43 protein-coding genes and 3 pseudogenes are annotated in these 52,437 nt (G+C 71.2%); 25 read left to right on the top strand and 21 right to left on the bottom strand.

Going from position 1 to position 52,437, the window contains the following annotated elements; all coding sequences use genetic code 11:
* The 17 genes from BJP40_RS19335 to BJP40_RS19255 all read left to right on the top strand — a co-directional run.
* The coding region (locus BJP40_RS19335) for a hypothetical protein (RefSeq protein ID WP_371258662.1) at positions 1-403 on the top strand (403 nt) is incomplete at its 5' end.
* Positions 400-1,215: a DUF317 domain-containing protein gene (locus tag BJP40_RS19330; protein WP_071281423.1), complete on the top strand. Its 816-nt coding sequence runs from the start codon at positions 400-402 to the stop codon at positions 1,213-1,215. The genes BJP40_RS19335 and BJP40_RS19330, both read left to right, overlap by 4 nt.
* A 24-nt stretch (positions 1,216-1,239) precedes the next feature.
* The gene (locus BJP40_RS19325; RefSeq protein WP_071281422.1) at positions 1,240-2,064 is read left to right on the top strand and encodes a DUF317 domain-containing protein; all 825 of its coding nucleotides are present in this window, start codon (positions 1,240-1,242) and stop codon (positions 2,062-2,064) included.
* A gap of 87 nt (positions 2,065-2,151) precedes the next feature.
* Positions 2,152-2,682: a hypothetical protein gene (locus BJP40_RS19320; protein WP_079171294.1), complete on the top strand. Its 531-nt coding sequence runs from the start codon at positions 2,152-2,154 to the stop codon at positions 2,680-2,682.
* Positions 2,679-3,431 carry a DUF317 domain-containing protein gene (locus tag BJP40_RS19315; protein WP_071281421.1) on the top strand — a complete coding sequence of 251 codons (753 nt, stop codon included), beginning with the start codon at positions 2,679-2,681 and terminating at the stop codon, positions 3,429-3,431. Before BJP40_RS19320 ends, BJP40_RS19315 begins: the two co-directional genes overlap by 4 nt.
* Before the next feature lie 44 nt (positions 3,432-3,475).
* The gene (locus BJP40_RS19310) at positions 3,476-5,269 is read left to right on the top strand and encodes a type IV secretory system conjugative DNA transfer family protein (RefSeq protein WP_071281420.1); all 1,794 of its coding nucleotides are present in this window, start codon (positions 3,476-3,478) and stop codon (positions 5,267-5,269) included.
* Between the two features lie 33 nt (positions 5,270-5,302).
* Positions 5,303-5,779 (top strand): hypothetical protein, encoded by a 477-nt coding sequence (locus tag BJP40_RS19305; RefSeq protein WP_071281419.1) that lies wholly within the window; start codon positions 5,303-5,305, stop codon positions 5,777-5,779.
* A gap of 192 nt (positions 5,780-5,971) precedes the next feature.
* The gene (locus BJP40_RS19300) at positions 5,972-6,385 is read left to right on the top strand and encodes a hypothetical protein (protein WP_256220761.1); all 414 of its coding nucleotides are present in this window, start codon (positions 5,972-5,974) and stop codon (positions 6,383-6,385) included.
* On the top strand, positions 6,352-6,972 hold the full coding sequence (locus BJP40_RS33685; RefSeq protein WP_143065973.1) for a hypothetical protein: 621 nt from the start codon (positions 6,352-6,354) through the stop codon (positions 6,970-6,972). The genes BJP40_RS19300 and BJP40_RS33685 overlap by 34 nt, the downstream gene beginning before the upstream one ends.
* 50 nt (positions 6,973-7,022) lie before the next feature.
* Positions 7,023-7,841 carry a hypothetical protein gene (locus tag BJP40_RS19290; protein ID WP_071281416.1) on the top strand — a complete coding sequence of 273 codons (819 nt, stop codon included), beginning with the start codon at positions 7,023-7,025 and terminating at the stop codon, positions 7,839-7,841.
* Positions 7,842-7,990: 149 nt separating this feature from the next.
* Entirely contained in the window at positions 7,991-8,851 is an 861-nt protein-coding gene (locus BJP40_RS19285; protein ID WP_071281476.1) for a hypothetical protein, read from the top strand.
* Positions 8,852-8,856: 5 nt separating this feature from the next.
* Positions 8,857-10,125: a DNA cytosine methyltransferase gene (locus BJP40_RS19280; RefSeq protein WP_071281475.1), complete on the top strand. Its 1,269-nt coding sequence runs from the start codon at positions 8,857-8,859 to the stop codon at positions 10,123-10,125.
* Positions 10,125-11,273 carry a DnaB-like helicase N-terminal domain-containing protein gene (locus BJP40_RS19275; RefSeq protein WP_071281415.1) on the top strand — a complete coding sequence of 383 codons (1,149 nt, stop codon included), beginning with the start codon at positions 10,125-10,127 and terminating at the stop codon, positions 11,271-11,273. Before BJP40_RS19280 ends, BJP40_RS19275 begins: the two co-directional genes overlap by 1 nt.
* Before the next feature lie 164 nt (positions 11,274-11,437).
* Complete coding sequence (locus tag BJP40_RS19270; RefSeq protein WP_071281414.1) at positions 11,438-12,583, top strand: DUF317 domain-containing protein; 1,146 nt, start codon at positions 11,438-11,440, stop codon at positions 12,581-12,583.
* 443 nt (positions 12,584-13,026) lie between these two features.
* A complete protein-coding gene (locus BJP40_RS33110) occupies positions 13,027-14,325 on the top strand; it encodes a hypothetical protein (RefSeq protein WP_371258661.1) in 1,299 nt (432 codons plus the stop codon).
* Positions 14,322-17,630: a hypothetical protein gene (locus BJP40_RS19260; RefSeq protein WP_071281412.1), complete on the top strand. Its 3,309-nt coding sequence runs from the start codon at positions 14,322-14,324 to the stop codon at positions 17,628-17,630. Before BJP40_RS33110 ends, BJP40_RS19260 begins: the two co-directional genes overlap by 4 nt.
* Positions 17,630-20,275, top strand: coding sequence for a pPIWI_RE module domain-containing protein (locus BJP40_RS19255; RefSeq protein WP_071281411.1), 2,646 nt, complete (start codon positions 17,630-17,632; stop codon positions 20,273-20,275). The genes BJP40_RS19260 and BJP40_RS19255 overlap by 1 nt, the downstream gene beginning before the upstream one ends.
* A 60-nt stretch (positions 20,276-20,335) precedes the next feature.
* On the opposite strand, the gene BJP40_RS19250 is transcribed toward BJP40_RS19255, so the two are convergent.
* Positions 20,336-21,175 carry a hypothetical protein gene (locus BJP40_RS19250; protein WP_177204423.1) on the bottom strand — a complete coding sequence of 280 codons (840 nt, stop codon included), beginning with the start codon at positions 21,173-21,175 and terminating at the stop codon, positions 20,336-20,338.
* Between the two features lie 1,119 nt (positions 21,176-22,294).
* On the opposite strand from BJP40_RS19250, the pseudogene BJP40_RS19245 reads away from it, so the two are divergent.
* Positions 22,295-23,110: pseudogene (locus BJP40_RS19245) on the top strand (NAD(P)-dependent oxidoreductase); the annotation flags it as partial.
* Between the two features lie 182 nt (positions 23,111-23,292).
* Positions 23,293-23,592 (top strand): MazG nucleotide pyrophosphohydrolase domain-containing protein, encoded by a 300-nt coding sequence (locus tag BJP40_RS19240; protein ID WP_218153216.1) that lies wholly within the window; start codon positions 23,293-23,295, stop codon positions 23,590-23,592.
* A 111-nt stretch (positions 23,593-23,703) separates the two neighbouring features.
* Here BJP40_RS19240 and BJP40_RS19235 read toward each other — a convergent pair whose 3' ends face one another.
* On the bottom strand, positions 23,704-23,967 hold the full coding sequence (locus BJP40_RS19235) for a hypothetical protein (RefSeq protein WP_071281409.1): 264 nt from the start codon (positions 23,965-23,967) through the stop codon (positions 23,704-23,706).
* Positions 23,968-24,235: 268 nt separating this feature from the next.
* On the opposite strand from BJP40_RS19235, the gene BJP40_RS19230 reads away from it, so the two are divergent.
* On the top strand, positions 24,236-25,099 hold the full coding sequence (locus BJP40_RS19230; RefSeq protein WP_071281408.1) for an endonuclease/exonuclease/phosphatase family protein: 864 nt from the start codon (positions 24,236-24,238) through the stop codon (positions 25,097-25,099).
* A 208-nt stretch (positions 25,100-25,307) separates the two neighbouring features.
* Here the strand turns inward: BJP40_RS19230 and BJP40_RS19225 are convergent, their stop codons facing one another.
* Positions 25,308-26,252, bottom strand: coding sequence for a hypothetical protein (locus BJP40_RS19225; RefSeq protein ID WP_143065971.1), 945 nt, complete (start codon positions 26,250-26,252; stop codon positions 25,308-25,310).
* Between the two features lie 237 nt (positions 26,253-26,489).
* On the opposite strand from BJP40_RS19225, the gene BJP40_RS19220 reads away from it, so the two are divergent.
* A complete protein-coding gene (locus BJP40_RS19220) occupies positions 26,490-26,909 on the top strand; it encodes a PPOX class F420-dependent oxidoreductase (RefSeq protein ID WP_071281406.1) in 420 nt (139 codons plus the stop codon).
* Between the two features lie 92 nt (positions 26,910-27,001).
* Positions 27,002-28,360, top strand: a complete 1,359-nt coding sequence (locus BJP40_RS19215) for a hypothetical protein (RefSeq protein WP_071281405.1) — start codon at positions 27,002-27,004, stop codon at positions 28,358-28,360.
* 365 nt (positions 28,361-28,725) lie between these two features.
* Here the strand turns inward: BJP40_RS19215 and BJP40_RS19210 are convergent, their stop codons facing one another.
* The 8 genes and pseudogenes from BJP40_RS19210 to ggt form a co-directional block, all read right to left on the bottom strand.
* Positions 28,726-29,604, bottom strand: coding sequence for a DUF5655 domain-containing protein (locus tag BJP40_RS19210; protein ID WP_107416814.1), 879 nt, complete (start codon positions 29,602-29,604; stop codon positions 28,726-28,728).
* A gap of 126 nt (positions 29,605-29,730) precedes the next feature.
* A complete protein-coding gene (locus BJP40_RS19205; protein WP_071281404.1) occupies positions 29,731-30,747 on the bottom strand; it encodes a TIGR03842 family LLM class F420-dependent oxidoreductase in 1,017 nt (338 codons plus the stop codon).
* A gap of 47 nt (positions 30,748-30,794) precedes the next feature.
* A complete protein-coding gene (gene hydA, locus BJP40_RS19200) occupies positions 30,795-32,186 on the bottom strand; it encodes a dihydropyrimidinase (protein WP_071281403.1) in 1,392 nt (463 codons plus the stop codon).
* A gap of 89 nt (positions 32,187-32,275) precedes the next feature.
* Positions 32,276-32,758: pseudogene (locus BJP40_RS19195) on the bottom strand (amidohydrolase family protein); the annotation flags it as partial.
* A 49-nt stretch (positions 32,759-32,807) separates the two neighbouring features.
* The gene (locus BJP40_RS19190; protein WP_071281401.1) at positions 32,808-34,094 is read right to left on the bottom strand and encodes an aspartate aminotransferase family protein; all 1,287 of its coding nucleotides are present in this window, start codon (positions 34,092-34,094) and stop codon (positions 32,808-32,810) included.
* Entirely contained in the window at positions 34,091-34,942 is an 852-nt protein-coding gene (locus BJP40_RS19185) for a nitrilase-related carbon-nitrogen hydrolase (RefSeq protein WP_071281400.1), read from the bottom strand. The genes BJP40_RS19190 and BJP40_RS19185 overlap by 4 nt, the downstream gene beginning before the upstream one ends.
* Before the next feature lie 194 nt (positions 34,943-35,136).
* Positions 35,137-36,414, bottom strand: coding sequence for a hypothetical protein (locus BJP40_RS19180; RefSeq protein WP_177204422.1), 1,278 nt, complete (start codon positions 36,412-36,414; stop codon positions 35,137-35,139).
* A 117-nt stretch (positions 36,415-36,531) separates the two neighbouring features.
* A complete protein-coding gene (gene ggt, locus BJP40_RS19175) occupies positions 36,532-38,355 on the bottom strand; it encodes a gamma-glutamyltransferase (protein ID WP_071281399.1) in 1,824 nt (607 codons plus the stop codon).
* A gap of 105 nt (positions 38,356-38,460) precedes the next feature.
* Between ggt and BJP40_RS19170 the strand changes: the two are divergent.
* The 3 genes and pseudogenes from BJP40_RS19170 to BJP40_RS19160 form a co-directional block, all read left to right on the top strand.
* Positions 38,461-39,171: pseudogene (locus tag BJP40_RS19170) on the top strand (hypothetical protein); the annotation flags it as partial.
* Between the two features lie 322 nt (positions 39,172-39,493).
* The gene (locus BJP40_RS19165; RefSeq protein WP_079171290.1) at positions 39,494-40,693 is read left to right on the top strand and encodes an Ig-like domain-containing protein; all 1,200 of its coding nucleotides are present in this window, start codon (positions 39,494-39,496) and stop codon (positions 40,691-40,693) included.
* Positions 40,694-40,819: 126 nt separating this feature from the next.
* Positions 40,820-42,418 carry a CocE/NonD family hydrolase gene (locus BJP40_RS19160; RefSeq protein ID WP_071281398.1) on the top strand — a complete coding sequence of 533 codons (1,599 nt, stop codon included), beginning with the start codon at positions 40,820-40,822 and terminating at the stop codon, positions 42,416-42,418.
* 158 nt (positions 42,419-42,576) lie between these two features.
* On the opposite strand, the gene BJP40_RS19155 is transcribed toward BJP40_RS19160, so the two are convergent.
* The 10 genes from BJP40_RS19155 to BJP40_RS19110 form a co-directional block, all read right to left on the bottom strand.
* Positions 42,577-43,017, bottom strand: a complete 441-nt coding sequence (locus BJP40_RS19155; RefSeq protein WP_071268273.1) for a DUF6278 family protein — start codon at positions 43,015-43,017, stop codon at positions 42,577-42,579.
* 90 nt (positions 43,018-43,107) lie between these two features.
* Entirely contained in the window at positions 43,108-43,887 is a 780-nt protein-coding gene (locus tag BJP40_RS19150) for an exodeoxyribonuclease III (protein WP_071281397.1), read from the bottom strand.
* Positions 43,888-43,941: 54 nt separating this feature from the next.
* Complete coding sequence (locus tag BJP40_RS19145) at positions 43,942-44,574, bottom strand: MBL fold metallo-hydrolase (RefSeq protein WP_071281396.1); 633 nt, start codon at positions 44,572-44,574, stop codon at positions 43,942-43,944.
* A 47-nt stretch (positions 44,575-44,621) separates the two neighbouring features.
* Complete coding sequence (locus BJP40_RS19140; RefSeq protein WP_371258664.1) at positions 44,622-45,944, bottom strand: alpha/beta fold hydrolase; 1,323 nt, start codon at positions 45,942-45,944, stop codon at positions 44,622-44,624.
* A gap of 120 nt (positions 45,945-46,064) precedes the next feature.
* Complete coding sequence (locus BJP40_RS19135) at positions 46,065-46,637, bottom strand: hypothetical protein (protein ID WP_071281395.1); 573 nt, start codon at positions 46,635-46,637, stop codon at positions 46,065-46,067.
* Positions 46,634-47,851: an ROK family glucokinase gene (locus tag BJP40_RS19130; protein ID WP_071281394.1), complete on the bottom strand. Its 1,218-nt coding sequence runs from the start codon at positions 47,849-47,851 to the stop codon at positions 46,634-46,636. The genes BJP40_RS19135 and BJP40_RS19130 overlap by 4 nt, the downstream gene beginning before the upstream one ends.
* A 259-nt stretch (positions 47,852-48,110) precedes the next feature.
* Positions 48,111-48,941, bottom strand: a complete 831-nt coding sequence (locus BJP40_RS19125; RefSeq protein WP_071270548.1) for an ATP-binding cassette domain-containing protein — start codon at positions 48,939-48,941, stop codon at positions 48,111-48,113.
* Positions 48,908-49,975 carry an ABC transporter permease gene (locus BJP40_RS19120; RefSeq protein ID WP_079171289.1) on the bottom strand — a complete coding sequence of 356 codons (1,068 nt, stop codon included), beginning with the start codon at positions 49,973-49,975 and terminating at the stop codon, positions 48,908-48,910. Before BJP40_RS19120 ends, BJP40_RS19125 begins: the two co-directional genes overlap by 34 nt.
* Positions 49,972-50,955: a sugar ABC transporter substrate-binding protein gene (locus BJP40_RS19115; protein WP_071281393.1), complete on the bottom strand. Its 984-nt coding sequence runs from the start codon at positions 50,953-50,955 to the stop codon at positions 49,972-49,974. The genes BJP40_RS19120 and BJP40_RS19115 overlap by 4 nt, the downstream gene beginning before the upstream one ends.
* A gap of 219 nt (positions 50,956-51,174) precedes the next feature.
* Positions 51,175-52,290, bottom strand: coding sequence for a glycosyltransferase (locus BJP40_RS19110; RefSeq protein WP_218153215.1), 1,116 nt, complete (start codon positions 52,288-52,290; stop codon positions 51,175-51,177).
* Positions 52,291-52,437: the final 147 nt, after the last annotated feature.

Genomic DNA, 52,437 nt, shown 5'->3' with positions numbered 1-52,437 from the left:
GAACAACCGCCCCGCCCCGACCGCCTACGGCGCGTATCACGCCCGCAACATCGCCACCCGCCTCGCCCTGCTCAACCAGTACCTGACCCAGCACGGGCTCACGCAGCCCGACACCGCCCAGGTCCTGCAGCATCTCTTCGACCCCAAGGACGGCGTCCTCACCCAGTTCACCGCCCTGGTCACGACCGCGAGCCGCTTCGCCCAGGACCAAGCCACGCGCGGGCTGCTGCCTCCCGAGGTGTGGCTCGCCCTCGGCCGCGCCGCCAACGAACTCCACGACATCGGTCTCGACCTCGAAGAACACCTCGACACCCTCACCGCCTCCGCAGACCGCAGCCCTTCCGCCGGTGAGGCCGCGAAGCCCCCGGTGCCAGCACCGCTCGTCGTACGGAGGCACCGGTGACCCGCAAGCAGCACCCGACGTGGGGTGGTGGTGATCACGCCGAACAGCACTACCTCGTCGAGCCCCGGCACCTGGCCGGAGGCGGCGACATCCGGCACGTGACCGAGTTCCTGCGCGCCTCCGGCTGGACGGACCGCTCGACAACCGGCGGACCGGTCGTCTTCGACCGCTCCGACCACCTGGTCCGCGTCGTCTACGACCCGAACGGCCGGCCGGGCGGCTGGCAGGTCCAGGGGCAGGCGACCGCCACCGAGCCCGGATGGCACGTCACCTTCACCCGGCAGACGCCCGTGGAGATCGTCGCCGGTTTCACCGACGCCCTCACCCGCGAGCGCTCCGCCCACGCCCCCAACCCCTGGGCCCCGCTCCAGCAGCAGCGCTGGGAGACCGATCGCTCCCAGCACTTCACCGCCGTCAGCCCGGACCACAACGCGTGGCTGCAGTTCCACCAGACCGGGCCCGGCCAGGCCCACTGGTGGGCCGGAGCCCGCACCGAGCACGGCCGGACCTGGGACGCTGTCTTCTCGGCCACGACCCCGATGCATCTGATCGAGAACTTCTCCACGGCGCTCGCCGACCCTCGGCCGGTCATGCGTCCCCGCGGTCACGTACCGCCCTCGAAGTGGATCCGCACGACCTCGGTGTCGGTGCGGCCCTCGGAACTCGGCGCCTGGCAACAGGCCCGCATCACCGCCGCCCGCGCCGCTACCTGGGCCCGCCACTCCTGGGCCTCCGCCCGGCCCCGCACCCGCAAACCGGCCGCTGCGGCCCGCACGCACGCCACGGCCGGCAGCGCCCGCGCCCGCCGCTAGCCGTCGCGAAGGAGCCGCCCCACCATGATCACCCGGCGCCAACTGGACGCCTTCACCAACGAATACGCCAGCAAGCTCGGCTCACCCCTCTCGCCGCGCTACCTCGCAGGCCCCGGCGACCCCCGCCACATCACCCACGCCCTGTGCGCCGCAGGCTGGAGCGTGCCCTGCGACCCGCTCCACCCGGTGATCCGCATGCAAAGCCCCGACCAGCAGCACGAGCTGGTCTTCAAGCCCTCCGCCCAGTACACGCGCGACTGGTGGACGGTGCACAGCGGACACGGCCCCGATCACTGGTACGCCACATTCAGCGGCAGCACTCCGGTGGAGATCGTCGCCGCACTGACCGACACCCTCTTCCGCCCCGAACCGGAGAAGGTCCAGGAAGACTTCGCGGCAATCCTCGCCGAGCGCGGCTGGGAGCACACCACCGATGAGCTCGGCGGCCACAGGATCGTGTCGCCCGACCGCACCACGGTCGTCGAGCAGCGGATCTCACCCTCCATGGGCCGCTGCGGCTGGGAGATCGAGGTCGCCCGCTGCCACGGACCGTACGGGCCCGAGGGGCTGTTGTGGCGAGCCTCGTTGGACGTCCGAACCCCCGCCCATGTGCTCAGCGCCATGGCCACTGCCCTGGCCGACCCGGCACCCGTGCCGCGCCCGCGCTTCGCCATCGACGAAAGCCCCCAACTGGCCGTGGGCCGGGAGATCGAAATCGGCGAACAGATCGTGACCGCGCACCAGGACCGTCTCGTAGAGGCTCGACGCCACCGTCCCACCGCGGCACCGGTCGCGACCAAGCCGGCGCCGAGCGCACCCGCTGTTCCACGGCCCGCGCATAGCCGCTGACCACAACCCCGAGCACAAGGAATCACCCTGATCACACCGTCCCTCTCCCCGTCCGACCGGCACGCCCTCCTCCTCAAGCGGCTGGAGGTGTTCCTGGTCGAGAGCGAGGCGATCCTCGCCGCCTGGAACGCCTACTCCGACAAGAACACCGACGCCGACGGCTGGCCGTACGACGAGGTGTCGTACGGCTGGCGCATGGTCCAGCGGGACTCCGAGACCTGGAAGGCTTTCCAGTCGATCCGCTACTCGGCCCGCGAGCTGCTCGCCACCGCCGCCGTCCAGCTCCAGCACATCAACGCCGGAGACGTCGAGCCCCGGTGGGCATGGCAGCTGGCCGAGCTCACCCGCGCCTTGGAGAAGCTGGAAGCGCTCCAGAGCGGACACGCCGAGGTCCGCGAAGCCCGGCGGACCTCGGCGCCCGTGTCGCAGGAGGAGTTCGTCGACTCCCTGGCCGAGCGCAACGAGGAGGCATGGAGCTACCTCGGCGACTGGGCCGCCTACGGCCGCGTCCTCCTCGACATCCAAGCCGTCGCCCTCAAGGTCCCGCCACGGGTCCTGAGCGCCATACCCGCCCCGACGACATTGCCGGCACGGCGCACGGCAGGGAGGCGCGGATGAGCATCAAGGTCGAACAGGCGCTCATCTCGCCCCGCTACCTCGCTGGCCCCGGCGACCCCGCCTGGGTCACCGCCGCCCTGCACGGCGGCGCCGGATGGAGCCACGGGCATGACCCGCTCATGCCCCGGGTCGTCCTGACCAGCCCCGACCAGAAGACGCTGCTGCGTCTCGAGCCCGATCTGAACGAGCCGTGGTGGCACCTCGCGCATCGCGACGGCCGCACCGGATCTATCTGGAATGCCTCCTTCGGCGGCGGGACGCCCGTCGAGCTGATCGCCGCGGTCACCGACGCGCTCACCGACCCCGAATACAACGCCCGGCAAGTGACCGACCCCTGCCAGCCGCTGCGGCGGGCAGGCTGGGACGCCATCGCCAACGGCCAGTTCCGGTCGCCGGACAGTCGTGTGAAAGGCGAGCGCTTCAACTTCTCCGGCAGCATCAGCTGGCGTATCACGGCCACGCTCGATCCGGACGATCCGCTGTGGCACGCCTGGTTCAGCGGCGGCATGCCCCCGGTCCTCGTGGCCGCGTTCATACAGGCCCTCGCCGATCCCGAGCCGGTACGCCGCTCCCACGAGCAGACCATCGGCTTCCCCCGCCGCCATATCACACTGCGCTGGCAGGAGTGGACAGCCGAGAGCGTCGCCCGGGCGTTGCCCGAGCGGATCGAGCACCTCGCCGCCCGCCGCACTAGCACCCCACCGCCTGCGCCTCCCACCCCACCGTCAGCGCACCGCCGCACCCGCTGACGCTCCCTCGCCCGCCACAGCCCGCCCCGCCGAAGGACCACCGCTTGCGCTCTGCTCCCTCCTCCAGTTCCGACGGCTACGACATAGCCCTGAAGGCCCTCCTCGGCGCCTTCGCCCTTGGCCTCCCCCTCGCCTCGATCGCCTGGCTGGGCGGCAACCTCACCGCCTGGGCGACCGGCACCGGCCCCTGGGTGCCCTACCGGCCCGGCGACGCCGTGCTCCACCCCGAGCAGCTCTGGCCGAGGGCCGGAGAAACGTCCCTGCTCATCAGCACGCGAATCGTCCCCGTCCTTGTGACGCTGCTCCTCGCCGCCGGTGCCGGCGTCCTCATCCTCCGCTACAAGAATCACACCGGGGGCCGGACGAGGAAGGTCGACGGCATGGCCAGGGCTCGCGACATCGAGCCTCTCCTCGCCAAGTCGATCGAGGCCAAGGCCCGCGCGCTGCGCCCGAGTCTGAAGAGTGCCAAGCACATCGAGCCGCGCGATGCCGGGATCCTCCTGGGCAACCTTGAGGGCACGAAACACGAGGTCCGCATGGGCTTCGAGGACGTCGCCGTCGCGATCATGGCCCCGCGCTCCGGCAAGACGACGTCCCTTGCGATCCCGACCATCCTCGCCGCGCCCGGGCCTGTGCTGCTGACCTCGAACAAAGCGGCCGGCGACGCCTACACCGCCACCTACGACGCCCGCAGCCAGGTCGGACGGGTGTGGTCGATGGACCCGCAGCAGATCGCCCACGCCGAACGCGCCATGTGGTGGAACCCGCTCACCGACGCGCGGACTCTCGACGGCGCGAACCGACTGGCCGGGCACTTCCTCGCCGCCTCGGTCGACGCCTCCCAGCAGGGCGACTTCTGGTCCAAGGCCGGCAGCAATATCTTGTCGCAGCTCTTCCTGGCCGCGGCGCTCGACGAGCGGCCGATCACGGACGTCATGGGGTGGCTTGCCTTCCCCGCAGACCGCACCCCGCTGGACATCCTGCGCGATCACAAGTTCGCTGCCGTCGCCTCCCAGCTCAAGGGCACCGTCGAAGGCCCGCCCGAGACCAGGGACGGCATCTACGAGACCGCCCGCCAGTACGCCTCCTCATTGCTCAACGCGGAGATCGCCGCCTGGGTCACCCCTCAGGAGAACGTCGCCGAGTTCCGCCCGGACCAGTTCGTCACGTCCACGGACACGCTGTTCCTGCTGTCGAAGGACGGCGGAGGCGGAGCGAGTGCGCTGATCGCGGCGTGCGCGGACTCCGTGATGCGGGCAGCGACCGCCCAGGCCGAGCGGGCCGGCGGCCGGCTGGACCCGCCGATGCTCGCGATCCTCGACGAGGCCGCCAACGTCTGCAAGATCAGCGACCTTCCCGACCTGTACTCCCACCTGGGCTCGCGCGGGATCATCCCGATCACCATCCTGCAGTCCTACCGCCAGGGCCAGAAGGTCTGGGGCGACGCCGGCATGGACGCCATGTGGTCCGCGGCCACCGTCAAGGTCATCGGCTCCGGCATCGACGACCCCGACTTCGCCGACAAGCTGAGCAGGATGATCGGAGACCACGACGTCGAAACGACGTCCACTTCGGTCTCCGAGTCCGGCAAGTCCACCTCGATCAGCATGCGACAGGAGCGGATCCTGCCCGCCGACGCCATCCGCGCCCTTCCCAAGGGCAGCGCGCTGTGCCTGGCCACCGGCATGAGGGTCGCGATGCTCGACCTGCGCCCCTGGTACGCCGAGCCCGGCGCCGACGAACTGTCCGCCGCTTCCGCCCGCGCCTCGAAGGCGATCACCGCCCGCGCCATCGCCAAACAGGCCCCGACGCAGACCGACTTCGGCCAGGCCGCGTAACCACACACCCTGACTCAAACAGGAGGTCATCGATTGCCCGACCGGCACCCGCCGTCTGTAACCCTGGACCCGTGCACGCACAGCCTGCTGAACCTACTCGCCAAGGCGTGGAACAGCACTCCCAACGACGCCGTCCGCCAGCTCCTCGTCCTCTTCGCCGAGGCCATGCCCGCAGCCGCACAGACGGATGCGGACGGCCGGGTCCCGGTGTACGCGATCTACGCCGCCACCCGGATCGACGCGCTCTACGACACCACCACCCAGTCCGTCACCATCCCCGAAGGAAACCCCGGCTCGGGGACCTACAAGTCCCCGAGCGGGGCGTCCAGAGCGGTCATCGAGGCCCTGCGTCCCGACGTCCTCCCGATCCGCACCGGTTGGGCGTTCTGGCGGATCACCTCCTCCGGACAGATCCTCCGCACCATCCGTCCCCCGTCGGCCACCGCCCTGGCCGCGCGCGCCGTGCCCCCGCCGACGCCGCAGGCGACCTCATCGGCACGGTCGCGCTGACCCCAGCCGATTCCGGAGACGACCATCCACATCATCGACCTCGCCGAACAGACCCGCATCCTCGGACAGACACCAGGTGAACTGCAGGACCTGCGGACCGAGATCGAAGGCGTACGGGCCGGCGACATCACCCGGCCCGTACACGAGATCGCGCCGATCGCCATCCGCGCGCACAGTCTGACTATCCGCTGCATGCAGCAGCTCGACACCCTCTCGACCAGCCAGTACGCCGTCATGAAGAACGGCCACGACAACCTCGCCCACCTCGCCGAGGCCGCCGTGCGGATCTCCGTCGCCTCGTCGCTGTGCGCGTACGGCATCACCGGCCGCACCGACGCCCTGCTGTACGAGGACGGCGACCGGACGCCACAGACCAGCCGCCAGTACCTCACCGAAGCGATGGACGAGCTCGATCGGGCTGCCGGCACCTACCGCGTGCTCGCTCAGAACCTATCCCGGCGCCTGGCGTCCGCCACCGCACGAGCCGAGGACCAGCCCCGCATCGACCGCGCCCTCGCCGGCCCCGGCACCACCACCCCGCCCTCCCCGCTCACGTCACCGCCCCCCGCTCCATGTGCAGCAGGCAGTCCAGCTGCACGGCGGTAATCCCCTCCAGCCACAAGGAGATTTCCGCATCACTCCCCACACCGTCTCCCAGCACGTCGAGCAACTCCGCGCGCTCGCCCGGGGGGTTCACTTCTCTTCACGACGAGGCAACCAGCCTGTCCTGGTCTCCCGGCACGGACGCCCTCACCAAAATCGCACCGCTGTTCCGCACGTCCCAACGGCTCACCTCCGACGCACTCACCGAGCTGTCCGCCCTCGACGGCAGCGCCTACACCGCAGTACCGGGAAGCCGCCATACCCTGGACGCGCTTGCCGCAGCCGTGTCCGCCGCCTCTTCAGGCACCACCTGCCTCGCCCAGGCCATCGCCGCCAACCCCCTAGACGGCTCTGGATTCCCCGGGCCGCCGGCCGACGAGAACGCGATCCGCCAAGCCCGCAACGCGGAAGCCATCCCCCTCATAGCCGAGCACCTCGCCGACGCAGCAAGGGACTTCGAACTGGCCGCCACCTGCTGCGCGTACATCGCCTCCGGCATTGCCGACGACGTCCGGGCCCACCCTGCTCACACCCGCACCCCAGCGCCCGCGCCCGCACCGATCACGTCGAGCCGCCCCGCCCGGCGGTAGGGCCGACGCCCGCAAGCACCTGTCCCCTTCTTCTCCAAGGAGCCCCGTTCTTGCCCAACCCGTTCACACCCGGCCCGATCGATGAGGATCTCTGGGCCCTCACCCAGTACCTGCTGAAATGCGGCGACCTCCTCGACGACCTCAACCGCCAGCCGGGCGAGGCATCACATCGGCTGCCGGACACCGTTCGTACGGGCAGCGCCCTGTACCGGACCTCGCTGCACAGCGGCAAGCTCCTGGCCCAGTCGGCACTCTCCGACGCGGCAACCACCGTCGACGGCCAGGAAGCGATCGCCATCCTCCGTCGCCTCACCGAAGCGACCGCGAACGCCGCCGCGCGTGCATCGGACGCCGTCTCCGCTCTCGCGCACGGCGACACCGCCCTGGCCGAACGGCTGCTGGAGCAATCCCGCGCGCACCTGAACCGAACGCCCGTGGCCGTTCAGGATGTCAGCGGCGCCCTGCTGCGACACGACGGTCGCCTCTACGCCCGGGAACTGGCAGCACGGGAGAACCTCGGTACCCTGCCCGCTGTCAAGGTCAGCGAAGCGCAACGCAAGGGCCTCGCCGTGTTCGCCCGCGGTGAGGCCGTCCTCCACACATCCGCCGACGGCACACGGGAAGTCGTCGCTCCGCTGGCCGCGCGTATGAGGGCGACCACCGTCGACGCTCTCGTCGAGAAGAAGCTGATCGCCCTCACCCCGCTCGTCCAGCAAGGCCGTTACGGCGTGCGGCTCACCGCCGCCGGCGTCCAGGCCCTTCTGTCAGCACACCCGGCGCAGCGCCGCGGCCCCGCCGCCACCACGCCCATGCCCGTCGTGGCGAACAGCACCGCACGCCGCGCGGGCGCGCGGCGGTACCGGCCTTAGCCGACTGACGAGCTACTCCCGTCACGTCCCGTCACGAGTTCTCAATGGCCGCCCTTCCCGATTCCCTTCGCCATGCCCAAGGAAGTCCCATCTCTCCCACGCCCCAGTTCCGCGCCATTTCCCTCGGTGCCGGTATTCAGTCCACCACCCTGCTCGCCCTGTCCGCCGACGGCACGCTCCCAAAGGTCGATTACGCAATCTTCGCGGACACCGGATGGGAACCCAGGGCCGTTTATGATCACCTCGACCGCATCAATCGTGAAATAGCCGAGCCCGCCGGTATCCCCATTCTCCGGGTCACCTCTGGAAATATTCGCGACGATGCCCTCAATCCGGATCACCGCTTCGCTTCGATGCCTCTCTACATCCTCAACAAGGACGGGCGACCTGGGATGACCCGGCGCCAGTGCACCGGGGAATATAAGGCGAAGCCGATCAAGAAGAAGGTCCGGGACCTTCTCGGCTATCCGCATCCGGCCCGCGTCCCGAAGGGTGTTTTCGTCGAGCAGTGGATCGGCATATCCACCGACGAATTTCACCGCGCCAAGGACGCTGACGTCAAGTACATGCGCAACCGGCACCCGCTGATCGACATGGGCTGGTCGCGTTCCGACTGCGTGCGCTATCTGACGTCCCTGGGGCTCGCCGACACTCCGAAGTCGAGCTGCCTCGGGTGCCCGTTCCACGGAAATGCGCAGTGGCGGAATATCCGGGACCGCTCCCCCTCTGAGTGGGAGGATGTCGTCGCCTTCGACGCGGCGATCCGCCAGGGGAACGCCCGCGCCAACGCCAGCGGCAACAAGCTGCTGGGCGAGGCGTTCCTGCACCGCTCGCGCGTCCCGCTCGACCAGGCCCCGATCGACCACGTCACCGCGGCCGAGTGGGCCACCCGTCAGCAGGACCTCGCCGACGCGGACGAGCTGGAGCGGGGCGTCGTGGACGGCTGCTCCCCGTGGGTGTGCCGGGGCGAAGTCGAGCCGGTGCAAGATGACTTCGGGCTCGCCTCGTGAAGGATCTGGTCCTGGACCTGTTCGCGGGCCCGGGCGGCTGGAGCCACCCGCTGCGACTGCTCGGGATCCGGGATGTCGGGCTGGAGTGGGACGAGTGGGCGTGCCGTACTCGGGCGGCGACGGGGCTGCTGACGATCCGTACCGACGTTGCGATGTACCCGTGCCGGGTCTTCGCCGGCCGGACGCGCGGGTTCATCGCGTCGCCGCCTTGTCAGGCGTGGTCCATGGCGGGCAAACGGCTCGGCCTGGTGGACCAGCCGCTGGTGCACCAGGCGGTCGCCGATCTCGCTGCCGGCCTCGACACCCGCGAGAGGCTGCTGGCCGCCTGCCGGGACGAGCGGTCACTGCTCGCGGCGGAGCCTATGCGCTACCTGCACGCCCTGAACGCGGTCGGCGAGCCGGAGTGGGTGGCCATGGAGGAGGTCCCCGACGTTCTGCCGCTGTGGCGCCAGTACGCGGCGATCCTGCGCGGCTGGGGCTTCTCCGTGTGGACGGGGATCCTGAACGCGGCCGACTACGGCGTCCCGCAGACGCGGAAGCGGGCGATCCTGCTCGCCTCCCGCGTCCGTACCGCCGAGCCGCCCACGCCCACGCACGCCCGGCTCGCCGAGCCCGAGTCGCTGTTCGGGCCGGGCCGCGCGCGATGGGTGTCCATGGCCGAGGCACTCGGCTGGGGGGCAACCGACCGTCCCGTCCCGACCATCTGCGCCGGCGGCGGACCGGGCGGCGGCCCCGAACCATTCCCCTCCGGAGCCCGCAAGACGCTCTCCGACGCCCGCGACCGGGGCACCTGGGCACCGCTCACAGGTGACCTGGTGCTGGCCTCCCGCCGGGAAGGGTCCGGGTGGGCCGCCCGGCACGGCGTACGCGACAACCGGACCGCCGACGAACCGGCGCCAACGTTCACCTCCGAGGCGCACCGCTGGTCGTGGTCGCTGCGCAGCAACAACCAGGCCAACGCCACGGTCCGGGGCATCGACGAGCCGGCCGGGACGCTGTTCTTCGGGCACCGCGCGAACGAATGCACCTGGGTCGCCGAGCCGCCGCCGAACGCCCAGCCTGGGGGCGAGGTCGAGCCGCCGGCGCCGATCCGGATCACGGCCGCCGAGGCCAGCATCCTGCAGAGCTTCCCCGCCGACTACCCCTGGCAGGGCAACAAGGGCCAGGTCTTCAGCCAGATCGGCAACGCCGTCCCCCCGAGGCTCGCCGCCCACCTCCTCGCCCCGCACCTCGAACGCACCTTCACTCCCGACGACTTCACCCTGGCCGCCTAATGCCCCGCACCCCCGACCACGACGACGAGACCCCGTACGAACCGGCGCAGCGCCCACCGATCCACTACGCCGAGCAGGCTCTCCTCGGAGCCATCCTCCTCAACCCCACCCTCCTCGCGGACCTGGCGGGACTCGACCCCGCGGCCTTCGACAACCCCTTCCACGCCGCCGTCTTCGCCGCGATGTGCACCGTTCCCGCCCTGGAAGGACTGACCACGCACAGCGGCTTGGACTGGCTGAACGCCGTTCTGGCCACAGCCCAGTCGAGCACCCCGGGCCTGACGGCCTCGTTCATGCACACCCTGGTCTCCGCCTGCCCCCGGCCGGACCACGCGTCCGCGTACGCGGCGATCATCCGGTCCGAGCACGCCCGGCGCACCGTCCGCCTCCACGCCGAGCGCCTGGCCCAGGCCGCCGCCGACACCACCGTGCCGGACCGCCCCGGACACGCCCTCGCCGCAGCCGACGCACTCGCCCAACACCTGGACGAGCTCGCCTGCCGCTTCCCCTCCCACTCCGCCTCACTGCCCCGCACGCCCCCGCCACCTCCCGCGCCGCCTGCGGACAGGGAAGAGGCTCTGGAGGCCGAGCAGTTGCTGCTCGCGAACGCCGTGTCCTGGCCCGCGTACGTGAAGGAGATGCGCTGGCTCACCGCCGACGACTTCCTCCACCCCGCGCACGCCGGCCTGTGGCAGTGCGTGACCGCGCTGGTCCACCGCGGGGATCCCGTGGATCCGGTCACTATCCTGTGGGAGGCCCAGCACCGCGGCGTCCTCGCCGCCGGCGTCACCCCGGCCGACACCCTGGCCCTGCTGTCGACGCCCGCCGGCTCTCCGGAGTACTGGGGCGAGCGGCTCGTCGAGCGCACCCTGCTCGGCCGAGCCCGCCACGTAGCCGTCCGGGTCACCGCCTACACCGACGACCCCGCCAACAGCGTCCACCAGCTGGTCACCGGCAGCCGACGCGCACTCGCCGACCTGCATTCCGTCCGCAGCCGCTGGCAGCGAGCCACCCGCCCGCCCGCGCCCCCCACCGCCAAGGCCGAGACCACGGCCGCCTCGCGCGCCGGCCCCCGCAGCCTCCCCACGACGCCGGTCGCCTCCGCGCGAGTCGTCCCCGCCCGGCCCACCGCCGGCCGAGCCCCGTAGCCGAAAGGATCCCGAATGCCGTACGCCCCTGCCGACGCCCACATCCACTTCGCCCTCCCCCCGACCATCACCCCGGTGTCATCGCCACCACCAGCGGCCCGACCGCCGATGCCGCCCGCTCCCACCTCCACGACCTCGGCTGGCGCAGTATCAGCCCGACCACCATGGTCCTCGCGCGCATCGACCGGGAAGAGCCCTACTACACGGCCATAGCGGCCGAACTCCTCCAGCGCTACGGCTTCACCGTCGACATCGACCTCGCCCTCCAGGAGGAGATCGACACCGAGTGGAGCTGGGGGAACTACCCCTTCCCCTGGTGCTCCCGGCAGGAGGTCCGCGAGGTGAGCGCCGCAGCCCAGCGCATCCACGACGACATCGCCGACGGCCGCCTGCACATTCACCTGCACGCCGACGACGGGCACAACACCATCGCCGTCGGCAGCTACACCACGGGCGTGCGCCGCCATGTCCACCTCCACGGCGAGAACCACCTTCGCCAGGTCGTCACTCGCTTCGACGACGAGGCGGAAGCCATCGCCGAGTTCCAGCGGCTCTACTCCGTCGCCGTCCGCCCCGGCCCCGCCCCCCTCACCGACCTGGAAAGATCGGTTCGCCAGGCACTCCTCGGGCAGCCGCCGGCGAACGACTCCGCCAAGAGCAGCGCCACAGCGCCGGCAGTGCCGCCTGTCGCCGCTCTCGGCGAGCACGAGAAGTTCCTCGTCTCCTTCCTCGAAGGCAACACCCAGTGGGAGAAGTACCGGACCTGGAGCGACGAGACGACAATCGCCTCGCACGAAAGCCTCACCGTGCAGGCCGAGTTCGACCACGAAGCGCGCCACCGCACCGACACCGCCTGGACGGTCGCCCAGTACAACGGGCCCGTTGGCGAGCGTCTCTGGCACGCCACCCTCACCGCCGCCACCCCTGTCCCTCTCGTCCGGACGCTGCTGCAGCACGTTGACGCCCCGCTCCCCATGGGCGCCGCGGAACCGCACGAACCGCTGCGGGACGCCGGATGGCATCCGTCGAGCCACCCAGCCTGGACGACCTGGCGCGCACCGAACCGCACCATCGCCCTCGACCACGTCCCCCACTCCTCCGACGACCGGTGGACGTTGTACGGCGGGGAAGACCTCGACCGGGCGGCATGGATCATCCGTCTGTCCGCGGGCGTCGGTCACGACGTCCTCGCCCAGCTCGCTGGCACCGCCGCCGAGCTCGCCGAGCCGCCGCCCGTCCCAGCACGCCGGACACCCCTGGTGTCCCAGCTTCCCGCTGCGGCTTCCCAGCACCGCGGTCGCGTCCGCTGAGAAGGGGATCCTTCGCTTCTGCGCGGGGGCAGGTGATCGTACGGGCAACCGACCTCGATCCAGAGTCCTGATGAATCTCCTGGCCGCCTTCATCGACACACTCGCTGACGACGAACAGGTCCGCGCCGATGCCCTGGACAAGGCAAACCGCCGGCAACCGCACCCCTCGGCGATCCTCGCCCCAGACCTCGGCAAGTCGGTCAAGCTCACGACGCTGCTACTCGACGAGCAGGACGTCCCCGATCGCGCTGCCGCGCTCCCGGTACGGGCCGTCAGCCCGGGTACCCCTGCGGCATCTTCTGGGTCGTCACCGAGGTCGACGGCCGTGGAGCTGCCACCCGCCCTTGAAACGCAGTGGCACACATCGAGCATCTGTTCCCTCGAAGAACATCCATATGTAACTGATAGTGCGTTGTCAGTGACGTGGTGTATATCGATCAGCTATGAGTACCACTCAGGAAGCTGCCAAGCTCGTTGGCCATGCGCCCACTCAGTCCGCCGAACCGGAGTCGCCAGGCGGCTGTCCACCAGCGGAGGGGACAGCGGAGTCACCAGACGTCGCACTCGCCAGCGGAACGGGCCTGCGGAGCTCAGCGGACGACTACATGACAGTGGAATTGTTGTGTGCCGCCTTGGCGAGAATCCGGTTCGGTCGGCAGCAGGCGGATGCCGGGCACTTCGAGTCTGCTGAAGCGCAGAGTCCGTTGCCTCGCGCCTGGCGTGACGCCCGGGGTCGGTTGTGGTGGAAGGCGCAGGCGCTGGGGTCGGACTGGCCTGGCAACGACCTTGAGCTGTTCGAGTGGTGCCGTCGCCCGCTGGGGTCCTGGCCCGTTCAGCTCTCCCTCGCCGACGGTGATCTCGAAGCCGTCCTGCTGAACGGCGATGAGCTGTCGGAGTTCGCCGAGCAGGCAGCCGATCTGATGTCCCACCCCGACGTCGAGGCGGAGTTGGTTCAAAACCAGACCTTCGCAGCGCTTATGTCGTGCGCTCGGATGAACGGTGACGACGAGGAGGCTGTGCAGCGAATCTACTGCCGCCTGCGGCGACTGCTAATCGATTGCCCCGTGCTGGGCGACCGCGACGTCCACGCGTTGAATCGAGAGCTGCCGAAGGCGGACGCCGACAGCGACTCGTACCTCGCGAAGTTCGTGCGCACCGCGTACGTCCTCCATCCGGTCGAGAGTCCGGGGAAGGTCCGGCTGAGCCGCTGCCGGGAGTGTCTCAACCCAGTCGACGACGGGGCGAGCGGCTGCGGCACTCCAGGGTGCGGCGGACGGCCCGAGCGGTTCGAGGTGGCTTGTCTGGGCGGGTACTGGACCCAGCACAGGGCGACCCGTCAGTTCTTCCACGACCCTGGGCTCGTCGAAGGGCGGCTGCTGGACTGGCTCGCCGAACTGCCGGCGGACCAAGTCCGGACCGCGCCGTGGCCCTGTCTGGACGCCTGGGACGCGGCGTTGTTCTTCGAACCCGTGAGCGTCGGCGGGGAAAGGGAATGTTGGGTGATCGACGCGAAGGACTGCGCGAGCCCCACTCTCCTCGCCCGGGGGTTCCGCAGCGATTCCCGTGTACCGGCACGTCGGCACATCATCGTCGTCCCCATGCACCGCCTCCGGACACCTGGCTACCTCACGGATCTGGAGCGCGAGCTCCAGGGCCGGGCCGCCGGAGTGGAGGTCCTCGATGAGAAGGCGTTCTTGCGGCAAGTCCGCATCCGCGCGGCCAAAGCTGGAGGCGCACGATGAGGGACACCCGCTCCTGGAGCACCTCGCTGGTGAAGGAGCTGGACGACGAGTGCGTCCGGCCGATGCTCGGCCCACTCAAGCCGTGGGAGCTGTGTGCCCTGGAACTGGGGCTGTCGTTCCTGGCCGATCACATGCCGGGGCAGGGCATCGGCGCTCTGTGGCCTGTGCTCGCCGGGTACATGCGGCTGGACCCGGCACTCGACCCGCAGATCCGGACCCTGCGTGAGCTGATGGGCCCGGTCGCCAAGACCGGGACGATGCGGGAGAAGCTCGACCAGTACGTAAAGCTCCCCGCCCAGGTGCGCGGGTTCGAGCCCGGCGACATGGCGGGGCACAAAGCTGAACTGTCGACGGTGTTCACCCGGCGCCCTTCCCCGTACGCTGCGGCACGCCACGACGTCTACCGGCAGAGGCTTCAGGAAGTCGCCCCTTACAAGGCGGGAAGCGGCTATCGGCCGGCGCCGCCTGGTTCGACGTGCTCTTTCGAGCGGACTGACGGCAGCCGGGAAAAGGTCCGTATCCCCGAGACGTTCGTGCCCGCGCCGGCTCCAGCCGAGCTGGCGGCGACGGCCTCCCGAGCACGGGAGCCGATTCCTCTCACTATGGAGGATTTCCAGCGGGCTGCCGCCGAGATGGACGAGCTCCTGATCGCTCACCCGGAGATCGAGAACAGGAACTTCGTCAAGCGGCTGGAGCAGATGGAGGCCCTGCTGGCCGACCATGCGGGAGGGCGCCTCCTGGAGCGGCCACAGGAAATAGTCATCGACGGCCTGTGGCACGTGGTGGGCCTGATGAACAGCGGAAAGTCCACGTTGCTGGACATGATCGCCTACATCGTTGCCCAGCGCGGCGGCAAGGTCGGCTTCGTGCTCGCCTCGGGTAGCGACATGTACGCCAAGGTCAGTTTCCTGCAGGCACTCGGCATCAACGCCGTCCCCATCTTCGGACGGACCCGGGAGGGAGTTCACAAGGACCGCTACTGGCGATCGCTCCTGCACGACGGCTCTACCACCTTCCCCACCGGTGCCGATGCCGGAGCGGCGTTCGCCGACGACCAGTGCTATCTGGAGGAGCTGCGCCTAACCAGCAGGAGCGACCGTGCTCCGCTCCCGAGGGAGGAGCGGCCGTGCAGAGGCAAGCTCTTCGTGGACGGCCAGCGCGGGCGGCGGGACTGCCCGATCCTTGCGCGATGCCCTGTCCACGCAGCGGCTCGCAATGTGGCCGATGCCCAGGTGTGGGTGACCACTGCGGCCGGCCTGGCTTCCACGATGATGCCGCAGTCCCAGATCGAGGTTCGCGTCGCCGAAGCGGCCCAGCATCACTTGGCCGTGCTCCTGATGGACGAGGCCGACACCGTGCAGCAGCAGTTCGACGACCGGTTCTTGCTGCACGAGATTCTCTCCCAGCCCGGCAGGGGCTGGAGCCATCGCGTGGGAGATCGGATCGGACAGCGCTTGGAGCACTCGTGGTTCCTCGACCTCCGGGACCCCGAGGTGACGGCGGGCGACAAGCACTTCCGCCGCCACGACCAGGCGCTGACGGAGCTCTACCGGCTGATGATCGACCCGGGGGCCGACCATCTGCGCGCGCTCATCGCCGAGGGACCGTTCACCGGATACAGCCTCCTGCGGCGCCTGTCCCGAAGCCTCCACGGTCTCGGCGAGCGCAACGACTTCGCCCGCAAAGCGGACTTGGAGGAATCCGCCGACCGGTACTTCGAGGAGCACTTCGAGCCGCTGATCACCGCCTCCTTCCAGGTACCCGCAGAGAACTGGGCCGAGCTGATCGAGGCCATGACAGCGGCCCACGACACTCCCCTGTCTGCGCAGGAGGCCGCCGAGGCGTGGATCGCGGCTCATCTGCCGGTACTCGACGGCATCGCGGCCCGGGGCACAGCGGCGGAGCTCGCGCAGCTACTGCAGGGCGGCTTGTGGGCCGCCCGCATCACCACATCGTTCTTCGAGGTCGCCCAGCGTCTGCCGGCCATCAGCCCGTCGCAGATCGGTGACGGCGACGACTTCTGGAGCAGCCAGCCACCCCGCGACCTGATGTCGTTCGTCCCCGAACAGGCCGCGGGCAATCTGATGGCTCTGCAGTGGCAGCCCAACCCGGCCGGCGACAGCGGGTCCTTCAGCATCCTGTGGCTGCGTGGTGTGGGCCGGTGGCTGCTGTATCACCTGCATGACCTCCTGGAGGCCGAAGGGATCCAGGGGCCCAACGTCGTCCTGGCCTCCGCCACCAGCTGGATGCCCGCCTCGCCCCGCTTCCACCTCGACGTCACCCCGAACCTGGTTCTGCGCGAACCTGAGAAGGCCAGGGCGGCGCTGCTGGAAAGCAAGATGTTCTTCCGCCCGCCGCGCTACCGCGACGGCCGCCCAGTCTTCACCTCGGGCACCGGAGGCAACCCGACCCTCCACGCGCACGCCCTGTGTGCGTCCGCCGAGTGGATCTGCAATCCCGCCCCCGGTGCGCGGGAGTCGCTCCTCCAGCAGGCCCGTCAGCGTCTTGCTGACGACCGTCAGCAAGTCCTGTTCACCGTGCAGAGCACACGGGACGCTCAGACCGTCGCCGATTACATCAACCAGAAGACCCCGTACACCGCCCTCCATGTCATCCGCGACGACGATCCGCCCACCCGCTACAGCATCCCCCGGCGGCGTCTGGCCACCTTCGCCGCCTCCGGTGCCGACATCCTCGTGGCAGCCGAAGGCGCTGTTCAACGCGGCCACAACATCCTCAACGCCCGCCGCGTCGCGGCCCTCGGCGCCGTGTTCTACCTGGCCCGGATCCACCCGCCCGCCGACGACGCGACCTTCCCGCTCTCGCTCCTCAGCCGCGAGGCGATGCGCCGTCTTCGAAATCCTGTCGACGTCACTCTTGAGCACGCCGATCCGGTCGACCTCGCGCGCAAGCTCCGCGGCAGCGAGCGTCGCCGCTGGCAGCGACGGGTGGGCGAGCCCGTCCTGTTCACCCGGCTCACCGACCCCATCGAGCACGCCGCGTTCGTCGGCAACTTCCTCGTTCCCCTCCACCAGACCCTCGGCCGTGGCATCCGCGGCAACGAGCCCGTGCTGGTCTACCTCTGCGACGCGGCCTTCGCCCCCCGCACCGCGAACCTCGACGAGACCGCCCCCGACACCGCACGTACCAGCGTGATCGTCGCCGCACAGCAGCTCCTGCATGGCTGGCTCACCGACCCCGGCCCCGCGGCCACCGTCGCCGAGCGGCTCGACCACGAACTCGCCAAGGCATGTTGGGGCCTGGCTTCCCATCTTCTCGACAACATCGACTGGGGTCACCGCTGATGCCCGCCTACCACAGCACCCAAGCCACCGTCCTCACCTTCGCGCCGGAAGCCACCTGGCCCGTCACCGGCTACCGCACGACCTGCCCGCCGGGAATGCTCGCTCTCCTGGAAAAGGCGTGGGATACCCGGCCCGGCCGTCGCCCCCGCGGCGGACCCGACTACCTGCCCACCCGCTCGCTGAGGGACCTGCTCACCCTTATCGACCCCGACATCACCTCCGTACAGACCAACCCCCGCGATCCCGCATGGCTCCGGGCCCGGACCGAGGTCGACCCGGACCTCCTGCTGATCGCCCTGTCGGCATGGGCCTCGGCCCGCGTGGCACCCCACATGCCCGACACCGACTGGTACAGCCAACTCGAAGGCGCCGGCCAACTGGAGTGGATCCCCGAGGAACTCGACCTCGCCCGCCACGACCTTCATGCCAACGGCACCGCCAACCCCCCGAGCCACGTCTTCAACCTCCTGCCCAGCCTCGTCGCCGAGCACCTCACCAGCAGCCGGCTCCAACTCCTGGGACACCACCGCGACCTGCGACTCGGCCCCACCCGAGCAGACGGCCGCCGTACCCTGCACCTCGGCTCACCCGAAACCCTCACCGACACAGACGGCTCGGCCGGAGCCAGCGTGGACGTCCTGACCTTCCACCTCGAGACCGTGCCCGGCGTCCCCGAAGTCCACCTCCACGTAGACCTGAACATGACCCGCCTCGCGACGCGCCCAGTCGAGTACATCCCCCGCCGCGGATTCAGCGACCCGACCGCCAGCGTCCTCCTGTCCGCCAAGGAAGGATTCGTCCACCGCCGCGAGCGGCCCATGCTCCTGCAGAGCGGAGTCACCATCCAGCGGCGCGGGGAGAGCAGCACCTGGGCCTGGGAGCCGGGCGTCGCCGAGATCCTCGCTCGCCTCACCCACCACCAGCCACCCAACCTCGACCAACTGCGCGCAGCCCCCGGCGACGCGGCAGCCCAGCCCTTCGCCGCCCACCTCGTCCACAGCACCGGCATGACCTACCGCTACCCCGACAAAGACGGCGCCCCGCCGGCGCGCTCGGTCCACGACCACCCGGTCGGCCACGGCTACCAGCCCCGCGACCACATGGAGGTCCTCACCCAGGTCGCCCACCAGCTGGAGGAGAAGGGACTGGCTCCCCTCGCGCCCACGCCCAAGGCCCGGACCCGCGCCAAGGCGCTCCTGCCGCTGGAGCTGCCCGACGCCCCCACCTACGAGATCGAGGTATGGGCGTCCTCCGACCGGACCTGGCAGGGCCTGCAGGTCGCTGCCGCCGCAAAGCTCGGCCTGACCCCCGGCCGATCCACAGCGACTTCCGCCGGCTTCACCGGGCCGATCAACGTCACGCTCCACCGCTGCGACCCCTGGGACCTGACCGCCGGCCTGCCCCGCTCCACCAACCCCGACAAGGCCGCGCGACGCGCCGAGTACGAAAGGAGTGAGACCGAGCGCGCCGCAAGGATCGCCGAAGCCTTCCCCCGCCTCGCCGAACCCATCGCCTGCATCGTGGAGATGGAAGGAGCCGCCTACTTTTCGCGCACGCGCCAAGGCGATCCCAAGAAGCTCTTCAAGAAGACCCTCCCGGCTCTCCGCCGGAACGTCCAGTGCCTTCGCCCGATCACCCCGGCCAACCCCAATCCCAGCAAAGCCGCCCTCGCCAAGCGCTTCGCCGACACCGACTTCGCCACGACCGACATCGAACGCGCCGCCGCCGCCCTCAACGACGCTCTCCGCCAGGCCGGCCACCTACCGAAGATCGCCGTACCCAAGGGCATCGACGGCCCCTTCGAACTGATCACGGTCTGGCTCGCCCCCGCGGGCGACCGGATGATCGTTCCCATCCTCATCCGGCAGCACACACACGAAGAACCCACCGCACAGCTCATGCCCACACCCGGCAGCCCGACCGAGCACCCCATGCCGCTGACAGCACTTCCCGAGGCGCTGACCGCCGGCCGCGGGCGCGTAGCCACCCGCACCTCACGCGCGGCCCTCGCCGAGTTCATCACCGGCACCCTGGCCCTCGACTCCACCGCCGACCGACTCCTGCTCGTACGCCGCGCGCGAATGAGCGATCGGGAGATCTGGCCATGGCTCCAGGACAGCCGGATCGCCTTCGACCAGCTAGTCCTGCCGGGTGTCGACATCACCGACCCCGCTGTGACTCCGGCGATCCGAAAGCCCGGCGACCAGCCCGGCCTGCGCATCATCCGGCTCCGGGAACGCAGCGACCGCGATGCGGTCCCCCGGTCCTTCGGAGTCACCGAGGAGATGGTCAGGGCCGGCGAAGAAACAGAAGAGCTGATTCCCGTGACGAAGTACGGGCGGTTTTCCGGGGTCGTCCAGGTCGGGGAGCGTGCGTTCTGGGGCATCAACCCCCGCTCGGCCCAGAACCAGGTCTCGCTCGGCGTCACCAAGCTCGACCCGGCGGAACCGGGCAACCGGACCAAGACCTGCTCCAACCCGACTTCACTGGAGATCGTGCCCGCGTTCCTCCAAGAAGGAGACAACCCCGCTGACTGGGCCATGTACGTCCACGCCCAGCGACGTCTTCACGCCCACACGACGATCGCCACCACCTGGCCGGCCATCGCCCACCTCGCCGAACTGATGGAGGAGTACATCCTGTAGTCAGCGTGGAGCACATGACGGCGCCTGGGGCAGCTCCCACGCGACCGGGCTGAGAGGGTGTCAGCCCGGCTGGAGCTGCTGTAGGACCTGCTCCGCCAGTCTCCGTGCGAGGACCCGACGCGGGTCCCCGGGATCGGTGTAGGGGCCGAGGATCTTCGCGGCGACGAACAACGTCATCAGCTTGCCGTCCCGGCTCTCCAGATCGTCACGCCGCTCGGTGCGGACCCGGTCGGCCAGAGCCGGGACGGCGAGGGAGGCCCCCCACAGGATTGCCGCATCCAGGCCGCGCGGGGCCATGCCCCAGTCCTCCCAGTCGAACACGCAGAACACCGGCGCTGTCACATTCGCCCAGTTGAGATCGGCATGGGCCGGACGCCAGTCGGCGGCAGTCGCATGGACACCGGGAAAGACACCGCGGATCGTGCCCATGACCAGTTCCTGCGTGAGGGTCTCGGTGTCCGATGTCGCGATCCGGTTCGTGTGTTGCGCGGCAAGGGCGTCCAGCGAAGCATTCAGCGAAGCCCACCACTCCTCGGACAGCTTCGGGTCCTCCGCCACCATGGCGCTGCCCACGGGGGTACCCGGCAGCAGTCCCGTCTCGTCCGCTCGCCACATCACCGGCTCCGCCTCGTCCCGCCACGCAACGCCGGCGAGCCAGGCCGGCTTGGCGATCCCGCGTAGAGCCTCCGCAGACGCGGTGCCGTCCCCGCCCTGGACCCCGACCCGATCGAGCCCCCGCCGCTCGATCCGCACCCACGTACCTCGGTCCGTACGCGCCCCCACGGAGCGGCGCTTACGCACCACACTCTCGTGGTCCAGGCGCACGCCCAGCGACCGCGCCACACGGTCCAGTGCGGCTTCCACGGGCTCCTTGCGCAGATCCACCGAAGGCAACGTCATGCATCAGAACGTACCGAGCCCCAGCCGCAACGCGCCGACCCCGACCTCGGCTGAGCGCGCGGCCGGCCCACGGAACGGTCACGGCCGTCGGAGTGCAGGCTACCGGCACGGCGATGCGCGGCCCGCCCGCTAGGCGCACCATAGCCTCATGGGTGCTGCCAAAGTGCGCTCTTTCGGCATCGGCGCGACCGTCCTCGCTGCGCTCACCTGCGCTGCATGCTCAAGCAGCTTGGGAACCCCGGCCGTGCCGAGTTCCTCTGCCGCTGCCGCGCCAGCGGCCACAGGAGAGCAGATGAGATGGTTTGAATGGGCGACGCTGAGCTTCGCTTTCGCAGCAGCGGTCGCGTCTATCGCTGTTGCCTGCTGGGCGTGGGTGGATCGTCCGCGGATCGTCTGGAGTAGGCGGCTCCGGTATTCAAGGGCCCCGCAGTCCGTGGGGCGTCCGCGGATTATCTGGATTAGGCGGCTCCGGCATTCAAGGGCCCCGCAGCCAAACGAGAAGAGCCAAACAATCACCGTCTGGGCGCTCGGCTCAGCTGTGGTGTCGCAAGTCAAGGTATGGGTCGAAGGCACCAACAGCAGGGAAGAGCGCTCGACCATGACCAGGGACTCGGCGCCAATCATCCTCAATGTCCCGCGCCCCGATAACGACACGGAGCCCTACCACCTTCAAGTCCGCTGGCGACGGGAGCACCCGCTAACTCTTAATCGTGAACACGGGTTCCGCACGAACCTTCGAACAGGGGAGGAGCATGAGTGGAAGTGGAGGCTGTGGAGGTGGCCCATCGCCGCGAGTCGCCGCAGGGAACGAAGATGGCGGTGTTGGCCATGGCGGCTGCAAGCACCGTTCCTCACCGCAAAGCACCTGAACGAGTCCCCACGTGAACGACATGGCCGTTGGAAGAGGGTACACAGAAGGTACGTCGCAATGATCCCGAAAGAGGATGAACCCTTGCGGCCCGACAACTGACGAGTTCAGCTCTCGTACGACCGGGCACCGTTGCGCCCGAACACCCCCACTGCCCCTTGCTGGGTTACTCGAGCCGAACCAGCCCGGCCTCACACCGGGCTCTCGATTCACCCCCCAGGCCGCGGCGGCGTGCCCTAGCGTGTAATGGCATGACGATGCTGATCATCGGTGGCAGTGGGTTCTTGGGGACGGAGCTGCTGCGTCAGGCCCAGGCGAAGGGCTGGGACACGGCCGCGACGTTCCACTCCCGTCCCGGCGACCCGGCAGCCGCTGCCTGGCACCAGCTCGACATCCGCGATCCCGTACGCGTCGAGGCGGTACTGACCGCGGTGGCACCGCGTCCGGTGATCAACGTGACCAGCGGCGATTCCGACTGGGCGGTCACCGCAGACGGCTCGATCCACGTCGCCATGGCCGCCGCGAAACTCGGCATCGGTCTGGTGCACGTTTCGAGCGACGCCGTGTTCTCGGGCATCGGCCGCGTCCAGTACGACGAGTCCCGCCACCCGGACCCGCTTACGCCCTACGGGGCCGCGAAGGCCGCCGCCGAAACAGCAGCCCGGCTCATCTGCCCGAAGGCGGCGATCATCCGCACCTCGCTGATCATCGGCGACAGCGGGTCCGCCCACGAACGCCTGGTGCACGAACTCGCCGCCGGCCAGCGGGACGGAGCCCTCTTCACGGACGACGTCCGCTGTCCCGTGCATGTCGCCGATCTGGCGGCCGCCCTGTGGGAGCTTGCGCTGTCCGACGCGACCGGGGTCTTCCATCTGGCCGGCCCCGACGCCCTCAGCCGCTACGCGCTTGGCGTGCTGATCGCCCGGCGCGATGGCATCGACCCCTCCGTACTGCCCGCCGGCCGCCGGGCCGACACGCGCCTCCCTGGCGGCCTCGACGTTCGCCTCAACAGCCGTGTCACGCAGCGTCGGCTGAGCACCCGGCTCCGTGGTGCCAGGGAATTCCTGATGGAGAGTGGGGAGAGGAAGGAGAACGATCTCCCTGATGATGCCCGTCCCCAGGTTCTTCGGCCATCGACAGAACCGCATCCGGGTCCAGGAGAACACGGGGTGAACCTCGCAGGTTCAACATCCGAACGGCTTCGGCACGAGGGGACACGGTGAACCTTGACGAGCTGCGCAACCAGGCCATGCGTATTCACCACCTGTACGACAAGTTGAACGAGCACGAGCGGAACCGTGTGTGGACGCGAGAGGAGTTCATGCTCGGGTTCGTCGGCGACGTCGGCGACCTCGCCAAACTAGTGATGGCGCAGGAAGGCGCCCGGAAGGGGGCAGGCCCTGCGGCGTTGGAGCATGAGCTCGCCGACTGTCTGTGGTCGGTGCTCGTCCTGGCCGAGCTGTACGGCATTGACCTTGAGGCTTCCTTCCGACGCACCATGCGGCACCTGGAGTCGTCGATTCTCGCCAAGCTCCCAAGAGGCGAATAGTCGGCGCGGGACCACCAACGTCACGCATCGAAGCAGGACACCAGCCGGTCGGGGGCTGACGTACGGGTCGGGGCAGGCGATGCCACTGCAGTCGCGCGGGCCGCTCGCTCGTTAGGGGCTGCCACCCAGGCGCACTTCGGCGAGTACATCCCAGGTGATCTCTCGGCAATCATGCCACTCGGCGACGAGTGTGAGGGTGGTGACCGGCACCGTGACCGGTGTTCCTGGCAGGTCGGACAGGAGCACCTTCAGCGCTCCGCGATCGGCGAGGTGTCCGTCGGCACCGGCGTACGCGTGTGAAAGGTGGGGGTACGACATCGCCGGAATGAGCGGCCACCGGTCGCCCACCACCGCGTGCTGTGCCGCCCACGTCATCTCCCAAGGCTCCGACTACCGGTGGGGCTGCGCCTTTCTGGAGGGTCTGCGGCGTGTTCTCGCTCCCGTCTACGAGGATCGCCTCCAGTTCTGACGAGGCATCCGTCTCCTGCGCGCGCGGCCTCGGCAGCCCTCACGTCGCCCGAACGGCAGCTGGATTTGAATCGGCCGAGATCGGACAGGGTTCTTCACTGGGAGTCGCCCCGTGCCGATCGACGAGCGATATGGTCGCCCGACGGCCCGTTGGAGGCCATCTGCGATCGGGGGCATGATGCAACTGCGGATCGTGGTCCAGAACATCGGACTCGGCGGACTACGCGACGGCAACGGTGATCCGGAGGATCGGTGGCCTGCCCTCGCCGAGCGGATCCTGAGCGCAGGGCATCCAGACCTGGTGTGCATCCAGGAGGCCATGGGCTGGCAGGAGTTCGGGCACCGGCAGGTCGCCCGGGCCGCACATGACCTGGACATGGAACCGTTGCCGCTCCCGCCGTCCAGCTCGGGAATCGTGCCAGCGCTGTTCTACCGTCGCGAGACACTCGGCCGCTGGACCCGCTGGAACACCGACTTCGCCGACCAGACACTGCACGGGTTCGGCGCCGCCGTCTTCGACGTCGGCCTCCCCGCCCCGCTTACGGTCATCAGCGCCCACCTGGACCCGTTCGTCCCGGACCGCGCCCGACACGAGGCCAAGCTGCTGGCGACCCGGGCCCTGCGGTACGGGCCGTACGGCATCGTCGCCGGCGACATCAACTACCCCCCAGCTGACCCCCGGCACCCTGCGCCGGACTACGCCGAGATGCGCCCGTACAACCGCGCCGCCCGCACGAGGCTTCCGTCCGAGTCCGACAGTCACGTCGTGCCCGAACGGCGGGTTGCCGAGACGCTGTCGTACAGCGGCTTCGTCGACGCGGCCTGGGAGCTGTACGAGCGCACCGGCGACGAGAAGCTGCTCCGCCGCACCTGCGCCGAGGAGCGCATCGACCAGCTGTGGGCGTCGACCCCGCTGCGCGACGCGATCACCGACTACCAGCTCCTCGACTCCCCACCAGGAGCATCCGACCACCACGGCCTCGCCGTGGTGCTCGACCTCGATCGGGCCTCCACCAACAACGTCTGGGAATACCGGTGACCGGCGGCCTTGCCGTCGCCGTCCACAAGACCAGGCCGTCACCCTGGCACGGTAGGCGCGCCGCACTCGGCCATGCACCGGACTGCTCGTCATTCACCTGTATGGGAGCCGTCGGCCTGGGCTCCCGACTGCCCCGGCGCACCGAACCCTTCCGCGCCCCGGTGGCCCGCCACGGCCACTGCCGTACTCCGTCGCCCTCGATCGTCGGTCAGCGCCGGCCGTCGATCACGCGGCCGATCTGCTCGAAGACGCCGTCACGTCCGACGACCGGGTGCTCCGGTCCTCGCAGGAACACGTTGGCCTGCCGCGGGTCGCTGTGGCGGGGCAGGTCTGTCGACACGATCAGCAGTTCCTGAAGCTCGAACCTCCCTTGCACAGAGGGGCGCGCTCCCGTCGCCCGGGCGACCGCCATCCTCACCCGCGCGGCCTCAAGGGACCAGTGAGCCGAGATGTGCCCCTCGTCGCATTCCTTCGTCGCCTCGGGACCGTCGACGCGCACCGTGCGCACCGGGTCGTTCTGCAAGCAGCGAAGCGGCATGATGCTGCCGGCAGTCACGATCTGGATCCGGTCAGATTCGATGACGAGTGGACCGGGCGCGACCTGTGGTGCGGTCGTCTGTTCCCGGGCCTCGGCCGGATAGTCGGCAAGGAGCTGGGCAAGCCGTCCGGCTGCGGCCCGCATGGGGGACGGGCCAGGGGCCGGAGGCTCGACATCGTCGGCCAGGGCGCTTCCGCCGAGTCGGCCGGCATAGCGGTCGCGGGCGGCGTTGAAGATGCTCCACAGCGGCGTGCTCCGCATGGCAGCGGGGTCGTAGCCTTGTCCGGCCTCAGCGAGCGCACGGTCGATCTCGTCGACGATGCGCGGCTCCTGGTCCATGGGGCTGTCGAGGGCCTCGTACAGTTCGGCGACCGGCACGTCCCGGGGAACGCGGTCGCCGGCGTATGTGCGGGCGAACAGGAGCAAGGACAGCGTGGTCAGGTCGACGGAGGCCCGACTATCTCCCTCCCAAGGACGGTCGGCGAGGAAGCAAGCTGCTTCGTGCACCGCGGCGCACCAAGGGGCCGGCGCGGAGGACGGAAGAAGCAGGCTCATCTCCAGGTCAAGGCCGTATGCGCTCTGGCCATCGAGCTTCACCATCGGGTTATCAGGCATGACTCCCATCCTGCCGAGTAACCGCTGGCTTCGAAGCCGGATGCCCGAAACGAACTCCTCCCGAACCGGCATCTGCCGCACCGAGTAGCCCTTCGTCCGGAAGCTGGAGCACCGGGCGAGCCTGGCGCCGCCCTCAGAGGTGGGGCCGGCCAGCTCGTCACGTACCGTCGAACCGCAGCAGACAGCCCTCCGCACCGGGATGTACTGCGCCGCATGATCTGGACGAGGAGACAACTGTTGAGTACCACCGCCCAGCCGCTCGCCGACAGTGACGCCTTCTGGCAGGAGCGGCGGACGTGCTTCCTGACGACCCTGCGGCCCGACGGCACCCCGCACATGGTGCCGGTCGGGGTCACCTACGATCCCGAGACCGGCATCGCCCGGGTCATCAGCGACGGCGGCAGCAAGAAGGTCCGCAACATCCGCGCCGCCGAGGCCACCGGGATCGTCGCGCAGGTCGCCGTCAGTCAGGCCGAGGGCCGGCGCTGGTGCACCCTGGAGGGAACCGCCATCGTCAAAGACGACCCGGAGTCCGTGGCCGAGGCGGAACACCGGTACGCCGAGCGCTACAAGATCCCGCGGGTTAATCCGAATCGGGTCGTCATTGAGATCACCATCACCCGCGCCATGGGCACCGCAAAACCGTCCGGCTGGTGACCTGCACCTGCCCGTGTGCACGGCGGAAGGTGGCCAAGATCCCCGGTCACCTACCCGGGGATCTCTGAAGAATCTGCCGCTACGGTGAACGCATGGCACACTCCGCAGTCCCGAGCGGGCTCGTCGCTGTCCACGTCGCCGCCCAGGACCCCGCCGATTTCCCGGAGCCTCATCCGGACGCGCATAAACACGTCCGAGAATTGTGGGCAGCCGCTCACAGGTACGACGGCATCGACTGGGTGAAGGCTGGCGCCGCCCCTCGGTGGCTAGGGATGGACGCCAGTACCTGCGCTGCAGCCATCAATCCGAGTCACGTCAGCGGACGGGGCGCGGACGAGTTCACGCGGTTCCTCGACGGAGCAGCTTCGCGTGGCGAGAAGGCATTGATCATCGCCACGATGGGAGATGCGAACAGCGAGCCAACGAACTCGATCTTCGGTGGCGACGTTGCCAGCGTGTACTTCCGCGGCTTCAATGGTTCGATCGCTGGCAAGCGCCTCGGGACGGGGTCGGAGATCACGCTAGCCCCGAGCCTCGATCCAGTTGATCAAGACCTCGCGCTCCGCATTCGCAACAGTTCAGGTGACGGCCCCTGGTGGGCCATGGCCCCTCGGCCGGTGGCGGCAGAAGGGCCGTCAGGAAGCACCTTGCACCAGCCGGAGGGTGAACTTGTTCCCATCCTGATGGACACCCTCGGCGAACCGGTCGTGGCCCGCTGGATGCCCAGCGACGGCAAGCAGATCTGGTACATCGTCCCGGACGGGATCGACTGGAACACCGTGGTTGTCTGGCTCGTTCAGCGTGCCCTGCCCGCCCACGTCCCGGACGCGCTTCGCCGTGTCCGTTCACCACACAGCGTCAGCCCGGACCTGGAGACGCCTGCCGAGTCCTCGGCGCGCACCGCGCTGGAAGAGTTGGAACGCTACTACGCCGCTGAGAAGGCCCGGCTGAAGGTCGAACAGACCCGGGCGAAGGAAGCGGCTGAACCTCTACGGAACGGGCTGCTGTTCGGCACCGGCAGTGAGCTGGAGGACGCCGTCGCGGTCGTTCTGCGCGCAGCCGGCTTCGACGTCACCAACTTGGACGAGGAGCTGGGCACGAAGTCAGCGGACTTGCTCGCGGTCCTGGGCAAGGAGACCTGCCTGGTGGAGGTGAAGTCTCAAGGCGGCCAAGCGGGGGAAGCCCTGGTGGCCGCTCTGCAGCGCCACCTGGATACCTGGCCGAAGCTGCGACCCGACCGGCCTGTCACTCGCGGAGCTCTGGTCGTCAACCACCAGCACAAGCTCGACCCGGCGCAGCGCACGCGGGACGTGTATACGCGCGCCGAGTTCGTAGCTACACTCCAGCACCCCGTCATTCCCGCCACGGCCTCTTCGAGTGGTGGCGGACCGAGGACTGGGCCGCTGTGCGTGCTGCCGTCCTTGGCCAGCAGCCCCGTGACACAGGACTGAGCGAGGAAGCACCAGGTATGCCCGAACCACCAGCCCCGCTGCGGCGGCGCCCCTGGTTCCGCCGGGACCGCTCCACCGGCTCAACCGACTCCTGACACCGCGAGCAGCTCCGACCACCTGGGTGGTGCCGCACCTCCGCCTCGGCTCCGGCACCGGACGGGCACAGCGGTGAGCGCCTCCAGAGCGGTATGCGCGGCGAAAGATAGCCGAGATTCCCCGGTTAGCCCAACCGGGGAATCTCGGGATGATGGTTTCTCCACCGCCACTTCCTGCCCGCCCGTCGAAAGGCACCTTCACGACAGAAATTCCGCATGATGCGCACACGGCCAAGAAGGTCGTTGCGCATTCGCATGGCCGTTGGCTTTTCACGCCGCCGCATAGCTGGCGCGGAACAGGTCCTGGGCGCGCTCCAGGTCCTTTTCGGTCCCCAGCCGTACCTCCAGGTCGCCCGTGCCGTGGTGGCCCAGGCCCGTGACGTTCCTGATGAAGTCGGGGACGAGGTCGACCTTGGTCGGGTCGAGCGAGAGGTACACGTGGACCTTGGTCCGCTGGGGCGGGCAGATGCTCGCGAAGTTCTGCAGCCGCCGGTAGGCGTTGTACTTCTTGCGCTGCACCTTGGTGACTCCGTCACCAAGGCCGAGAAGGACCTCGTCCGCCGCTGCCGCCAGCTCCTCGATCCGCTCGCGCCCCGCGCGCACCGGCCCGGTGCGCCGCTCCGGCCTGCCCTGCGTCGGCCGCCCCGTGGCTGTCGCCACGGTCTCCAGGCCGATCAGGTCCCTGCCAAAGAAGCGGTAGCGGACCAGGTCGATGCTGCGCCGGTGCTCGCGTACGGCGTGGACGTCGTAGCGGGTGTAGTCGCCGGCCACGCAGATCAGCCGGGGCGCGCTCCAGAGCACCTGGGCTGCGGCCGTCGCCCCGAGCCGGTCGCGGACCAAGCGCTCGAACTCGCCCCGGTGGTCCACCAGCCAGCTCAGGTAGAAGAGCCCCTGATGGATGACGCCTGGATCCGTGCCGCGCTTGTACTCGACGACGACGGGAGCCCCGTTCGCGTCGAGCCCCAGCGAGTCGATCCGGCCAGCGTGGACCGGACCCGTCCCGTACTCCGAGGCCAGGAACCGGACCCCCAGCAGCGCCTCCATGTTCGCCTCGACAAAGCGCTGCACATCCGCCTCGGCGTCTGCGAGACGAGGCACAACCTCGTCGACTCCCCCATTCAATGCGTGGAACAACCGCAGCTCCAACACCTCCCCCTCCGCATAGACCATCTCCAACGCGGCAGGGGGCACGGCTATTTCCGGCAGCAGCTTCCTCAGTCCACGGATCAAGCCTTTGGGAGCTGCTGTCGGGCCGCCGACGGGGGGGCCGGGCGGTCAGGCGTTGACCGCGGGGATGATTTCGGAGCCGTAGGCGTCGATGGTGCCCTCACGGTTGTCGTGCATGTCGTAGACGGCGAACTGGTCGACGCCCAGCTCGCGCAGCTGCCTCAGCTTCTCGATATGGGCCTCAGCGGGGCCGAGGAGGCAGAAGCGGTCGACGATCTCGTCGGGGACGAAGGCGGTGTCGGGGTTGTCGGCGCGGCCGTGGTGGGAGTAGTCGTAGCCGTGCCGGTCCTTGATGTACGCGGTGAGCTCGTCCGGGACCATGGCGGAGTGCTCGCCGTACTTGGCGACCAGGTCGGCGACGTGGTTGCCGACCATGCCGCCGAACCAGCGGCACTGCTCACGGGCGTGGGCCAGGGCCTCGGGCGAGGCGTCGGCCGTCACGTAGGCAGGTGCGGCGACGCAGACGGTGAGGGCGTCGGGGTCGCGGCCGGCGTCGACGGCGGCCTGACGGACGGCCTTGACCATCCACTCGGTGAGGAAGGGGTCGGCGAGCTGGAGGATGAAGCCGTCGGCCTTCTGCCCGGCGAGCGCCAGTGCCTTGGGCCCGTAGGCCGCCATCCACACCGGGAGCTTGCCGTTCTTGACCCAGGGGATGCGGATCGGGCTGCCGTCGACCTCGGCCTCGCGGCCCTCGGCGAGGTCGCGGATGACGTCGATGGCCTCACCGAGCCGGGCGAGGGTGTTGGGCTTGCGGCCGGCGACGCGCATGGCGGAGTCACCGCGGCCGATGCCGCAGACGGTCCGGTTGCCGTACATGTCGTTGAGGGTGGCGAAGGTGGAGGCGGTGACCTCCCAGGTCCGGGTGCCCGGGTTGGTGACCATCGGGCCGACGTGCAGCTTGGTGGTGTTGGCGAGGATCTGGCTGTAGATGACGAAGGGTTCCTGCCACAGCACGGCGGAGTCGAAGGTCCAGCCGTAGCGGAAACCGTTGCGCTCCGCCCGGCGCATCAGCCCCACGACCTGCGAGGCGGGCGGGTCGGTCTGCAGGACGAGTCCGAAGTCCACGACGGGACCTCCCAGTTCAGGTCGGTGCGGTGAGGTCCTGGGGTGCGTCAGCCCAGGTACTGGCAGATGGAACGCGGCACGAACGTGCCGTGACCGGCGTGGCCGACGTACTTGCGCTGGTCGATGACCACCTCGCCGCGCGAGAGCACAGTCTCGACCTGGCCGGTGATCGTCTTCCCCTCGTACGCGGAGTAGTCGACGTTCATGTGGTGGGTGGCCGCGGACAGGGTCTGTGTGGCGTGCGGGTCGTAGATGACGACGTCGGCGTCCGCGCCGGGGGCGATGGTGCCCTTCTGCGGGTAGAGGCCGAACATCCGGGCCGGGGTGGCGCAGGCGATCTCGATCCACCGGCGCCGCGAGATCTGCCCGTCCACGACAGCCTGATGCAGCAGGTCCATGCGGTTCTCCACCCCCGGCAGACCGTTAGGGATCTTGGAGAAGTCGCCGCGGCCCAGCTCCTTCTGGCCGGCGAAGCAGAACGGGCAGTGATCGGTGGAGACCACCTGGAGGTCGTTGGTCCGCAGTCCCCGCCACAGGGCCGCCTGGTGCTCCTTCGGCCGGAGCGGGGTGCTGCACACGTACTTGGCGCCCTCGAAGTCCGGCTCCGCGAGGTTGTCCGTGGACAGGAAGAGGTACTGGGGGCAGGTCTCGCCGAAGACCGGCAGCCCCATGTCCCGGGCCGCCGCCAGCTCCGCCACGGCCTCCTGCGCGGAGACGTGCACGACGTACAGCGGGGAGCCGGCGACCCGGGCGAGCTGGATCGCCCGGTGGGTGGCCTCCGCCTCCAGCAGCGCCTTGCGGACCTCCCCGTGGAAGCGGGGGTCGGTCTCGCCCCGGGCCAGGGCCTGCTCGACGAGGACGTCGATCGCGAGGCCGTTCTCGGCGTGCATCATGATCAACCCGCCCGTTTCACCGGCCACCTGCATCGCCCGCAGGATCTGCCCGTCATCCGAAAGAAAGACTCCCGGATAGGCCATAAACAATTTGAACGAGGAAACGCCATGCTCGACGAGCTTCGGCATCTCCCTCAGCGTCGCCTCGTTCACGTCCGACATGATCATGTGAAACGCGTAGTCGATCGCGCATTTCCCATCCGCCTTCTCATGCCAGGCATTCAGGCCGGCCTGCAGCGATTCGCCCTTCGACTGCACCGCGAAATCAACGATCGTCGTCGTCCCGCCCCACGCCGCCGCCCGCGTCCCCGTCTCGAACGTGTCCGACGCGAACGTGCCGCCGAACGGCAGCTCCATGTGCGTGTGCGCGTCGACCCCGCCCGGGATCACGTACTTCTGCGACGCGTCGATCACCCGGTCCGCCGTCCACTGCTGGCTTCCCGGAGCCGCCAGCGCCACCACCCGGCCGTGCTCGATCAGCACATCCGCGTGCACCTCGTCCGCGGCCGTGATCACGAGACCGCCGGTAATCAGAGTCCGAGTCATTTCCCAGAAGTCCCTTCACTCCGATCGCCGGCCACGGCCCCGCCGGTCACATCGCCTACTCCGCTAGAAAACCCCTGGTCACGCGACCGAATGAAACTCTTGAAGCTGGTCACGCCCTCCTCGACGAGGAGGTCCATCTCCTTCAGCGACGAGTCGTCGACGTCGGAGAGGATCATGTGGAAGGCGTAGTCGATGGCGCACTTGCCGTCGGCCTTGGCGTGCCAGGCGTCGAGTCCTTCGCGCAGGGTGTGGCCGACGGTCTGGACGGCGAAGTCGACGATCGTGGTGGTGCCGCCCCAGGCGGCGGCGCGGGTGCCGGTCTCGAAGTCGTCGGACGCGAACGTGCCGCCGAACGGCAGCTCCATGTGGGTGTGGGCGTCGACGCCGCCCGGGATGACGTACCTGCCTGCGGCGTCGAGGACGCGGTCGGCGCCGTCGGCCCAGGTCTCGGCCGCGCTGCTGCCGTGCGCGGCGAGTGCGGCGATGCGGCCGTCCTCGATGAGGACGTCGGCGTGGGTCTCCTCGGCGGCGGTGACGACGAGGCCGCCTCGGACGAGAATGCGGGTGCTCATGGTGCGGGTCGGCCCCCTTGCTTGCCGTGGACGCGGACGGGTACCGGGTTCACCGGACGGAGTGCAGGGCTTCTTCGAGGAGGGCGGCTCCCTCCTCGGCCTCCGCGACGTTGAGGCTGAGCGGCGGTGCGATGCGCAGGACGCTGGTGTCGTGCCCGCCGCCCTTGCCGATGAGCAGGCCGCGGTCGCGGGCGGCTTCGAGGACGGCGGCGGCGGCGTCGGGCGCGGCGGCCCCGGTGGCGGGGTCGGCGAGTTCGACGCCGATCATGAGGCCGCGGCCCCGCACTTCCCGTACGAGGGGGGCCGCGGCGCAGACGGCGCGCAGCCGCTCCATCAGGAGGCCGCCGACGCGGCGGGCGTTGCCCTGGAGGTCGTGTTCGAGGAGGTACGACAGGTTGGCGAGGCCCGCGGCCATGGTGACGGGCGAGCCGCCGAAGGTGGAGATGGAGTTGGCGTTCAGGCAGTTCATCACCTCGGCGCGGGCGACGACACCGCCGACGGACATGCCGTTGGCGATGCCCTTGGCGAAGGTGAGGATGTCGGGCGGGCCGCTGGCGGCGTGCGCCTGCCAGCCCCAGAAGTGCTCCCCGGTGCGGCCCCAGCCGGTCTGCACCTCGTCGCTGATCCACAGGATGCCGTGCCGGTCCAGGACTTCGCGGAACGCGGCGTAGAGCCCGTCGGGCGGCGCGGTGAAGCCGCCGACTCCCTGGACGGGTTCGGCGATCAGCGCGGCGATGTCTCCGGTGTGGCCGATCAGGTCTTCCAGGTCGGCGACGCAGGCCGCGGTGAAGTCGGCGTCGGAGAGCGGGGCGAAGGGGCCGCGGGTGCGGACGGCTCCGTGCACGTAGAGGGTGCGCAGCGCGGACAGGGTACTGGTGGTCCAGGCGCGGTTGCCGGTGACGGAGACGGTGGAGAAGGACCGGCCGTGGTAGCTGTTGCGCATCGCCAGGATCTGGTTGGAGCGGCGGTACGCGGTGGCGAGGAGGAGGGCCGTGTCGTTGGCCTCGGTTCCGGAGGTGGTGAAGAAGACGCGGGCGTCGGGGATGCCGGAGAGCGCGGCGATCCGTTCGGCCAGTTCGACCATCGGGCGGTCGAGGTAGAGGGTGGAGGTGTGGATGATGCGGCCGGCCTGCTCGCTGACGGCCCGGGTGACCTCGGGCAGGGCGTGGGCGGTCATGGTGGTGAGGATGCCGCCGAAGAAGTCGAGGTAGCGGTTGCCGTCGGCGTCCCAGACGTGGCGGCCCTCGCCGCGGGTGATCTCGATCGGGTGGTCGTAGTAGAGGGCGAGCCAGTCGGGCAGGACGGTCCTGTGGCGGGCGAGGAGGTCGTCGTTCACGGCTCCCCCAGTCCTTCGTAGGCGTCGGGGCGCCGGTCCCGGTAGAACGCCCACTGTTGTCTGACCTCGTCGATGAGGCCGAAGTCGAGGTCGCGGACGACCAGTTCGTCCTCCTTGTCGGAGGCGGTGTCGCCGACGGTCCGGCCGCGCGGGTCGACGAAGTAGCTGGTGCCGTAGAAGTCGTTGTCGCCGTACTCCTCCTGGCCGACGCGGTTGATGGCGGCGACGAAGTACTCGTTGGCGACGGCGGCCGCGGGCTGCTCCAGTTGCCACAGGTAGGAGGACAGGCCGCGGTGGGTGGCCGAGGGGTTGTAGACGAGCTGGGCGCCGTTGAGGCCGAGTTGCCGCCAGCCCTCGGGGAAGTGCCGGTCGTAGCAGATGTAGACGCCGATCCTGCCGACGGCCGTGTCGAAGACGGGCCAACCGAGGTTGCCGGGGCGGAAGTAGAACTTCTCCCAGAACCCCTTGACCTGCGGGATGTGGTGCTTGCGGTACTTGCCGAGGTAGCTGCCGTCGGCGTCGATGACGGCGGCGGTGTTGTAGTAGAAGCCGGAGTCCTCGACCTCGAAGACGGGTACGACGATCACCATGCCGGTCTCGCGGGCCAGGTCCTGCATCCGGCGGACCGTGGGCCCGTCGGGGACGGGCTCGGCCCAGCGGTAGTGCTCGGTGTCCTGCACCTGGCAGAAGTACGGGGCGTTGAACACCTCTTGGAAGCCGATGACCCGGGCGCCCTGGCGGGCGGCCTCGCGGGCGTGGGCCTCGTGTTTGGCGATCATCGAGTCGGTGTCGCCGGTCCAGGTGGCCTGGACGAGCGCGGCGCGCACGGTCTGGGCGGGCTGGGACATGAGCTGCTCCTTCGGCACGGCGTCAGAGAGCCTCTACGCACGTAGAGCGATGCGTAGGAGGAGAACGTAAGCCTCGTCACATCCCGGGGCAAGACCGCCGCCATCCACCACCGAAGTTGATCATTTTTCGTACCCGACTGGTCCATAGCGGTCAGGCCGTGGCCAGGCGGTGGTGGTTCCCGCTCGCCGGCGCCTCAGCCGGTCACGAGGCCCGCGACGCGCAGGGCGTGCACGACCGCCGTCTCGCGCGCCGGGGCAGCGGCCCGGGCGGCCCGGAGCACCTCGGGCACCAGGCGTTGCGGGGCGCAGGCGGCGAAGTGGGCGGTGTCCTCGGGCGACCGCACCGCGACGAAGACCTCGACGAGGGCCCGCGCGCCCCAGCACGAGGCGCGCGTCCCGGTCACGGCCGCCGCGACGTCCTCCCCCGGCCGGGTCACGCCCTGCCGCAGGAGCTGCCCGGCGTCGCCCTCCCGGCCGGCGGCGGCGAGCGCCGCGGCCAGGTCGGCCAGGTGCGCGGTCGGCAGGGACACCGCCTCCCACAGCAGGGTGGCCCAGTCGGCGGCCAGCCCGGCCCGGTCCAGTGCGGTGGCGAGCAACGGCAGTCGTACGGCCGGCCAGCGGGCGGCCTCGCACAGCAGCGCGTGCGCCTCGCCGCTGCGGCCTTGGGCCCGCAGGTCGACGAGGACGGCGACGGCGTGGGCGACCGCGGACCGGTCGGAGGCGGAGACGGGCCCGGCCTCCGGCGGTGCGGGCGGGGGCGGCTCTTCGTCTCCGCCTCCCCCACCGAAGCGGGCGCCGGTCGGTGCGGCCCCGGCGGTGGCGGCGGGACCGGCCTCCGGCGGCGCGGCCACCGGCCCGGCGTCCCCGTCGGAATCGTCCAGCCAGGCGTAGCGGGCGCCGCGGGGCCGCCGCCTGCGGCCGCCGTTCTCCGCGGGGGCGGCGGGGTCGGGCCGTAAGGCCGCGGGGCGCTGGGCGGACTCCTGGGGGAGCGCCGCGAGCCGGGCCCGCAGCTCGGCGACCCGAGCGGTGGCGCGGTCGTGGTCGTCGCGCAGCCACGCCAGGTGGTGGGCGAGCGGGCCGGCCCCGTCGGGGCCGGCCCGCTCGATGAGTTCACGGGCGCGCTCGGCGGTGCGCGCCTGCTCCCGCAGGGCCGGCTGGAGCCGGTCGAGCAGGGCGCGGCGCGCGCCGGGCCGGGCGTCGCGCTCGGCGGCGGCGGCCGCGTGCAGTCGGCGGGCCCGGGCGGTCTGCGTCCGCCCGGACTCCTCGCCGCGCAGCTGCGCGAAGTCGCGCAGGAGCGCCTCCACCACGTCCCAGGGCGGCAGTTCGGCCCCGGACACGCAGGCCCGCATGCCGTCGGGGTCCCGCGTCAGGAAGACGCCGTACCAGCCTCTCCCGGGGTCGATCAGCGCGGTCAGTTCCCCCAGCCAGTGTGCGAACTCGGCTGATTTCCTGCTGACTTGCTGCTCGGTCATCGGCACACTCACGCCCTTGCACGCTCCGACGGCGACCCTGCGACGCATGGCATTCGACCCGAGTCGTGTTACGGCACCGCTACAGCGAGTTTGCGAACCGGAGGCTTCCCTCCTGGGTCAGCCGGTGGGGCGGACCACCAGGGCGGAGCCTCCGCCGCGCCGGACCTTCTCGGCGGCGGCCAGCCAGCGGCCGTCGGGGAGGCGGTGCACGCCCGTCGCCGCGCCGATCTCGGTGACCTCGCGGAAGGCGTGGCCCCGCTCGGCCAGGCGCGCCCGCACTGCTGCCGCGAGGCCCGGCTCGACGTCCGTGAGCGGCCCGTTGCGCTGGCTGGCCCGGGGCGCGGCGATGGCGTCCACCAGGGGGAGCCCCCGGTCGAGGACGCCGGTCAGGGTCTGGAGCACGGTCGTGATGATGGTCGCGCCGCCCGGGGAGCCGAGGGCGAGCACCGGGCGGTCGTGGCGGTCCAGCACGATCGTGGGGGCCATGGAGGAGCGGGGACGTTTGCCGGGGCCTGGCAGGTTCGGGTCGTGGACGGCGGGGTCGGCCGGGGCGAAGGAGAAGTCGGTGAGCTCGTTGTTGAGCAGGAAGCCGCGGCCCGGCACGGTGATGGCGCTGCCGCCGGTCTGCTCGATGGTCAGCGTGTAGGCGACGACGTTCCCCCACCGGTCGGCGGTGGTCAGATGCGTGGTGCTCTCGCCCTCGTACGGGGTGGGGACCGCCTTCCCGGACGGCTCGCAGCCGGGGGCGGCGGCGTGCGGGTCGCCGGGGGGCAGGGGGCTGGTGAGGGTCGTGTCGTCCTTGATGAGGCAGGCCCGGGCGTCCGCGAACCGCTGCGACAACAGGCCCTCCAGCGGCACGTCCTCGTGCGCCGGGTCCCCGACCCACCGGCCGCGGTCCGCGAACGCGATCCGGCTGGCCTCGACGAAGCGGTGCAGGTAGGCGTCCTCGGGGGCGGCGGCGGGTCGCAGGTCCGTGCCCTCCAGGATGTTCAGGGCCTCGCCGACCGTCGTCCCGCCCGACGAGGAGGGCGCCATGCCGTACACGTCGAGCCCGCGGTACGACACCTTCGCGGGCGCCCGCCGCACCGTCTCGTACGCGGCGAGGTCACGTGTCGTCAGGTCCCCGGCGCGCACGGTGCGTCCGGCGCCCTCGCGTACCGGGGGGTTGCGCACGGTGCGGACGATGTCGCGCGCCAGGTCGCCCCGGTACATGGCGCGGGTGCTGCCCTGGCGGCCGAGTTTCGCGTACGTGCGGGCGAGGTCGGGGTTCCGCATGACCGAGCCCACCGCGGGGAGGGCGCCGCCGGGCAGGAACAGCTCGGCGCTGGCCGGGAAGTCGCGGAACCGTTCCTCGTTGGCGCGGGTCTGCGCACGGAACGTCTCGTCGACGACGAAGCCGTCGCGGGCCAGCCGCTCGGCAGGCTTCAGCAGCTCGCGCAGGGACTTCGTGCCCCAGGCGTCCAGGGCCGCGTCCCAGGTCGCCGGCGTCCCCGGCACGCCGACGGAGAGTCCGCTGGTCGCGGCCTCGCCGAACGGCAGGGGCGTGCCGCCGTCGCCGAGGAACAGCGCCGCGGTCGCGGACCGCGGCGCGGTCTCGCGCCCGTCGAGGGTGTGGACGGTGCGGGTGCGGGCGTCGTAGTGGACGAGGTAGCCGCCCCCGCCGATGCCCGCGGAGTACGGCTCGGTGACGCCGAGCGCGGCCGCGGTCGCCACGGCGGCGTCCACGGCGTTGCCCCCGGCCTTGAGCACGGCGATGCCCGCGGCCGAGGCGTCGGCGTCCACGCTGGCCACGGCCCCGCCGTGGCCGACGGCGACGGGCGTCTTGGCGGGCGGGGGCGGGGCGGGCGCCGGAGGCGGGGCGGCCCCGGTGGTCAGCGCCGTCGCGGAGACGGCGACGAGGGAGGCGTACCGGACGAGGAACCGACGGGACCGACGCAGCACCGCATACCTCCAGTCAACGGCCGTTGGCGCACTGTAACTTCGGTCGGCCCCGGTGGCCAGGACCCCCTCGAACGGGGACGCGTGTCCCCGCTAGCATGCGCCCCCATGGACGAGAACCTGCGGGACATCGTGCTGGGCGTGGCGGCCGCCGGAGTGAGCGCCTCGCTGGGCTGGCTGGCGCGCACCGCGCAGTGGCGCAGGAGACTCCGGCGCAAGCAGGCGTTCTTCGGCCTGCCGGGCAACTCCGAGTGCCTGCTGGTGGTGAACCGGGACGCGGACGGTGAAGGCGCCGTGCACCGGTTCGACGTGTTCGCCCTGCTGGAGCTGTCCGCCCTCATCAAGGACTGCGGGGCGCACGCCAGGATCGTGCGGCACGACAGCGCGCACCAGGGTTTCGGCGCGCACACGGAGTTCTGCCTGGGCGGCCCCTATTCGAACGACCGGATGGCCGCACACCTGCGGACCCTGATGCCCGGCATGGTCGTCGACGTGGCCGGCGAGCCGGGATCGACCTGGGGGTCCTTCCGCATCGGCACCGAGACGTACCGGATGGAGCCCGGCGTCCGCGAGTACGTGGTCCTCGCCCGGCTGACCGCCGGGGAGGACTCGCGGCCGGTGTTCCTCTTCTGCGGGCAGCGGGCCATTACCAACCAGGCCGCGGCCCGCCACCTCCTGCGCCACTACGAGAAGCTGGCACGCAAGCACCGGAACCAGCCGTTCGTACTGCTGCTGAAGGTCGTCAACTCGCAGGCGTACGGGCCGGACGTCGTCGAGCTCGTGGCGGACGTGACGCGTGCGGCCCTGGCACCCGCCCCCGTCATGGAACCGGATCCGGATCCCGCCACGGAACCGGATCCCGCGCCGGACGCCGCCCGGGACCCTGCATCGGCCTCCGGGCGGGGAAGCGCCCACCCCGAGCCGGCGTCCGGCGCCACGGTGCGGCGACGGCTGCCGCGCGGGAGCGGCGCATCCGGATAGCACCGGACGCCGGGACGAGGCCCGGTCTCGGAGCGGCCGCGCTGCCCCCTGTCGTCCGCATCACACGGGACGACGGCGGAAACTTCGCCGTGTCCGGCAACCCGTCGGCTCTCATCGCCCTCTCACCCAGCGACGTGATGAGACCATCTGGAGGTTCGCCGTGACCCGCATACGTCCCCGCACCGCGCTCCGCGCCGGCGCCCTCGCCGGGACCGCGGTCCTTGCCGCGGCCCTGACGGCGTGTTCGGGTGGCAGCGGCTCCTCCGGCGGCCCCGCCGGGGAGGCGGGTCAGGACGGCAAGGCCAAGCCGGAGACCCGCATCACGGTGAACCTGACGGGCAAGCAGGCCGCACCGGGCGGCCCCGTGAAGGTGTCGCTCGCCGAGGGCACCCTCAAGCAGGTCACCGTGACCGACTCCCAGGGCGCGGTGCTCGCCGGGAAGGTGTCCGCCGACGGGAGGAGCTGGACGTCCGCGCGCGGCGCCGCGCCGGGCACCGGCTACACGGTGGAGGCCCGGGACACGGGCGGCGGCACCGCGACGGCGGGCTTCGCGACCGCCGCCGCCGAGAAGGTGAACAAGCTGACCCTCGCCCCCGGCAAGGACACCACGGTCGGCATCGCCCAGCCGCTGTCGATCGTGTTCGACCACCCGGTGAAGGACAAGGCGGCGGTCGAGAAGGCGCTGAAGGTGACCACGTCCAACGGCACGGAGGGCTCCTGGGGCTGGATGCAGGACTGGTCCGGCAAGGACCGTGTGGACTGGCGGCCCCGCGAGTACTGGAAGCCGGGCACGAAGGTCACGCTGAACGCCGAGCTGAACGGCGTGGATTCCGGTCCCGACGGCGGCTGGTTCGTCCGGGACTACGTCACCGGTTTCACCGTCGGCAGGGACCAGGTCGTGAAGGTCGACCTCGACGGCCACCGGCTCACGCTCGTGCGCGACGGGCGGACCGTCAAGGAGATCCCCATGTCGGCCGGAACGCCCGGCGGGGAGAAGGCGTCCTGGCGGGGCCGGACCGTCCTGATGTCGAAGGAGGGCACGATCAACATGCGTTCCGAGACGGTCGGCCTCGGCGACGCGTACGACAAGATGGTCGACTACTCGATGCGGCTGACCTGGTCCGGGATGTACGCGCACGCCGCGCCGTGGAACGCCCGGTACATGGGCAGCGCGAACAAGAGCTCCGGCTGCATCGGCATGACGGACGCCGACGCCCGCTGGGTGTACGAGCAGGTGCAGGTGGGCGACCCGTTCGAGATCGAGGGGGACGACGCCAAGGGCACCCAGGCCCTGAACAACGGCTACGGCGAGTGGAACCTGTCGTGGGAGCAGTGGCAGGCGAAGAGCGCCCTGCGCTGAATCCGGCCGCGCACCCCGCCGCGATTGTTACCATCGCGTAACTTACCGGGGAGTTACCTCCGGTAAGCCGCTGCGGTTACCTTCGGTTCACTTTCAACGATCACGCGACGACGTGAGGAGTGACCCGTGGGCCTTTCACGTAACGCCCTGCGCACCGCGGCCATCGGCGCGGTCTCGGCCGCCCTGGCCGCCGGCACGACCCTCGGGTCCGCGGCGGCGGCACAGCCCGTACGGGCGGCGGCCGCCCCGGTGTCCGCGTCCGCGGCCGGTATACGGTTCGTCGACATCACCGGCCACGGCGGGGTCGTCCTCAAGGCGAACGTCGTCACCCCCGCCCACGCCGGCGGAACCCGCCGCTTCCCGCTCGTCGTCCTCCCCACCAGCTGGGCCACCCCGCAGATCGAGTACCTCGCCCAGGCCCGGAAGCTCGCCGACTCCGGCTACGTGGTCCTCACGTACAACTCCCGGGGGTTCTGGCAGTCCGGCGGCCACATCGAGGTCGCCGGACCCGCCGACGTGGCCGACGCCGCCGCGGTCGTCGACTGGGCACTGGCCCACACCCCCGCCGACCCCGGGCGCGTCGGCATGGCGGGCGTCTCGTACGGGGCGGGCATCAGCCTGATGGCCGCCGCCCACGACCCGAGGATCAAGGCGGTCGCGGCGCTCAGCGGCTGGGCCGACCTCATCGACTCCATCTACAGCGGCCGCACCCAGCACCGCCAGGCGGCCGCACTGCTGGGCGGGACCGGCTACCTCACCGGACGCCCGGGCCCGGAACTCCGCAGGGTGCTGCACGACTTCCTCTCCTCGGACCTGTCCCGGGAGCAGGAGATGATCGACTGGGGCCGCAAGCGCTCCCCCGTCACCCACCTGGACCGGCTCAACACCCATCGGCCCGCGATCCTCATGGCCAACGCCTGGGGTGACACGGTCTTCCCGCCCAACCAGTACGCCTCCTTCTACGAGAAGCTGGCCGGGCCCAAGCGGCTCGAACTGCGCCCCGGCGACCACGCCACCGCCGAGGCCGGCGGGCTGCTCGGCCTGCCCAACGACGCGTGGAGCAGCGCCCGGCGCTGGTTCGACCACCACCTGAAGGGCGCGGCCAACGGCATCGACCGCGAGCAGCCCGTCCAGCTGAAGTCCCGCAGCGGGGGGCCCTACGAGGGCTATCCCGACTGGCGGTCGGTGGGCGAGCGTCGGCACCGGATCCCCCTCGGCGGCGAGCAGCGCATCCACGCGAACGCCGACTCGGGCGCCAACGGCGGCACCGCGCTGCTGTCGAACGCCCTCGACCAGTTCCTGCGGGTGCCGCCCACCGTGTCGGTGCCGCTGCTCCCCCGCTCCCGGGCCGCCGTGTGGCAGTCCGAGCGGTACCGCACCGCCCGGCAGGTGCGCGGCACCACGACCCTCCACACCACCGTCACCAGCGCCGACAGCAGCGGCACCTTCGTGGCGTACCTCTACGACGTCGGCCCCCTCGGCTTCGGCAGGCTGGTCAGCAACGCGCCCCACACCTTCCACGGCCGCACCCCCGGCGAGCCGTTCGCCGTGGACCTGGAGCTGTTCTCCACGGCGTACGACGTGCCGGCCGGGCACCGGCTGGCGCTGGTGCTCGACGGCGTCGACCCTCTGTACATCGACCACAACCCGACCGGCGCGCGGCTGACCTTCTCCTCGCCGCCCACCGACCCCTCGTACGTGTCGGTGCCGTTGCGCGAGCAGTGATCCTCGGCCGCGGCCGGGCAGGTTCGAGGCCAGCGCACACTATGCGTGGTGCAGGGACGCTCCACAGCTCGACACGCACGGCTCAGGATTAGCGCTATTTACCCAATAAGCCGCAGAAGGGAGTGAACTGGGCGAACCGCATGTAAGGGTCGCACCTGTCACCCTTCGGCGGCCTCGCCGTAGCGCTGGGACAGCTCCGGCGAACCGGTGACCGCCCAGTCGAGGCCCGCCGCGACCACGTCCAGTTCACGCCCCGACACCAGCCGCACCACGGGCCGCCCGGCGGGCAGCACGTCCCACACCGCCCCGGGCACCGTGCGCACGATCACCGTGCCGAGGTACAGGCCCGCGTCGTTGCCCACCCACGGGAGCTCCTCGGGGTCCTCGCGCCAGCGCGGCGGCAGTTGGTCCAGTGCCTCCAGGGAGCGCGGGCTGTCGTCGAGCCGCACCCCGGCCGCCGCGGCCCGGGCACGCAGCAGAGCGCACTCGGAGAGCAGGCCGGCGACCCCCTCCGGGTCCTCTTCGAAGGCGGTGGCGAGTGTCGCGTGCCGCCCGCCGCCGCGCCGCTTGCGCCAGGCGTCCAGGAAAGGGAAGTTCATACGGCCCAGGGTGGCACCGCGGCCGCCGCGGGCACGACAGGGCGCGCGGCGGCGGTGCTCCGGCCCGCGCCCCGGCGGCCCGGGGTCCGGCTACACGTCCAGGTCGACGACCACGGGGGCGTGGTCGGAGGCGCCCTTGCCCTTGCGCTCCTCGCGGTCCACGTAGCTGTCCTTGACGGCGTCCGCGAACGGCTTGTTGCCGTAGACGAGGTCGATGCGCATGCCCCGGTTCTTGGGGAAGCACAGCTGACGGTAGTCCCAGTACGTGAAGGGGTGGTCGTACTTCAGCGGCCGCGGCACGACGTCGCCCAGGCCGACGCCCCGCAGGCCCTCCAGCGCGGCCCGCTCGGGCGCGGTGACGTGCGTGGACCCCTCGAAGAGCGACCGGTCCCAGACGTCGTCGTCGGTGGGCGCGATGTTGAAGTCGCCGAGCACGGCGAAGGGGCGGGTCCCCGCCGCGTCCCCCGCCACGGCGCCCTGCAGGGCCTCCAGCCACCGCAGCTTGTACGCGTAGTGCTCGTGCGCGACCTCGCGGCCGTTGGGCACGTACACGGACCAGAGGCGGACGGGGCCGCAGGTCGCGGAGACGGCCCGCGGCTCCTGCGCCCCCTCGTACTCCGGTCCCCCGGGGAGCCCGGTGACCACGTCGTCCAGGCCGACCCGGGACACCAGGGCCACGCCGTTCCACCGTCCCGTGGCGTTCACCACCGACTCGTATCCCAGCTCCCGCAGCTCGGCGGTGGGGAACTGCTCGGCGGTGCACTTGGTCTCCTGGACGCACAGCACGTCCGTGCCGCTGCTCTCCAGCCAGGCCAGCAGCCGCGGAAGCCGGGCGGTGATCGAATTGACGTTCCAGGTGGCGATGCGCATGACGGCAAGCCTAACGGCGGGGTCCGACAACGGCCGCCGCCCGCGGCCGCGGCGTCAGAGCTCGGTGTACGCGCCGGGGGTCAGCCGCCGGTGCTCGGCGCCGCTCAGGTTGCCCCGGTGGGTGTCGTAGATCGGCCGGGCCAGCGGGGTGAGCAGGGCGTCGTGGACGTCGATGGTGCGCTGCGGCTTGACCTCCCTGACGTAGTCGATGACCTCGGAGATCTTGCTCCAGGGCGCCATCACGGGCAGCATCAGCGTCTCGACGGGCCGGCCGGGCACGGTGAGGGCGTCGCCGGGATGGAACACGGACCCGTCCACGAGGTAGCCGACGTTGGTGATGCGGGGCAGGTCCGGGTGGATGACGGCGTGCAACTGGCCGTGCACCTCCACCTCGAACCCGGCGGCGGTGAACGTGTCGCCCTCGCCGACGGTGTGCACGCGGCCGGGGAAGGCGGCGGAGATCCGCTCGGCGACGCTGCGCAGCGTCCACACCTCGGCGCCGGGCGCGGCCTCCAGGGCGGCCCGGAGGCGGCCCTCCTCGAAGTGGTCGGGGTGCTCGTGGGTGATGAGGACCGCGTCGGCGCCGAGGGCGGCGTCCTCCTCGCTGAACCCGCCCGGGTCGATGACGAGGGTCCGCCCGTCCTTCTCCAGCCGGACGCAGGCGTGGGACTTCTTGGTCAGCTTCATGGGCCCATCCTGCCTTCCGTGGGCGGTCCTTCGCGATGTCCCCGGCGTCAGGGCCGGGGTGCGGTCTCCTCCCGGATCACCTGCTGGGCGACGCGGAACGCCGTGTTCGCGGCGGGCAGGCCGCAGTAGACGGCGGTGTGCAGCAGGACCTCGCGGATCTCGGCCGGGGTGAGGCCGTTGCGCAGGGCGGCGCGGGTGTGGGCGGCGAGCTCGTCGGTGTGGCCGCGGGCCGCCAGCGCGGCGAGGGTGACGCAGCTGCGGGTGCGCCGGTCGAGCCCGTCGCGGGTCCACACCTCGCCCCAGGCGTAGCGGGTGGCGAGGGTCTGGAAGTCCCGGGTGACGTCGTCCGCGGCGTCGAGGAGGCCGTCCACGTACGCGTCGCCGAGGACCTCCCGCCGGGTCCGCAGACCGGTCTCGTACGGGTCGGCAGCGGCTCCGGGTGCGGAGCCGGAGGTGTGCGCGGCGGCGGCCGGGGCGGGGGCGGGCCCGGGGGTGAAGGGCGGCGCCGGGGGCTGCGGCGGGGCCGGGAGGGTGGCGAGGGTGTCCTGCCAGGCGCCGGAGAAGTGCCGGACGAGCAGGTCGGTGACGGCGGCGGGCTGCTCGACGGGGGCGAGGTGGGAGGCGCCCGGCACCAGCGCGAGCCGCGCGTCGGGGATGCCCGCGACGAGGGTGCGGGCCTCGGCGGGGCCCGCGACCCGGTCCTCGGAGCCGACGAGGACCAGGGTGGGCACGCCGATCCTGCCGAGGTCGGCGCGGACGTCGAAGGCGGCGAGGGCCTCGCAGGCGGCGGCGTAGCAGCCGGGGTCGGTGGTGCGGACCATCTGGACGGCCCAGTCGACGATCGCCGGCTGGGCGGCGGCGAAGCCGGGGGTGAACCACCGCTCCGGCGCGTTGACGGCGAGCGGTTCGAGGCCGCCCGCGCGGACGGCGACGCCTCGCTGGCGGTGCTCGTCGGCGGTGCCGAAGCGGGGTGAGGCGGCGATCAGGGCGAGGGCGGCGAGCCGGTGCGGCGCGCGCAGCGCGAGGTCGGCGCCGACCGCTCCGCCGAGGGCCGTGCCCGCGTACCCGAAGCGCTGGACGCCGAGTCCGTCGAGGGTGGCCAGGAGCCGGTCGGCGAGCTCGGCGACGGAGCAGGCGGGTTCCGCGGTGGCGCCGCCGTGGCCGGGGAGGTCGAAGCGGATGACCCGCCAGCGGGCGGTGAGCCCGGGCATCTGGCGGTCCCACATGTGCCACGTGGTGCCGAGGGACGGGCCGAGGACGAGGACGGGGGCGTCCTCGGGGCCGTCGCTGCGGTACTGCAGCGTCCTGGGGCGGCGCGGGGAGGGCGCGGCGGGGGGCTGGGGGGCGGACGGCGGCGCAGCGGTGGCCACCGGGCCGGCGGGGCCGGCCGCGTCGGGGCCGCGCGTGGGGGTCGTCGTCTCGGTCACCTCGGTCACGGGGCCAGAGTAGTGACGCGGGCCGGGCTACCGCCTCCGGGTGGCGTCCGGCGGCTACGGGGTGGTGGTGGAGACGACGTACACGCGGGGGGCGGCCGGGTCGGTGCGGTCCACGGTGATGTCCCGGGTGGGCCGGGGGTCGGCGTTGGTGACGGTGGTGGCGGCCCAGTCGCGGTCGGTGGGGAAGCTCCAGCCGACGGTGTCCGCGTCGCGCTCGCCGACCGTGATCGTGCCGTGCTCCAGGGCGGCGCGCCGGGAGCCGGAGCGTTCGAGGTACCGATCGAGGCCGGACGCGCTGGTGGTGAACTGCACGTACAGCCGGCTCGTCTTCCAGTTGCTCGTCTCGAAGTAGGCGACGTCCGTGGACCCGCCGGGGATCGGCACCTCGAAGATGCGGCGCTTCATCTTGGACGGCCAGCTGTCCTGGAGGCCCGTGACCGAGGACTCGGCCTGCTTGTCGCGGCCGCTGGAGCGGCTCTGCTCGGCGGAGATCAGGAAGTACGTGGTGGAGGCGGTGACGAGCAGCGCGATGACCAGGGCGGCGAGTCTGCGGTGCCGCATCCTGGCGCGCCGCTCGTCGGGAGCCTCCTGTGCGGGCGGGGTGACGTCGTCGTCGGTCGTCGTCATGCCTCGGGTTCCTCGGTGGGGCGGGCGGTGCCGCCGGTGGCGGTGTTTCTGTCGCGGACGGTGCGGCCGGTGAGGCCCCCCGCGCCGCCGCGGAACGCCTGGGCGTACCGCTCGTACCGCTCGTACCGCTCGACGCGGCGGCGGTTGGCGCGGCGGAAGCGGCGGGCGACGAGCCGGGCGAGGTCGGCGGCGCCGACCATGCCGGCCTCGGGGCCGAGCTGGGCCTTGGCGATGCGGGCCTCGGGGCGGTAGCCGCGGCCGGTGAGGTGGCGGCGGAAGGCGTCGCGGGCGGGCCCGATGAGCAGGTCGTCGGCGGCGCTGACGCCACCGCCGATGACGAAGCAGGACGGGTCGAGGGCGGCGGCGAGGTTGGCGATGCCGACGCCGAGCCACTGGCCGATGTCCTGGAGCAGTTCGACGCACATGGCGTCGCCCTCGCGGGCCAGCTCGGTGATCAGGGGGCCGGTGATGTCGGGGACCTGGCCCTTGACGCGTTCGATGATGCCGTGGGCGACCGGCGAGTCGGCGACGGCGAGTTCGCGGGCCTCCCGCACGAGGGCGTTGCCCGAGCTGTACTGCTCCCAGCAGCCGCGGTTGCCGCAGGGGCAGCGGTGGCCGCCGGGGACGACCTGCATGTGGCCGAACTCGCCGGCGACGCCGTACTTGCCGCGCTTGACCCGGCCGTCCTCCAGGATGGCGCCGCCGATCCCGGTGCCGAGGGTGATCATGACGAGGTGGTCCTCGCCGCGGCCCGCGCCGAAGCGCCATTCCGCCCAGGCGGCGGTGTTGGCGTCGTTGTCGACCATGACGGGGACGGCGAGCCGGGACTGGAGGTTGTCGCGCAGGGGTTCGTTGCGCCAGGCCAGGTGGGGGGCGAAGAGGACGGTGCTGCGGTCGGCGTCGACCCAGCCGGCCGCGCCGATGCCGACGGCGTGCACGTCGTGCCGGTCGGACAGGTCCAGGACGAGCTCGACGATGGTGTCCTCGACGACCTTGGGGCTCTTGGACTTGTCGGGTGTCTCGGTGCGGACCTTCTCCAGGATGGCGCCGTCCGCGTCGACGACGCCGGCCATGACCTTCGTGCCGCCGATGTCGATGCCGACGGTCGGGACGCGGGGGGCGCTCAGGTGGGAGCGGCGTTCGCGGGTGCCCACGGTGCGCAGGACGGTGCCGCGGGCGCTGCCGCGGTGGCTGAGGTCGCGGTGGGTGCTCACGAGGTCCTGTCGCCTTGCGGTGGTGGGCCGGGCCCGGGACGGTCCGGCGGCGGACGGCGCCCGCCGCCCCCGATTCTGCCAGGTGCGCGGTGCCGGGCGGCGGTGCGCGCGGGCCGTGGCGGCGGGCGGACGGGCGCGGCGGGGCGCGACCGGGCGGCGGCCTGTGCCCGGTGGAGGTGCCCGGGCCGGCAGCGGCGGCGGGCACGGCAGCCTGCGCCGGTACGAGGGGGGCCGGGCCGGATGCGAGTGGCGCCAGGGGTCAGGCTCCGGTGGGCCGTTCCAGTTCGTGGCGCAGGTCGTCGAGTTCGCTGCCGCCGGCCATCTGCCGGGTGAGCTCGTCCAGGGTCACGGAGTCCTTGGTGTGGCTCGCCGCCATGCGACCGCGCTGGAGGAGGACGAAGCGATCGCCGACCAGGTGGGCGTGGTGCGGGTTGTGGGTGATGAGCACCACGCCGAGGCCGGCGTCGCGGGCGGCGGCGACGTACTTCAGGACGACACCGGACTGCTTGACGCCGAGGGCGGCGGTGGGCTCGTCGAGGACGATGACCTTGGCGCCGAAGTGGATGGCCCGGGCGATGGCGACGCACTGGCGCTCACCTCCGGAAAGGGTGCCGATGGGCTGGTCCACGTCCCGCAGGTCGATGCCCATGCGGAGCAGCTCGGCGCGGGTGGTGGCGCGCATGCGGGCGGTGTCGAGCCGCCGGAAGGGGCCCTTGCCGGTGGTGGGTTCGGAGCCGAGGAAGAAGTTCCGCCACACCGGCATGAGCGGGACGACGGCGAGGTCCTGGTAGACGGTGGCGATGCCGCGGTCGAGGGCGTCGCGCGGGGAGGACAGGACGGTTTCCTCGCCGTCGATGCGCAGGGTGCCGGCGTCGTGGGCGTGCAGCCCGGCGATGATCTTGATGAGGGTGGACTTGCCGGCGCCGTTGTCCCCGAGGACGCAGGTGATCTGCCCGGCGTGGACCTGGAGGGAGACGTCCTCCAGGGCGCGGACGGTGCCGTAGTGCTTGCTGACGCCGTCGAGTGCGACGAGCGGCGCGGGGGTGGTCTCGGTCGTCACGGGGTGGCCTCCGCGCGCTTGCGGACCCAGGCGTTGAGCAGGGTCGCGAGGAGCAGCATCGCTCCGAGGAAGAAGGTGAACCAGTCGGGGTTCCACTCGGCGTACACGATGCCCTTGCCGGTCATGCCGAAGATGAGGGCGCCCACGGCGGAGCCGACGGCGGACCCGTATCCGCCGGTGATCAGGCAGCCCCCGATGACGGCGGCGATGATGTAGATCAGTTCGTTGCCGACGCCTTCTCCGGACTGGACGGCGTCGAACGAGAACAGCAGGTGCTGGCCGGAGATCCAGGCGCCGAAGGCGACGCCCGTGTAGAGGAGGATCTTCGTACGGCGCACGGGGACCCCGACGGCGCGGGCGGCGTCGGCGCTGCCGCCGACGGCGAAGACCCAGTTGCCGAAGCGGGTGCGCAGCAGGATCCAGGTGGCGGCGGCGACGAGGCCGAGCCACCACAGGATCGTGACCTTGAGGGTGGCGCCGCCGAGGGTCAGCTCGGAGGCGAACACGGCCCGGGCGGAGGGGAAGCCCTCCATGTCGGCGATGGTCTTGGTGGAGACGGTGCCGCTGACGAGCTTGGTGACGCCGAGGTTGAGGCCCGTCAGCATCAGGAAGGTGCCGAGGGTGATGATGAAGCTGGGCAGCCGGGTGCGGGTCAGCAGGAACCCGTTGAAGAGTCCGACGGCGAGCGCCACCAGCAGGGACACTCCGACGCCGACCCAGACGTTCGCGGTCAGCTGGTAGCTGACCATCGACGAGGTCAGTGCCGCGGTGGTGACCAGGACGCCGGCCGACAGGTCGAACTCGCCGCCGATCATGAGGAGGGCGACGGGGACGGCCATGATGCCGATGGCCGACGCCGCGTACAGGACGGTGCCCAGGCCGGCGGCGGTGAGGAAGCCGTCGGCGGCGACGGCGAAGAAGAGGAAGACGGCGAGGGCTCCGACGACGGATCCGAGCTCGGGCCGGGTGAGCAGCCTGCGGGTGAGCCGCCGCGCCGGCGGCGGGGCCGTCAGCGGCTCGGCGGGGCCGGGCTCCTGGGGGCGCGGCGGGGCGGTGGCGGTCATCGGGTGCCTCGCTCGGTGTACTCGGCCAGCGCGGCCGCGTCCTTCCCCGTGACGATCTGCGGGCCGGTGAGCACGGGGCGGCCCCCGCCGAGGACGTGGGCGTTGTAGCGGTGGAGCCACAGCAGGTCGACGGCCTCGTAGCCCTGGAGGTACGGCTGCTGGTCGACGGCGAAGGCGAGGGTCCCGCTGCCGAGGGCGGCGGCGACCTTGGCGTTGAGGTCGAAGGTGGCGATCTCCGCCTTGGCTCCGGCGGTGCGCTTGGCCTGGGCGGCGGCGTCGGCGTAGGGCGCGCCGAGGGTGACGACGGCGTCGAGGGCCGGGTCGGTCTGGAGCTTCGCCTCGATGGACGCCGCGACGTCGGGCATGCTGGTGCCGTCGACGTACAGGTTCTGCAGCTCGCCGTCGAAGGTCTCGCGGATGCCGTCGCAACGCTGCTCGTGGCCGACGTTGCCCTGCTCGTGCAGGACGCAGAGCGCCTTCTTGCGGCCCCGCTCGTCGAGGGTGTCGCCGACGGCCCGGCCGGCGACGGTCTCGTCCTGCCCGATGTGGGTGAGGGCGCCGAAGGCGGCGGACTGCTCGGAGCCGGAGTTCACGGTGACGACGGGGATGCCGGCGGCGACCGCGCGGGCGACGGACGCCTTGAGCGCCTCCGGCTTGGCGAGGGTGACGATCAGCCCGTCGACCTTCTTCGCCACGTACGCGTCGACGAGCTGGGCCTGCTCCTGGCCCTGGTCGCTGTGGGCGTAGAGGAAGTCGACGTTGTCCTTGGCGGCGGCCTGGCGGGCGCCCTTCTGGACGATGTCCCAGAACGTGTCGCCGTCGCCGGAGTGGGTGACCATGGCGATGGTCCAGCGGGGGGTGTCGACGGCGGGGCGGCCGTTCTGCGCGGCCGCGGCGGCCTTGCGCGCGTCCTCGGCGCGCTTTCCGCCGGTGGCGCTGCAGCCGGTGGCCGCGATCAGCCCGATCACCACCGCCAGCACGGCGGCCGCGCCGCGTGCACCTGCCCGACCTGTCGCCCGCGCGCTCGCCACGATCGCCCGCCTCCCGCTCGTCCGTCCTGCTGCCGTGCCACGGCCGGGAAGGGGCTTTTGTCCGCTCCCGGCCGGGTCAAGTATCGGGCATGGCGGTTCGGTGCCGGTATACGGGGGCACCGGTGGGCGGCCCCGCGCCCGGCGGCCGGCGGGACCGTGCCCCGCCGGTCACGCGTCGACGAGCCCCGGCGCGCCCGCTCCGCGCCGGGCGAACTCCAGGTTCCGCAGTACCCGGTCGCGGTGGTCCGCGGGCAGCGCGTCCCCGGCGAGGAGGCGCTCGCAGCACTCCCGCGACTCGTCGTACTCGCCCACCCAGTAGGCGGCCACGGCGAGCTCGTCGAGGGCGCGCCACGCGTACCACTCGTGCTCGACGAAGAGGACGTCCGACGGGAACGGGGTGCGGGCCGCCTGCCGGGCGACGAGGTGCGCCAGCGGCCAGCGCGGGCCGTTGAGGCGGCAGTGGCGGGCGAGGTCGCCGAGGGCCTCGGCGCGGGCGGGGCGGCTCTCGTGGGCGCGGAGGTAGCGGTCCACCACCTCCGCTCCGGGTCGCTCCAGGGCGGCGGCGAGGCGCGCGGCGTACAGGCGGGAGCAGAAGACCTCCTCGTCCCAGCCGCCCATGTCCGCTCTGCGGTCGTACGCCGCGAGCGACTTCTCCGGTTCGCCCGCGTCACGCCAGCTCTGGGCCAGGTAGAAGACGTAGCGGGCGTTGTCGGGTTCCTCGGCGAGCCCCTGTTCCAGGATGGCGGCGTCACGGAGGTACTTCTGCCGCAGCCCCTCGCCCCGCAGCCGCGCCCCGCCCCCGACGGAGCGGATGTGGGCGCCTTCGAGGGTGCCCAGGGAGTACGGGCCGCCGCAGTCGATGTACTCGTGCAGGACTCCGACGTAGCGCCAGGGCAGCCGCGTCGACACGAGTGCGGGCCGCCAGTGGACGATGCCGGTGTCGTGCAGCGCGACGCGGTAGGCGTCGTGGGTCAGCTGGGGCACCGTGAAGCCGGGTGTGGTCTCCAGGACGTCGTCCGCGTCGATGAAGAAGAGGTAGTCGGCGCTGTCGCGGGCCAGGTCGACCGCCTCGGTGCGGCTCCCGTCGTACCCCTTCCAGGGCCGCTCGTACAGCGTGCCCGGCAGGTCGGCGAGCGCCTCCCGGACGATGTCCTGCGTGCCGTCGGTGGACCCCGTGTCGACGATGGTCCACGTGTCGACCAGGGGGCGCACGGAAGCGAGGCAGCGGCGGATCACGTGCGCCTCGTTCTTGACGATCATGTTCAGGCAGACTGTTGGTTTCACCGGGTCCATCCCAAGCGTTCCGAGGGCGCAGACCGTCGCGTCGGGACGCTATCCAGTCACCGTGGCCTTCTCAAGGAGGCTGGGGCGGACCTGCCGGTGTGTCGGGCGGCCCCCGGTCCGTGCGGGCGCCGCCTCCGTACCGCCCGT

The sequence above is a fragment of the Streptomyces sp. CC53 genome, from assembly GCF_001865245.1.
Taxonomy (GTDB): domain Bacteria; phylum Actinomycetota; class Actinomycetes; order Streptomycetales; family Streptomycetaceae; genus Streptomyces.
Note: the sequence above shows the minus strand (reverse complement) of the source record. Positions and strands in the feature narration are given on the sequence as shown.

Excerpts from the sequence above, each read along its gene's own strand:
- BJP40_RS19240 (WP_218153216.1), top strand. The coding sequence starts at position 23,293 with ATGCGTATTCACCACCTGTACGACAAGTTGAACGAGCACGAGCGGAAC.
- hydA (WP_071281403.1), bottom strand. The coding sequence starts at position 32,186 with ATGACTCGGACTCTGATTACCGGCGGTCTCGTGATCACGGCCGCGGAC.
- BJP40_RS19145 (WP_071281396.1), bottom strand. The coding sequence starts at position 44,574 with ATGAAGCTGACCAAGAAGTCCCACGCCTGCGTCCGGCTGGAGAAGGAC.
- BJP40_RS19250 (WP_177204423.1), bottom strand. The coding sequence starts at position 21,175 with ATGACGTTGCCTTCGGTGGATCTGCGCAAGGAGCCCGTGGAAGCCGCA.
- BJP40_RS19150 (WP_071281397.1), bottom strand. The coding sequence starts at position 43,887 with ATGCGCATCGCCACCTGGAACGTCAATTCGATCACCGCCCGGCTTCCG.
- BJP40_RS19155 (WP_071268273.1), bottom strand. The coding sequence starts at position 43,017 with ATGAACTTCCCTTTCCTGGACGCCTGGCGCAAGCGGCGCGGCGGCGGG.
- BJP40_RS19300 (WP_256220761.1), top strand. The coding sequence starts at position 5,972 with ATGCAGCAGCTCGACACCCTCTCGACCAGCCAGTACGCCGTCATGAAG.
- BJP40_RS19325 (WP_071281422.1), top strand. The coding sequence starts at position 1,240 with ATGATCACCCGGCGCCAACTGGACGCCTTCACCAACGAATACGCCAGC.
- BJP40_RS19260 (WP_071281412.1), top strand. The coding sequence starts at position 14,322 with ATGAGGGACACCCGCTCCTGGAGCACCTCGCTGGTGAAGGAGCTGGAC.
- BJP40_RS19225 (WP_143065971.1), bottom strand. The coding sequence starts at position 26,252 with ATGCCTGATAACCCGATGGTGAAGCTCGATGGCCAGAGCGCATACGGC.
- BJP40_RS19255 (WP_071281411.1), top strand. The coding sequence starts at position 17,630 with ATGCCCGCCTACCACAGCACCCAAGCCACCGTCCTCACCTTCGCGCCG.
- BJP40_RS19275 (WP_071281415.1), top strand. The coding sequence starts at position 10,125 with ATGCCCCGCACCCCCGACCACGACGACGAGACCCCGTACGAACCGGCG.
- BJP40_RS19270 (WP_071281414.1), top strand. The coding sequence starts at position 11,438 with ATGGTCCTCGCGCGCATCGACCGGGAAGAGCCCTACTACACGGCCATA.
- BJP40_RS19215 (WP_071281405.1), top strand. The coding sequence starts at position 27,002 with ATGGCACACTCCGCAGTCCCGAGCGGGCTCGTCGCTGTCCACGTCGCC.
- BJP40_RS33685 (WP_143065973.1), top strand. The coding sequence starts at position 6,352 with ATGTGCAGCAGGCAGTCCAGCTGCACGGCGGTAATCCCCTCCAGCCAC.
- BJP40_RS19315 (WP_071281421.1), top strand. The coding sequence starts at position 2,679 with ATGAGCATCAAGGTCGAACAGGCGCTCATCTCGCCCCGCTACCTCGCT.
- BJP40_RS19185 (WP_071281400.1), bottom strand. The coding sequence starts at position 34,942 with ATGTCCCAGCCCGCCCAGACCGTGCGCGCCGCGCTCGTCCAGGCCACC.
- BJP40_RS19235 (WP_071281409.1), bottom strand. The coding sequence starts at position 23,967 with ATGACGTGGGCGGCACAGCACGCGGTGGTGGGCGACCGGTGGCCGCTC.
- BJP40_RS33110 (WP_371258661.1), top strand. The coding sequence starts at position 13,027 with ATGAGTACCACTCAGGAAGCTGCCAAGCTCGTTGGCCATGCGCCCACT.
- BJP40_RS19135 (WP_071281395.1), bottom strand. The coding sequence starts at position 46,637 with ATGACGACGACCGACGACGACGTCACCCCGCCCGCACAGGAGGCTCCC.
- BJP40_RS19230 (WP_071281408.1), top strand. The coding sequence starts at position 24,236 with ATGATGCAACTGCGGATCGTGGTCCAGAACATCGGACTCGGCGGACTA.
- BJP40_RS19180 (WP_177204422.1), bottom strand. The coding sequence starts at position 36,414 with ATGACCGAGCAGCAAGTCAGCAGGAAATCAGCCGAGTTCGCACACTGG.
- BJP40_RS19120 (WP_079171289.1), bottom strand. The coding sequence starts at position 49,975 with ATGACCGCCACCGCCCCGCCGCGCCCCCAGGAGCCCGGCCCCGCCGAG.